Here is a 57,671-nt window from a genome sequence, read left to right as displayed (position 1 = left end):
CTATTTTTATATTGCGTGCTGCTTATGATATATTCAAAGTATCAAGTAGTATTTTAGTGGATAGTGCAGCAGTTGACACAGAAAATGTAGAGAAAATTGTACTGACTCAGGAAGGTGTAAAGGGAGTTCATAAGATAAGAAGTAGAGGAACAATTGATGACATGCACATAGATATGCATATCCTAGCGGATTCAGATCTTAGCCTTGAAGAATCGCATAAACTTAATCATAAAATTCAAGATGCTATAAGAAAAGAATTAAATAATAATGTAGAGGTTATTGTGCATCTAGAACCTTATGAAGAGGATACAGTTAAAACAGAGGATTAATGTTTTTATAAAAGATTTAGAATGAGGAGCTAACATAAGTTGTTGAGCTCCTCATTTTAGTTTATTCAATTCACGACCATTGATAATAACACCTCTATATTTTATCAAAGTGGGGGATAAGCACTGCTACATGCTGAATAAGTTCTTCTAAGGTTCAATTGAAAAAAAGTATTTCGCATCTTTGACTTATTATTTTCTTTAATATGCCTAATATAGATTTACATTATCAATTGATATTAAGTTTTTGTTAAAAAGCTATTCTTTAAATCATTCACACATATGAAGTTATAGAATAATATAAAAGTATAGAAATTATTTCCAATTGATAATTAAATTAGTCTATATTTAATAAAAAAAAGTCTAAAAAGAGGTGTATTAAATTTATATTGACAAATTAATTATACAATAGTTATTTAAATTTAACGCTTTGTCTTAAAATTGTGTTCATATTGTATATAAAGCTTATGGGCGGTGCAATTTAAAGATAGAAAAATATAGATGAGTTACTTAAGGCACATTTAAAAAATAATAGATCAGTATTCATGTGCCTAAATTTTTAGAATTGAAAGTAGGTATTGTTTTGATAAGGAACAACTTTATAAAAGTAAAAAAAATATTATGGATTATCATGTTTGCAAATATAGCAGTGGCTGTTGCAAAAATAATCATGGGTAATATTGTAAATAGTTCAAGTATGACAGCAGATGGATTTCACTCAATAACAGATGGGTGTTCAAATGTTGTGGGACTTATTGGGATAGGAATAGCAGCAAAACCTATAGATGATGACCATCCTTATGGTCACAGAAAGTTTGAAACACTTACAGGACTATTTATTGTAGGTATGTTGGTTCTTTTGGGGTTTAAAATTATAACCGAGGCAGTTACTAAGTTTATGAATCCGGTTATGCCTGAAATTAATATAGAAAGCCTAATAGTCATGATTATTACTCTTTGTATTAATATATTTGTCACAAAGTATGAGTATAGAAAGGGTGTAGAGTTAAACAGTACAATTCTTATTTCTGATTCAATGGATACAAAAAGTGATGTATATGTAACACTTGGTGTAATTACTACCCTTATTGCGATAAAATTAGGAGCACCTCCAATTGTTGATAGCTTGGCGTCGTTTATAGTAGCTATTTTTATATTTCGTGCTGCTTATGATATATTCAAAGTAGCTAGTGGTATTTTAGTGGATAGTGCAGCAGTTGACACAGGAAAGATAGAGAAAATTGTAATGGCTGAGGAAGATGTAAGAGGAGCTCATAAGATAAGAAGTCGAGGAACAATTGATGATATGCACATAGATATGCACGTCCTAGCTGATTCTAAGTTAAGTCTTGAAGAATCGCATAGACTTACTCATAAAATTCAAGATGATATAAGAAAAGAATTAAATAATAATGTAGAGGTTATTGTACATCTAGAACCATATAAAGAGAATATAGTTAAAAACACGATTAATTCTAAAACTTCTTCAGTATGATTATAATTCTATTAATTAGTATCTATATAATAGAAAAAAGTTATAGAATATGTTAATAAAATTATAACAGATAGTTTTTTACAATGTGTTGCAACTATATAATATTAAATGCACATTAATGATATGAATTTTATATCATTAATGTGCGTTTTTATTATGTAAAAAAATAATAGTTTGTATATATTAGACTATGTTTTAAAACCGTGTTTATGATTGTTACATATTGTTCAGAGTGCTCAAACTTTCTCTGTGAGCTTTTATATTTTCATTTTGAACTCACTTAGAGAATGCATATGAGAGGAGTTTTCTAAGTGAATTAAACTGTTCATAGATTAGGCATCTCTAGGATAAATTAAAAAGTATAATCTATTTACAATATAACATATGTTCATTATAATATTGAATAAGAACATATGTTTAGGAGTTGGCTAGTGTGAGTAATAATAAGGAAAGAATAATTTTTCATATAGACGTAAATTCAGCTTTTCTTTCATGGACTGCAATTAAGCTTTTACAAGATAAAAGTGAAATTGATATTAGAAAAGTACCTTCTGCTATAGGTGGGGATGAGGAAAAAAGGCATGGAGTAATTTTAGCATCTTCAATACCTGCAAAGAATTTTGGAATTAAGACAGGGGAGCCTATATATTCAGCAAGACAAAAGTGCAGAAATCTTATTATATATCCTCTAGATTTTGAGTGGTATGTTAAGTGTAGTAATGCAATGGTTGAATTGCTTAATGAATATTCTCCTAACATTCAAAGATATAGTATTGATGAATGTTTTATGGATTGTAGTCATTTTAAAGAAAACTATAAGAAAATGGCACTGGAAATTAAATTAAGGATAAGTGAAGAGCTTGGATTTAATTGTAACATTGGAATTTCTACAAATAAATTACTAGCTAAAATGGCAAGTGATTTTAAGCCTAAGAATACTATACACACTTTATTCAAAGATGAAATACCTAAAAAAATGTGGGATTTACCGGTTGAAGATTTATTTATGGTCGGAAGAGCAACAAAAGAGAAGCTCCATAAAATAAATATTTATAAAATAGGGGAATTAGCTAAATTTGATGTAAAGATTCTTACCAATATATTACATTCACATGGAAAACTAATATATGAATATGCTAATGGAATTGATAATTCACAAATACAAAAGTCTAATTATTTAGAGATTAAGGGTATAGGAAATTCAACTACTATTTCTTATGATATTGAAACAATGGAAGAAGCATTAAAAGTGCTTTTATCTCTTACAGAAAAATCTGCATTAAGGTTAAGGGAAAGTAATAATTTTTGTGGCGTTGTTGTTGTTAGCATTAAGACTAATGACTTTATTTGTTATTCACACCAAAAACAACTAAGGAATGTTACAGACTCAACGAGTGTAATATTTGAAGCAGTTAAGGAAGCATTTAAAGAAGGATGGAAAGGCGAAAAGATAAGACTATTAGGTGTAAGGCTTACAAAACTTTGTAGTAATGAATATTATCAAGAAAACTTGTTTGATTTTAATAATGCAGAAAAGCAAAGGAATTTAGATAAGGTTTTAGATGAATTAAGAAATAAATATGGTAAGGATTCAGTTATTAGATCAACATTTTTAAACTCAGAAGTAAAACAATTAAAAAATCATGATACAGGATTTGATGGGGGCCGTCTCAGAATTAACAAGTAAAGTAATAACAAAGAAATAGAAATAACATTTATTAAAGAAGACTAGAAAAATTTCGCTAATAGTTTCTAACATTTAAAGTTGTACCCATAAAAGATTGCTCCTAATATGCATTAGGACAATCATTTATGGAACAACTTCAAATGAAGAAACTCTAAGCTTATTTTTCAATGCTTCTTCCACAAATGTTATTTCTATTTCTTTTTTTTGAATATACATCATATCAGTAGATGATTTGTATTATGAGACAACTCTTTTATTTTTACTTGATATTTATGTAATATTTATTTAAGTAATACTCAACAATCAATTGAAAAAAACTCTCTGAAGTGGTAAAATTATATCTAAATATAAAGAAATATGGAAAACATGCAACACAAAGTGTTTAGGATGTTCGATTATTTTTAATAGATTAATTGAGTAAAGTATATGGAGATAGGAGAAGAAAGTAAACTGTAATTAGAATTTAAAAAAATAATGTATCTTGTGAATTTTATACAAAATTTAAACTCATGAAAGGATAAAAAAATATGCTTAAAGAAAAAAAAGAAGGAAATTGTGAAGAGTCTTTAGATGAAACAAGTATTAAGAGAGTTAATAATTTTTTGTTGAGAATATTTTATTTAATTTATTTTTTTGTTGATATTTCATATATTATAGGATATTTTACCCAAACTAATGATTTAAATGTATTAATTATTGTTGTTGCCATATCTTTAATGGCAATATTAGTACTCAATTATTTTAAGAAAAAGGGGGACAACAATCAGTTTAAATATAGTATTATAATATGTGTATTTGTAATGTATATATATGCTATATTTATGGATTTAACTCCAATAATGAGCTTATCAATATTACCAGTATTGGTTGCTTTAATTAGTTATTATGACAGAAAGCTTATAAAAGTAACAGGGGTTGCTGTTTTAATTATAAATTTAGTAAGAATATTTTATTCGGTATTTTATATGAATTTAAATAGTGTTAATAATGTTAATGATTATCAGATACAAATATTATGTATAATTTTAACTTTATATACAACATCTAAAGTTACAGAGTTAATAAAGAGATTTAATATGGAACAAATTGAGAACATAAAACAAGGACAAGCGAAAAAAGAGAAAGTGGCTAATGAGATTATAGATGTGGCTAATATATTAAGTAATAATATATTAGAAATTTCTAAAATCATGGATGAAATTGTTGAAGCTTCGAATTCAACAAATCATGCAGTAGATCAAATAGCAACTGGAGCCTCTAATACTACGGACAGTATTCAAGAACAATTGAATTTAACAATGAATATTCAAAAAGATATTTCAAACACATCTGAAATATCTAATAAAATGATTAATTATGCATTAGATACTAAAAGTGGTATAGAGAATAGTATAAAGATAATGAATGAACTTATGAAAAAAAATGAATTAGTAAATAAAGATAATATTAGTGTTTATACTAATATATCTGAACTAAAAGTTATGGTTAATGAAATTAATAAGATTACAACTATAATAATGAGTATATCTGAACAAACAAATCTTTTGGCTTTAAATGCAGCAATTGAAGCAGCAAGAGCAGGGGAAACGGGAAGAGGCTTTTCAGTAGTTGCAGAGGAAATTAGAAAATTAGCTGAACAGTCTAAAAATTCTATTGATGAAATAACAAGTATTACAGCTGAATTAAATAATAAATCTGACATATCGGTTAATTCAGTTAATAAGCTAAAGGAAGCAAGTAATGAGCAAAATAACATTATACAACAAACTAGAGATACTTTTTATGATATGTCTGAAAAAATAAGGTATGTTGATGACAGTATAGTTAATGTTAATAATAAAATTTCAAACATATTAAGTTCTAGTAATAAAATAAATGAAAGAATTAATGATTTATCTGCTATAAGTGAACAGACTACAGCAAGTTCACAAGAAGCAAATTCAATGACAATTCAAAATATTGAAGAATTGAGTTCAGCTATGCAGTTAATAGATAAAATAAATGAAAATGTAGAAAAAATCAAAGATTTAAAGAATGCAATTTAGGAAAACATTTAAAGTGGTGAACAAAAATCGAAATGAATGGATATATGTGTTGCGGTTACTAAGGATTTAGCTGGAGGTTTCTAACATTAGAAGTTGCACCCAAAACAGTTTGCTCCAGAGATAAACTCTGGACAAACAATTTTGGAACAACTTCTAATGAAGAAATAGAGCCAGCTGAATCCTTTAATGTAACACTTCACACATATAGCCATTCATTTCTTTGTTTGGTGATAATTTTTAATTATTTGAAATTTAGTGCATAAAATCGAAATGAATGGATATATGTGTTGCGGTTACTAAGGATTTAGCTGGAGGTTTCTAATATTAAAAGTTGCATCCAAAACAGTTTGCTCCAGAGATAAACTCTGGACAAACAATTTTTGGAACAACTTCTAATGAAGAAACAAAGCCAGCTGAATCCTCTAATGTAACACTTCACACATATGTCCATTCATTTCTTTGTTTGGTGATAAGGTAAATTAGTTAATGGACAATATTCTTTGAAAATTGAATAATAATTATTTAACAAAATATGCTATAATAAGATATATTTATGGGCTATAGGGGGCGCAAAATGAGCGGAATTAGGAAATTATTTAAATTACCTAAATTACAATGCATCATATTAATGTTTAAACATTTTTTAAAACATGTACCAGGTTTTAGAACAGGTGAAAAAGCAAATATGATATTTGCTAGTATATATTATATTGGTTCCTTATTATTCTTGATTATGGCTTTACTATCTGAAGGCGGAGATAAAGTTAAATATGTTAGTACAGTAGGATCTGCATTGCTTTTTCCATCTTGGCTCTTTTCTTTAGTAGATAATAGTAACAAAAAGGATGATAAATAATATATTTTACTGAAATTATCTAAAAACTATTATGTTAAATTTTTATATTAACGATGTATTTATGCATATGACACAGAATATAAAAGCATACTGATTTGTTATTTTTAAAAATGTGCCTTATCAATTTGAATTAGAAGGTGGAAGGAAAGCTACTAAGTAGTTGTTAGATGAATATTTAGAAGGGGGACGCTTACATGAATAATATTAAAAGATGTAAATTATGGCTAACTGTTGGTATAGTTTTTTTTCTAATTAGCGTAGGATCATTTATAGATAAATTATATATAGATTCAGTTATTAAATTACTACTTTCTATATCATTTTTAGGTTTAGCTTTAGCATCATCAAACATTAAGGATGATACTAAGAATGCTATAAATAAATTCGTTGCTTACATTATTCATCCTATAATTATAACATTTATAGGAACATTTTTTTTCGTGGGAATAGAAGATACATTTTACAAAAGTAAGGATGTAAATATTTCTTTATGTTCAATAAATTTTTTTATTATTATATTTATTATTAATATATTCTTTAAGAAAAATAATATATCATTCAAAAAACATTTATAAAATTAATATCATGATTTTAATATGCCTTAGGAATTAATAATAAGAAGATTACAGATGACAACAACATTTAAGATAAACATATATAATGAAGAAACAATTTTTGTAAGGTGGTTAGTATTATGGATCTTAAAAAACTTATAAAAAGACAATTAAAACAGATTAAAGATAGAAAGAGAAATTTTAAGAATATACGAGTATTATTTGATTTAGAAAAAAAGGATAAGTACACTATTGATAATCAAACCTGGGATGATTTAATAATGGATGAGGTATTTACTGAAGTAGATAGAACTTATTCTAGCGCTGGAGAATCTGCACTTTATAAAATGCTTAGAAATCCGATGATGGATGAAGAAAAATTAAATAAGAGAAGTAATTTTATTAATTTATTTAAGAAAGACTTAGATTTAACTATAAAATTAAGATGTATATTTTATAATTTAGGATTTGATAATAAAAATAGATTGATAGAAATGATAAATGGTTTGCTTTCTGTAAACAAAATAAAGTTTTATATATATTCTCTTTTAGGAATGGTACCTATAATTTTAATAATTTGTGCTATTTTATTTCAGCAACCTTATTTTATGGCAATATTAGCTGTGTATGTGTATTTAACAATTTTTATTCACAATAAAGAAAGTGCAAATGTAAAGGCTGTAGGACTTACATATTTAAGAGATTTAATAAATGGGGCTAAGAGTTTATCAAAAATTAAAAATGATGAATTGGAAGTACATATGGAAGAAATTAAACAATTATTGGATCAATTAAAAGCTATAGATAAAGCTACATTGACAATAAAAGCATTAAATGCTTTTGGTGGATTATTAGAAATGTTTGCAATTCCTTTTTTCATTGAGGAATCTACTTACTATAAAATAAGTGGGAAATTAATTGAACAAAAAGATATTATATTAAAATTATATTATTTAGTTGGAGAATTAGATGCTTTAACTTCAATTGCAATTTATGAAGATTGTAATAAAGAAAATTGTTCTAAACCTAAATTTGTTACTGAAACATCATTAAAAATGAAAGATGGTATTCATCCATTATTAAAGAATCCAGTTGAAAATTCTATTGAAATTTATAATAAGGGAATAGTATTAACAGGAACGAATATGTCGGGTAAATCTACCTTCCTAAGAATGGTAAGCACTAATATAATTTTAGCACAAACATTTAATTTTGTTTTGGCTAAGGAATATGAAGCGTCTTTCTTTTATGTTGTATCATCAATAAGTCCTAAAGATGATATTATGAATGGGAAAAGTTATTATCTAGCAGAAGCAGAATCTATTTTAAGGATAATAAAATCACTAGAAAATAATGTAGCAGTATTTTGTCCAATAGATGAAATTTTCAGAGGAACTAATCCTATAGAAAGGATATCTTCTTCAGCAGAAATTTTAAAATATATTAATAAAGAAAAATCTATTTGCATAGTAGCTACACATGATAAGGAACTTTCAGATATACTTAAAGGGAATTATGATTTTTATTATTTTAGTGAAAGTGTAGATGACAAACATGGATTGAGTTTTGATTATAAAATAAAAAAAGGTGTTTCACAAACAAGAAATGCTATTAAGCTTCTTGATTATGTTGGATATCCTAAAGAAATAATAGAAAATGCATATAAAAGAATAGAAAATATTGAAGGATACATTTAAGAGTCATTAATTTAAGTATAGTGCATAAAAATCGAAATGAATGGATATATGTGTTGTGGTTACTGAGGATTTGGCTGGGTGTTTCTAACATTAGAAGTTGCACCCAAAACAGTTTGTTCCAAATATAAAATTTGGACAAACAATTTTGGAACAACTTCTAATGAAGAAACAAGGCCAGCTAAATTCTCTAATGTAACACTTCACACATATAGCCATTCATTTTTTTGTTTGGTGAAAATTTTTTGATATTTTAAAGATCTATATGTAAAATTTCTTTGGGAAATTGATTTATTATAAGATCTGCTTTTTCTAAGTTTTGTTTTCCTGAATTGGGATTTAAAAATCCAATACATTTCATCCCAGCCTCTTTAGCTGCATTTACGCCATTTGATGAATCTTCTATTACAACACATTCATTTGGAGCTACATTTAAAAGTTCTGCTGTTTTTAAAAATATGTCTGGATTAGGTTTACTTTGTTTAACATCTTCGCCACTAACAATAACCTCAAAAAAATCTTTGATATCTAACCTATTTAAAATTATATTTATTAAATTTTTGGATGATGATGAAGCTAATCCTATTTTTATATCTTTTTCTTTTAAATCTTTAAGAAATTCTTTTACATTTTTTGTAGGTGATAATTCAAGTAAATTTTCTATGTATTTTGTAACATAATTTTTATTGTAATCAATTATCTTATCTCTACACTCTTTTAAACTATGATCTTTTATAATCTTATCCCACATATTTTCTAAACTAGTACCAACAAAAGATTCATGTTCCTCTTTGGATATAGTAACTTTAAAGTGTGAAAATAAATCTCTTTCTATTTGAAAATATATAGGCTCAGTATCAGCAAGAACTCCATCCATGTCAAATATAACAGCTTTAGTAAATTGATTATTCATTTTTTACCTCCATGATTCCTAATATTATTTTATCAACTAATATTATACTGTGAATTTTTAATCAAATATAGTTATAATTTTATTTGTAATATTTAGAATGTATTTATAAAAATTGTAAATCTGATTTCTAATGTAATATTTCACATATATATCTTTTCATTTCTTTGATTTGTGTGATGATTTTAAAGTAGTTCATAAAAAACAAAAAGAAAGAGTAAGTTGTTGTTCATGTTACTGAGAATTTTATTAGATGTTTCTAACATTAGAAGTTGCATCCAAAACAGTTTGCTCCAAAGATGAGTCGTATATAATGATATAATTGTAGTATAATAATTATTAAAATAATATGTGGCTTATATGTAATAGTGAAGGTAGAGAAGCGTGTTAAGGTACATTAAGTTTGGAGGATTTGTTGTGAAAAAAACATTAAATATTGCGCATAGAGGGTTAAGTGGATTATATCCCGAAAATACAATGCTAGCTTTTGAAAAGGCTATTGAAGTTGGATGTGATGGAATTGAAATTGATGTTCAATTAACAAAAGATGGATATGCTGTAATCTGCCATGATGAAGAACTCAATAGAACTACAACAGGCAAGGGCTTTATTAAAGATCATATGTTAGAGGAATTAATGCAGTTAGATGCAGGAATAAAATTTGGTGAAAAATTTAAAGGATTGAGAATTCCAACATTTGATGAATTCTTAGAATATGTTAGTGATAAAGATCTTCTTATTAATATAGAAATAAAAAATAGTATTATTGATTATGAAAATATTGAAAAAATAATATATGCTTTAATAAGCAAACATCATATTGAAGATAAGGTGATAATCTCATCTTTTAATCATTATTCAATAAGAAGATGTATAAGATTAGCCAGGAATATTAAAACAGGATTATTATATGGAGATTGCATATTTGAGCCATATAATTATGTGCAAATGGTTGGTGCAAATGCTCTTCATCCTGAATATAACAGTGTTACAAAAGAAATAGTTGAAAGATCTCATGATAACAATTTAGAAGTAAACATTTATACAGTTAATGATGAAAAAGATATGAAAAAGATGATAGATTTAGGTGTAGATGCAATTATAACAAATTATCCCAATTTATTAAAAGAACTATTATAATTTAAGAAATATTCTATAATAAGATATTTTTATATAGGTAAGATGATATAAAAATATCTTATTGTATAGATAAGGTTATATAAATGAATAAGATAAAAATAAGAGAAACAAAGCCATCTAAATCGCTAATGTAACACTTCGCACATATGTGCATTCATTTCCTTTTTGTATCATAATTTTAAAATAGTTAATATTAATTAATACTCTTTGATATATGAAAATTCATATTTAGGATTTGTTAAGTCAGCTAGTCTATAACTTTTTATTGAAATTTTAATACTATATATTGTAATGAAAATTTTAAGGGAGATTTATACATGTATGATTTGAAAAATCAAATAATATTAGACATAAAAGCTGGAAATGTAATTGAGAAATATACAAATGATAAAGTGATTTTAGTAGGGAGTCATTTAGAGAAAGATAGTCCATATGTGGAGAATGTAAGTATAGTAATAAATCCACATAGTGGTGGAGCAACGATAACTACTAAAATTCCATATGGTGGATATTATTTAGAACTTTTTCTAGGAGATTTTAATGGGGATGGCAAAGATGAGATAATGGTAAGAGGCGAATTTGGAGGGACAGGAGGGTATGCTATAGCAGCAATTTATGATTATAAAAATGGAAAACTTGTAGAAATATTTAACCCAGACATGTTTTCAGAAAAATATAAGTTTACATCAAAATATTTAGAAGGCTATAAAGTTTTAGTTGATTCAGTTATCTTAAAAGAAAATTATACGTTTGATATTTCTAAAAGACCTAAGATTTATTTAGATATAGTATATGATAAAAATGGGCAAGTTAAGGAATTTGAGGAACCTACTATTTCAGCAATTAATGGAGCCTATCCTATTAAACTTGTATTTGAGAAAAATTATTACTTATTTATAAGACAGAGGGTAATTGGAGTTTCTAATGCAGATACCATAGGCTATATAGAGAGTTTTGCAAATTTATTAGATAACGATATAAAAGTAATAGAAATAGGAGCTTATGAATTTTTTGAAAAAGAAAATTCAGCAACAGAAAACTTTCTATACAGAGGAGTCTCTAAGGATAAGGAATATTATTAGTGGAGGAGAATCAAATTTAGATGGGGGAGGTAAAGCTTCTCCTATTGTTTTAATAAGAATATTGATGATAAATATTTGTCTTACAGTATTGTGAAACATATAATAAAAGCAAATATATTATAAGAATGGTTATGATGATATATATGAGATAAGGCATATTAAAAAAATAACAAGTAAGTCAGCTAGTCTATAATTTTTTATTGAAAAGTTAATATTATATATTGTATACTGACTAGTATAGATAAATGTTTTTATTTAGTAGCTCAAGAAATTCATAATAATAAGGATATGAAGAAACAAACCAATGCTATTAAGGCATATTAAAATAAATAACAAGTAAGTCAGCTTGTCTATTTTGTGTCATACTTCGTCAGCATGTTCACCTAATAGACCACTATGAGGTAACCATACTTCCTCGTCTGACTCAAAATATACATCGCATCTTTGACTTGTTATTTTCTTTAATATGCCTAAAAGTATTATTGGCTCGTGCTATAATAAAAGCAACAGATTATGACAATAGTTATGATGATATATATAAGATGAGTAGAGGGGTAATAATGTAATGGGAGTAAAAATTTTAACGGATAGTACTAGCTATATGGATAAGAATATTGAAAATGAATTAGATATAAAAGTAGTTTCTTTAAACGTCATATTTGAAAAGGAGAGTTTTAAAGAAATAGATATAGATAATGAAGTTTTTTATAAAATGATGGAGGAAAAAGGTATTCCAACTTCTTCACAACCTTCTGTGCAGGAACTATACAATGAGATGGAGAAGATGGTTCAAAAGGGAGATTCTATTCTTTGTATTTTTATATCGTCACATATGAGTGGTACATATTCAACTGCACACATGGTAAAAGAAATGATTTTAGAGGTATATAAAAATGCTGAAATAGAAATAGTAGATTCTACTTCAAATTGTATGCAACTTGGTTTTTCAGTAGTTGTAGCAGCAAGGGCGGCGTTAGAAGGTAAGAGTTTAGATGAAGTTAAAGAAATGGCACAAGACAATATAAAAAGAAGTAGATTTCTATTTGTTCCAGATACACTTGAATATCTTAAAAAAGGTGGAAGAATTGGTAGTGCAAGTGCTTTAATCGGTAATTTTTTAAAGATTATTCCTATTTTAACTGTAGAAAATGGGGTAACAACAATTTTAACAAAGGTTAGAACAAAGAAAAAAGCAGTAACTACTATGACTGAAAAAATGTTTAAGGATATTGAAGAATATGGGTTAGGGGAAATTATAGTGCATCATATTAATGCTTATGATGAGGCATTGCAACTTGTAAATGAATTGAAAGAAAAACTAAAAATTAAAATTGGAATATGTTCAATAGGACCAGTTATTGGAACACATGTTGGGCCTGGTGCAATTGGTATTACATATTATACAGAAAAAAATATGAGATAAGGCAATTTAAATATAAGGCTGTGTTTTAAATAAATGTTGATATCCCAATGCCAGTTCGCCTTTATATTAGAATATCAACATTATTTAAAAATATAGACAAATATAATTAAGAATGTGATTACATTTATTGAAGATAGTAAAGAATTATAAGATATCAGAAAGGGCTGTCTCAGAATACAAATTATTTAATGATATGATGTATATTCAAAAAAAAATAGAAATAACATTTGTGGAAGAAGCATTGAAAAATAAGCTTAGAGTTTCTTCATTTGAAGTTGTTCCATAAATAATTGTCCTAATTCATATTAGGAGCAATCTTTTATGGGTACAACTTTAAATGTTAGAAACTATTAGCGAAATTTTTCTAGTCTTCTTTAATAAATGTTATTTCTATTTCTTTGTTATTATTTATTGTTTTGAGGGTTATGATGGTATGAAATAAAGTATAGAAATTTTATTGTATATTTTTATATGTTTTATAGAATAAAATTTTGGTATATACCTACTTTGTTAAAATGTTATTTACAAAATATACTATATATGTATATAATAATTATATATTGTAAATTAATACATTTAAAAATAGCCAAGATATATGTATAAACATTTATACATAATTATAAGCTATCAAGAATACTAAAGTATTTGTAAATTAGAAATAAAAAAGGTGATTGAGGAGGAGAATATGTTAAAAAGAAATGCAACAATAGCAGGAATTATGACAATAGCACTTTGTACAAGCTTAGTAAATACTAATGTGGCTTTTGCTACAACTCGGACAGCAGATGAAGGATCAAATTTTAGTTCTGATAATAAAAGTACAAGCCCAATAAACACTGAGAAGGTTGATCCTACAACTTGGACAGCAGATGAAGGAACAAATTTTGATTCTGATAAGAAATGTACTATTAAAAATATTACATTTATAGATACAGCTGAAGGAAATAACAATACAGTCTATGTAAACGGTAACACTTTAGGTGAAAGTAGTGAAGTAAAATTACCTAATTCTATTAAAGTTAATGAAAAAACGTACAATGTAACAAGTATAGGGAAAGAAGCATTTAATAAATGTAAAGTATTAACAAGTATAACAATCCCAGACAGTGTAACAAGTATAGAGGAAAAGGCATTTTATGGTTGTGAAGAATTAACTGGTATAGCAATTCCAGACAGTGTAAAGAGTATAGGGAAATTTGCATTTTTTAATTGTATTAAATTAGCAAGTATAGAAATCCCAGACGGTGTAACAAGCATAGAAGAACAGCAATTTTATGGTAGTGGATTAAAAAATATAACAATCCCCAATAGTGTAAAGAGTATAGGAAAAAATGCGTTTGCTAGTTGTGGTGAATTAAGAAGTATAACAATTCCAGACAGTGTAACAAGTATAGAGGGTAGTGCATTTTCTGGTAGTGGGTTAAGAAGTATAGAAATCCCAAACAATGTGACAAGCCTAGGTGGATATACATTTTATAATTGTAGTAATTTAGCAAGTGTAAAACTCCCAGACAATATAAAGAGTATAGAGGAAGGTACATTTTATTCTTGCAATGGGTTAACAAGTGTAACTATTCCAGACAAGGTAACAAGTATAGGGGAAAAGGCATTTTATGATTGTAATGGATTAAAAAGTCTAATAATTCCCAACAGTGTAACAAGTATAGGGAACGATGCATGTAAGGGTTCAAATATAAATATAATAAAAGCAAGTGAATCAACTATGGAAAAATTAGAAATTCCAGGTTTCAATAAAGTATATTTTTACGATGAAGATAATTCTAAATTAGGAGCTGGTTACGTAAAAATGTGGATGTCAGTTGAGGGGCTTATAGAAAACCCAACTAAAACTGGTAAAGATTTTAAGCAATGGGTTAATAAAGATGATGCTGCATCAAAATCAACATTTGATAATGTTATTAAAGAAACAAATTTTAAAGCTACCTATGAAGATGCGACAGTACCAACAGCAACATGGGATCATGATAAGAAATGTACTATTAATAATATTAAATATACAGATACAAGTGCTGGAAATAACTACACAGTTTGTGTAAGCGGTAACAGTTTAAGCGAAGTTAGTGAAGTAAAATTACCTAATGCTATTAATGTTGATGGGAAAGAGTACAATGTAACAAGTGTAGGGGAAAAAGCATTTTATAATTGTAATCAATTAACAAGTATAACAATCCCAGATGGTGTAACAAGTATAGAGGGAGAGGCATTTGCGGGTTGTGAAAAATTAACAAGTATAAAAATTCCCAATAGTGTAACAAGTATAAAGGGACGTGCATTTGATGGTTGTAATGTATTAACAAGTATAACAATCCCAGAAGGTTTAACAAGTATAGAGGGTAGTGCATTTTATGGTTGTGGAATAACAAGTATGATAATCCCAAAGAATGTAACAAGTATAGGGAGATATGCATTTTATGATTGTTGTAACTTAAAAAGTATAACAATCCCAAGCAGTGTAACAAGTATAGAGGAAGCTGCATTTTATCGTTGTAATGGATTAACAAGCATAGAAATCCCAAATAGCGTAATAAGTATAGGGGAAAAAGTATTTTATGATTGTAATGGATTAAAAAGTCTAACAATTCCAAACAGTGTAACAAGTATAGGGAACGATGCATGTACGGGTTCAAATATAAATATAATAAAAGCAAGTAAATCAACTATGGAAAAATTAGAAATTCCAGGTTTTAATAAAGTATATTTTTACGATGAAGATAATTCTAAATTAGGAGCTGGTTACGTAAAAATGTGGATGTCAGTTGATGGGCTTATAGAAAACCCAACTAAAAATGGTAAAACTTTTGAGGGATGGGTTAACAAAGATGATGCTGCATCAAAGTCAACATTTGATAATGTTATTAAAGAAACAAATTTTAAAGCTACCTATAGCGATGAGGTTAAGACAAATATAAAAGATAAAATTAAGGAAACTTTAGATAGTATGTCCGTAAATAATGATACAACTGAAGATTATATTATAAATAAAATTGCAACAAGTGCAGGAATTACAGTAACTATTTCAAACTTTAATAAGGAAAAAGCAACTGACGATACAAATGGTTATGTAGAAGGAACTGTTAATGCAGAAGAAAAAGACGGAAGTGAGATAAGTGTTTGCTTTAGGAAAGTAATATCTAAATTATCTAGTGAAAGTGGTAATTCAGAATTAGAAGATTCAATCAAACAAACTTTAGATAATATGTCTGTAAATAATAATACTACAAAGGATGAGATTATAGATACTATAACTCAAGTTACAACAGGTTCAGCAGTTAAAGTAACTATTTCAGGCTTTAACAAGGAAAAAGCAACTGAAGATAGAAATGGTTATATAGAAGGAACTGTTAATGCAGAAGAAAAGGACGGAAGTGATATAGTTGTTTACTTTAAGAAAATAATATCTAAATTATCTAATAACAGTTCAAATCATCATAAGCATAAGTCATCTAGTAGTAGTGGTTCACGTTCAACTAGTAAAGAAACAACTGGTAATGGAGCATCAGTACAACCAACTAATAAAGAAAAAGATTTAGGTTCAATGTTAAAAACAACAAATGATAATAAAGTTGTATCAACTAATAGTTGGGGAGATAAAAACTTAAGAGGAACAGTTTCAAATGTAGTAGATAAAAATGGAGACTATGTAGGATCTATGATAACATCTTCTGAATCTGGAACAGCTAAATTACCAATTGGATATAATGAGTCTAAAGATTTAAAATATATTTACCAATATGATGCTACAACTAAATTATTTATAAAAGTCTCAGCAGTAGTAACTGTGGATGGTGAAAATATAGCATTACCAGTAAATAAAGATCAAACGTATTATGTTACAAAAGATCCTGCTGCTGATAATCTTTTGTTGAAGGAAGGCTGGAATACCATAAATGGTTCTACTTATAGAGTTGAAGGTTTAGAATTAAAGACTGGATGGGTACTTGAAAATAATACTTGGCACTATATGGATGAAATTTCAAAAGTAAGAGTAGAGAATAATTGGAACTTAGTAAATAATAAATGGTATGCTTTTAATGAAAAGGGTGAGATGAAAAAAGGATGGGATTATAATGGTGGAAACTGGTATTTCCTAGATACAATAAATGGAGATATGAAAACTGGATGGAAACAAGAAGGAGATACTTGGTACAACCTTGATAGTAATGGAGCTATGTCTACTGGTTGGAAAAAGGTAGATGGCTCATGGTATTACTTGAATTCTAATGGCTCAATGGCATCAAATACAGAAATAGATGGATATGCATTAGGAGCTAATGGAGCTTTGATTAGTTAAATATTTTAATTATATTCACATGCTAGAATACCATATAAGAATCTAAGAAGAAGAAACTATTTGAAGCATATGAGGAAGATAAAATAGCTTATATCATTAGAAATAATGATGTAAGCTATTTTTTTTGTATGGACAGTTTTTGTCCTAAATATATTATATACTACTTATATAGAAAGTATTGGAGGTATAGAAAATTGAAGGGAAACAAAGAGGGAGACTCAAAAACTTATAGAATGTTAAACTTGTATGAAAGATTAAACAAAGGAGATTCTAAAAGTAAGAAAGATTTATCAGAATTGTATAGTGTTGATGAGAAGACAATACAAAGAGATATAAAAGAATTAAAAAATTATTTAGAAGAGGATAAAAAAAAGCCTAGAACTATTATATATAACAAAAACACAAAAAAATATGAAATGATTAATTGTGAAGGATTTAAGTTTGCAGATAAAGATATTTTTACATTATCTAAAATAATTCTTGAATCAAGAGCTTTTTCAAAACAAGAAATGGATAGAATATTAAATATATTGAATTCCCAATGCGAAGATAATGGGTTATTAAAAAAGATAATTAGTAATGAAAGATTTAATTATGTGCCTCCTAAACATAATAAAAATATAATTGATTTTATTTGGGAAATTAGTATCAGTATTCAAAAACAAAAGAAAGTCCAAGTAAAATATGAAAGACAAGACGGGAAAATTAAAGAATATATATTAAAACCACTTGGATTAGTATTTAGTGAATTTTACTTTTATTTAGTTGGTGAAATTGAAGGAAAAAATGAAAATCATTCAATTGTATTTAGAGTGGATAGATTTGAAAAATACAATATAATGCAAGGAGAAAAGAGCACATTTTCTATGCCATATAAAGATAGATTTGAAGAGGGAGAGTTTCATAAAAGAATACAATTTATGTATACAGGAGAATTGATAAAAATACAATTTAAGTTTTGGGGACATTCTTTAGAGGCAATACTTGACAGATTACCAACCTCAAAAGTAATAGGATATGATGAAAAAGATAATAAACCAATAATTGAAGCAGAAGTATATGGAGAAGGGGTAAAGAGATGGTTACTTTCTCAAAAGGAATGTTTGGAAGTAATAAGACCTGAAGAATATAGAGAAGAAATAAAAGAAACCATAAGAAAAATGTATGAAATATATAAATAAGAGCTATCTTATTTCATATGTTTGGCTTTGCTTTAAAACCGTGTTGATATTGTTATATAAAGCTCATGGACGGTTAAATTTACTTTGAGAACTCTAAAATGAATATTAGTCCTATTAATGCATGCTCCCAATCAAAGATTGTGACAAGCAATTAATAGTACAAATCTTCAAGGAAACTCGACTCACATTCGTTCGTTGAGTAAGTTTGAGATACCAAATATAAAATTTGGACTCTCACTTAAGAGTTCTATAAAGTAAATTTCAATGCCAGTTCGCTATTATATAACAATATCAACACTCTGTTAAAACATAGCGATATGTTTAAATATTTTGTATTGATTTTTTATTTTAAGGACATATATTGTCCATGTGGACAAGGTAAAATATAGTCATAGTCAAGAGAAAGTCTTGAGTAGATTAAATATTTTATTAAAAGGAGACGATAAAAATGGGATTTATAAGTATTGTAGGTGGATTAATATTAGGCGTGATATTTTTTTCAATAGTTAATGATATGTTTAATATAACATACTTTGGTTTTAAAGGAATAAGTTCAACTTTTATGAGCTGCTGGTCTGCAGGTGCAATTATAATTTTTTTATTAGGGTTTGTAGCTAAATGGATATTGATTATTGGTGTAGTAATTTGGATATTAACAAAGATATTTAATGGCAAGAAGGCTTAATAAGTATAAGGCATATTCTAATAAATATAAACTTTGATATTTATTAAATTTTAATTGTACTTACATTATAGCTATAATATTACAGAATATGATATTATATAATAAAAAAACAATGATATATGAGAAATAAATGTAGAAAATGGTAGACTTAATAAGTTATAAGTAAGATGATATTATCTATTAATAAGTAGTAATGTTAGAAATTTCAAAATTAGAATAAATAAGAAATATTGATAATTTTCACAATAACTAAAGAAGGAGAAACAAATGTTAAAAAAGTATGGTATAGATGATTCAAAACTGTTTAAAGTTGCAGTAGTGTCAACAATGAGTAGTGGAAAATCAACTTTTATAAACGCATTAATTGGACAAGATGTTTTACCATCACAGAATCAAGCATGTACAGCCAAAATTATACCAATATTAGATAATGATACTGCCAAAGAATTTAGTGCATATGTTGAATATAATAATGGTGATAAAGAAGTAGTAAATTTAACTGATAAGAATGTAGTAGATGACTTTAATTTTAATGAAAACATTAAGGATATAGTAATAGAAGGAAACATCACAGGAATAAGAAATAGATCTAAAGCTACCGTATTAATAGATACTCCTGGAACGAATTTTTCGGGAGATGACTCACATCAAGAGCAAACATATAAGTTTATAGAATCACTTGATGAAGGCCTAATTTTGTATTTAATAAATGCAACACAAATAGGGATAAACGATGATTTAGAGCTTATGACTTATATAAAAGAAAAAATTAAAAAATCTAATAATAAATTAAAAATTTTGTTTGTTATAAATAAAATGGATGAGTTTGATTTACAAAAAGAAGATGTTATGCAATCTATTAAGAATATAAAAAGTTATATAATAAATAATTGCGTTAGTAACCCTAAAATAATCCCAATTTCTGCTTTAGCAGCAAAACTTTTTAAAATATGTTTATCAGGCAAAAGTTTTACACGTAAAGAATTAAGGGATTTCAATGAGTACTATGAATTATTTAAACCTAAAGATTATAATTTGAATTTATTTTCAGTAACCAATGAATTAAGTGATTTAGATGAGTACGTAAAAATAGGAAATGATGAATTTAAAAAGAAAAATATAATAGAAGCATTAAATAATACTGGAATAAATTTAGTAGAGAAAGTAATTGAAGAATTCCTTTTAGATAAAGATATTAATTATACTCCTAAGCTGAGTATAGATTAGATAAATATGAAGGAAAAGTAATAACAAATTTAAATGTGCAACAAAATCTTAAACAGCTACTTAATTTATTGGAGATTTTTTATTGCAACATATATATAAATATAAATATGAAATAAACAGAAGGAGAAAAAATAGATGACAGAGATATACATAAAATATAATCCATATACAGTAGAAACAGAATTTAAAATTAATAATGAACCTATAAGAGAAAATAGTACATTTGCAGCACAAGGGAAAAAAAGACTTCAGTATTGGTTAGAAAGAAGCGACAACAATTGGAATGGTATTGTAGATGAACTTAAAAAAGCTACTAATGATAGTGAACTTAAAATAACTTTTGAAGGAAGAAAAATAGATTTTGAAGATTTGAAAATTACAGTTGAGAAAAATAAAAAAGATGAAAATAACAAAGATTTAACAATTGAATTAATTCACATTGAAACTAAAAATGATAAAGAGATTTTAAAAAAGATAGATGGATTAATAGATGTTATTAATAATGGTTCGATTAAAGAATTAAAATCTGAAGAAGTAAAGAACGCTTATGAAGAAGTTAAATCATCAAAATTTAAAGTAAATGTTATAGCAACTATGAGTAGTGGAAAATCAACATTAATAAATTCATTTATAGGATATGAACTTTTACCATCAGAAAACCAAGCATGTACTGCAACTATTGCAAGGATTACTGATAATGATGACTTTAAAGAATTTATTGCAGAATGCAGAGATGAAAATGAAAATATAATTTATGAAAAGAAAGCAGTGGAGTTAAAAGATATACAAAACTACAATGAAGATGAAAATGTAACTTATATTGATATTGAAGGTCCAATACCTGGTATTTCATCAGAAAATATGAATCTTTTAATTGTTGATACTCCAGGACCTAACAATTCTAGAAATACAGATCATGGAAAGTTAACTAAAAGCATAATAGAGGATAAAAATAAAGGTATAGTTCTTTATGTAATTAATGCAACTCAATTTGGAATAAATGATGACAATAATCTTTTAGAAATGATTGCAGAAGCCATGAAAAAAGGTGGAAAACAATCTAAAGATAGATTTATATTTGCAATAAACAAATGTGATGAATTTGATTGTGAAAAGAAAGAATCTATTGATAAATTATTAACTTCAGTAAAACAATATTTACTAAAATATAAAATTGAAGATCCAAATTTATTTCCAGTATCAGCACAAACTGCAAAGCTTATAAGAATGTATCAAAATGATAAAGAGCTTACTAGAAAAGAAAAAAAAGACTTGTCTGTATACAAAGATTTTATAGAATTAGAAGGATATCATTTTGATAAGATGGCATCTCTTTCAGAAAGTTGCAGAATAAATTTAAAAGAGAAATTAGAAGCAGCTAAAGAAAATGGCGATGAATATGAAGAAGCACTTATACATACTGGAATACCAGCTATAGAAGAAGCAATAAATGAATATCTTGAAAAATATGCTTATCCTATAAAAATAAAAGATGCTGTAAGTGAACTTAAAAGTATTAGTGGCCAAATGCAGATGGAAATGAAGTTAGATGAAGAAATAGCAAAGGATAGCAAAAAATACGAAGAAGTTAGAATACAAATTGAAAATGCTAATGAGAAAAAAAGAAGAGGTCAAGGTGCACAAAGACTAAAAAAGAGGATTGAGAATTTTGGAATAGATGATTCTAAATTCAAATCTATAGAAAAAGATGTTTTGCTTACTTTTGATAAGATTACAAGAAAATATAACAATATAAAAGAAATAGAAGAAAGTATTGCAAAGATAGAAATCAATAAATTCAAAAAGGATATAGAAGGGATGCAAAGAACTTTAGAAATTAATTTAAATTCAGCAATCCAAGATTCAGTTATAAATCAAGGAGAGAAACTTGTAAAGAAATATAAAGAGTATTTAGAAACTTTAAAGGCAGAACTTAAAATAGATGGATTCAATTTTGAAAAAGTTAGAAGTATACAAAAAATTAATATTAATGATGTAGATAATTTGGTAGAGAATTATGAAAGAACAGAAGATATTATGCAATCAAAAAGAGTGCAGAATACTGATAAAAGATGGTACAAGCCTTGGACTTGGGGAGAATCTGAATATTATACTGTAAATGAAAAAGTTGGAGAAAAGAAATTAGTAAATGTAGAAGAATTAATAAAAGTATCTATGAGTAAAATTCAAAATCAAGTTGATAAAAATATAAAAGCATCAAAAGTAGAAGGTAAAGAAAGGGTAATAAAATTAAAGGAATATTTTGAAAATGAATTGAATAAGCTTGATAAATTAATGGCAGATATTATTGATGATTTAAATAAAAAGACTGCTAGTAGAGAACAAATTATAGCACGTGTTAAAGAAAATCAAGCAAAAAAGATTTGGATAGATGATGTTATTAAAAAAATAGATAATATTATGAATATATAGGAGGAAGAAAATGAATAATTTTGAACCAAATCAATTAGTTAAAGAATGTATAGCCAATAAAGATATAATGGGATTAAAAGGTGCATTAGTAGGAATAATTTTCAGTAATAGAAGTTTTTCAAATGGCGAATTTGATAATACTTTAGAACGTATAACTTCTAAGGGAATTAATATATATGAAAAATTTGATGGTGAAGATATTGTCTGCAACACTATTAAAGGTAGAAGTTTTACAGAAGATGATTTTGCAGAAGCAGTATATTATTTAAAGGTTAACTTCTGTCAAGAAAGAATTAAGGATGTTAAGAAGATAAGTAAAAAAATATATATTGATAGTTGTGTAAAGGTAAATACAGGAGAAAGTGCATTTAAAACAGCTAAAAATGGAGAAAACTCTGAAAAAAAACATATAAGCCACCAAACGAAAATGAATCAAAACAAAAAGAACAATTCAATAAAGATAATAGCAGGCATTGCAGTGGTGGCAGCAATAGCAATTGCAATAAAGATAATGAAGTAAATTGCACATTAAATCAACCAGTATTAGAAAATATCAAAGATGTTTTAGCTGACAAAGAAGTTAGTGATTTTGGCAAAAATGGAAGCAAAGATGAAAGTTCAATTGATGCTTATAAGTCTAAAAATACAGAACAAAAATATTTACAAGAGAAGCAAACACAAACAGCCAATGAGCAAAATAATTGTATTGAAGAGCAACACAATAAGTACACAGAGTTTGATAAAAATGCTGAAAAAAGAAGAGAAATTAGGGGGAAAAGGAAACAGGATAAATTAGATGAGAAAGAAGAAGAAGGAAGAAAAAAGGACAGTGGACTAGTTGATAATACTAAAGATTTAGCGGGGTATGTATATGGAATTAAAGGTACAACAAAAGAATAACTTGGATATAAGAAGAAAAGATGATTTAATTCAAGCATTTGCTAATGCAGATAATATTTTGAATAAAAACTATTTAAGATCTTTAGAACAATTAGAAATTGAAGAGTTACCTTATGAATTGGAAAAGATTAATATTGTTTCTAAAGTAAGATTTATGAAGATAAACAAGCTTGTTTATAATAAGAATGAAGATGGATTGGACAAGCTAATTACAATTTTAAATGCAGCTTCTTTAAGTGGTGCTTCTGTTGCAACTATTATTAATAGTGATGGAAAAAAGATTGATTATTATATTGGAGTTATAAACAAAGATGAAGAAAATGATTTAACTGTTCAAGCAGATATATTAGATGGGACGTTTAAATCAAATTTTGCAGGAAGTGAATTAGATAATCTAACAAATAAAAAACTTGAAAATTTATTTGATGATATTTTTGATATTGAAGATGAAAGTAAAATTATTACATCTGTATCTGGAGTAGCAGCACTTAGATTAAATGATAATAAGGATGCGGAAAATTATATTCAAGGGCTTGAAAAATTTGTTGATTCTGTTAAGGATAAAAATTATACTGCAATTCTTTTAGCAGATCCTGTTTCTAATGAACAAGTTCAAATGATGAAATCAGGATATGAAAGTTTATATTCTCAGCTTACACCTTTTCTTAAGAGTGAATTATCTTTTAATGAAAGTGATACTTTAACATTAACTGAAGGAAATACTATTGGAATGACTGAAACAGTTAATACAAGTATAAGCTATACACAAAATCAATCTGAATCTAATGGATGGAGTAAATCTGATAGTTTTGGTAAATCAAAAACTAAAAATTTAGGTGGACTAGTTAGCGCTGCAGGTGCAACTGCTGGTAGTGCTATAGGGACAGTAGTTGCAGGGTCTATTGGAGCAGTGGCAGGACCTGGTGGAGCAATAGTAGCAGGAGCTATTGGTGGGGCAATAGGAAGTGCAGTTGGAGCAATAGGTAGTGCTTTAATTGGGAGTACTACTACATCAAGTAATACAACAACTGGAGAAACATATAACACATCAAAATCATATGGGGAAAGTAATCAAGAAGGAAATAGTAATTCTAAATCTAATCAAAATAGTACGTCAACAAGTGAAGGTAATACAAGAGGAAGAAGTATACAAATAAGCTATGAAAACAGAAGTGTTAAGAGCTTACTTGAAAAGATAGATGAGCAATTAGAACGTATTAAAAGATGTGAGGATTTTGGAACATTTAGTTTTGCAGCATACTTTATTTCAAATAATGCAGCTGTTAATGAGAGAGCGTCAAGTTCATATAATGCTTTAATGAGAGGAGAAAATTCATCTGTTGAATCATCAGTTATAAACACTTGGTATGATGGAAAATCTAATAAGAAGGTATGCAAGTATCTTGAAAAGTTATCACACCCAATATTTAAATTAAGTTTATCAAATGAAGAGCAGATTAAAGTTTCACCAGCATCTATAGTTAGTGGTAAAGAACTTGCAATACAATTAGCATTACCTAAGAAATCTATTGTAGGCTTACCAGTTGTTCAATGTACTGAATTTGGAAGAAATATATTTACGCTTTCTAATAAAAAGAGTGATAATAGATTTAAACTTGGTAACATATATCATATGGGACAATGTGAAGGTACATCAGTGGAATTGGATAAACAAAGTCTTGCTATGCATACTTTTATAACAGGTTCAACAGGTTCAGGTAAATCAAATACAATTTATAATATGTTAGAAAGCTTAAATGATAGAGAGGTTAAATTTTTAGTAATAGAGCCAGCTAAAGGAGAATACAAGAATGTTTTAGGTCATAGGGAAGATGTAACTGTTCTTGGAACAAATCCTTATAAAACAAAGCTACTAAAAATAAATCCGTTCAAGTTTTCTAAAGAAATACATGTATTAGAGCATATTGATAGATTAATAGAAATATTTAATGTTTGTTGGCCAATGTATGCAGCAATGCCAGCTGTATTGAAAGATGCAGTAGAAAGAGCTTACGAAGATTCAGGCTGGGATTTAGATTTATCGGAAAATAGATACAATGAAAATTTATTTCCAACTTTTGCAGATGTTTTAATTAAACTAAACCAAGTAGTAAATGAATCAGCATTTTCTGAAGAAGTAAAAGGAAATTATGTAGGGTCATTAGTTACAAGAGTTAAATCTCTTACTAATGGAATTAATGGAAGAATATTTGCTAGTGATGAAATAGATAATGATATTCTTTTTGATTCTAATGTTATTGTAGATTTAAGTAGAGTAGGTTCAGTTGAAACAAAGTCAATGATTATGGGAATACTTATAATGAGACTTCAAGAACATAGAATGTCACAAGGTGGAATGAATTTACCACTAAAACATATTACAGTTTTAGAGGAAGCACATAATATATTAAAGAAAACTTCTACTGAACAATCATCTGAAGGTTCTAATATGATTGGTAAATCAGTTGAAATGATATCAAATTTGATTGCAGAAATAAGAACTTATGGAGAAGGATTTATAATAGCAGATCAAGCTCCAGGTTTATTGGATATGTCAGCTATAAGAAATACCAATACAAAAATAATATTAAGATTACCAGAACAATCTGATAGGGAACTTGTAGGTAAAGCAGCTGGATTAAATGATGATCAAATAGTGGAATTAGCAAAACTTGAAACAGGAGTAGCAGCAGTATATCAAAACAATTGGTTAGAACCAGTATTATGCAAGGTAGATAGATTTGAAAATGAAGAAAAAGAATTAGTAGAAAGAGAAGAGTCTAATGAATTTAATAAATCCTTTAAGAAAGATTTGAGTAAAATATTACTTTCTAAGCATGTAGGAGAAAAAATTGATTATGATATTGATGAATTAGAAGAAAAGTTAATAAAATCAAACTTCACTTCTGATTTAAAAATTAATATAATAAAAACACTAAAAACAAAGGATTTATCTGAATTAAAACATATATCAGGAATAATTTCAAAACTATATTCTAAAGATGAAGCACTTAAATTAGCTAAAAATACTGAAGATATAGAGGAATGGAATATAATTGTTTTAGATAATATTGACCCAATTGTGTATGAAATAGATGAAGAATATAGAAATGGTATTCTTCAATGTATATTAAGAGAAAAAGCTAAGGAAGAAAAAGATTTGGAGAACTTCTACTTTGGTTGGAGTGATTACATGAGGGGGAAGGTATTATGATAGAAGGATTAGTGAATGCATTAAAAGAAACTGTAAAAGAAGTATCGTCATATAAAGATTTTATGCCAAACTTCAATGAAGACTTAAAATCAAATTCACAATCTTTTGAAGATGCTGATAAGCCTTTAGGGAATAAAAAAGAAACTGGAGAAGCAAATGATGCTAAAGGATGTCCGCTTGAAGGGCATGGAGGCACATGGGACGGAGAACGAGGAAACTCAAATTGGTATCCGGATCGCGATCATATCCCAGAAAGTAGATATGCTAATCCTGATGGATTGACATGGGGAGAAATTTTAGATAAATATGGAATAGACAGTATTCCATTTAAAGATGGTAAACCAGATTTCTCAGAAGTTTCAAAGGGAACTGTTGAAATAGATGATTTTTCATCTAGACGTTATGGAAAGGGTGGAAATTTTGATCAAGCTACTGAAAAGTTAGCAGAGGAACGTGGGTGTACAAAAGAAGAAGTCAAAGACTGGATGAAAGAAAATAAATATACTTGGCATGAACGAAGTGATTGTAAGACCATGGAAAAAGTACCAAATGAGGTACACGGAAATGTTCGTCATTCAGGTGGAGTTTCTGAAGCTAAGGCACATTCAAAAGAACAATCTTCTACAGAAGTTAATTAAAATAGTAACTTTGATAAAATGAGTTAACAGGAGGCAAAAAATGAGTAGTATAAATGATGAAGCTTTAGGTTTACTAACATATAATAGGGGTTGGACAAAAGAGGATGTTTTAAAATGGTGGGGACATGATATGAGATTAAAAATAGTTGTTTCTGCCTATGAAAATGAAAGTGTTAATGTTAATCAAAGGCAAGGTTATCTGAGCTTTAAAGAAAACTTATTAAATATTTCTGATATATCATTAAAGAAGACAAAAGAATATATTCAAGAAATGAAAAATGAAGTATTACCATATATTAATTTTGATGAGATTCCAGATGATATCTTGAAAATTGTTAAGCCAAGTTCTATTCTGATCCTTGAATCAGGAAGTATAGGAGTTCTATGTGACTGTTCTTGGGATATGGAACATGGGATGGCTATTTTAATTAGTGACAAACAGAAAATTGATGTTGGTCCTCAAGATATTCTTTTGGAATAGAATATAATATATAAAAATCATGATAATAAGGCGACTTTTCGTAATGAAAGGTTGCCTTATTTTAATATATAGGAAATTATATAATGTTTTAAGATTGAAATGCTGATAAAATCTAAGGTTAAAGCAAGTGTTAGTTGAGAATTCAGAGTGAAAAGTGGAGAGCTGAGGCACATTCAACTAAAAAGTGTGGCACAGCCACTTTTGTTGTATCTCCAAATAACTACATAACAAGACTTGTGTTTTAAAGTAGCAGATGAAGTTTATGAACCAACAGATTTAATAAATTTGAAAAGAATATTAAATATACGGTGTAATACTAAAAAATAGTGTGTAATGTAAGTTACATACTATTTTTTGATTTTACACGCTAAAAAGAATTTATAATCTAGTGATAAAGCCACTTAGCTTTGATTTATAAATATATGAAACCTTGGCACCATAATTGCTCTATATAAGAGTGTAAGAAAAAAATAAACAGAGTTCTTTATATTTTTACATATTTAGGGTGTTAGTAATGATAGGGATTATTTATAAGGCGCATTCAAAAAAATATGCATAGCATTTTGGACTTGTTATTTTATTTCATGTGCCTAAAGAAATATATATCGCTAAGATGGAGGGTTAATTATGAAAAATAAGAAAATAAAAATAGTTACTATTGGAGGGGGTTCAAGCTATACTCCAGAATTAATTGAAGGATTCATAAAACGTAGTAATGAATTGCCTATTGAAGAAATATGGCTTGTTGATATTGAAGAGGGAAAAGAAAAGCTAGAAATTGTAGGTGCTATGGCTCAAAGAATGGTTAAGGCCGCAGGATTAGATTGGAAAGTCAATTTAACATTAGACAGGAGACAAGCGTTAAAGGATGCAGATTTTGTATCAACTCAATTTAGAGTAGGTCTTTTAGATGCAAGAATAAAAGATGAAAGAATTCCTTTAAGTCATGGATTAATTGGACAAGAAACTAATGGAGCAGGAGGAATGTTTAAAGCATTTAGGACAATTCCAGTAATTTTAGATATAATAGAAGATATGAAAGAGTTATGTCCTAATGCATGGCTTATAAATTTTACAAATCCAGCAGGAATGATAGCAGAAGCTGCAATTAAATATGGTGGATGGAATAGAACAATTGGATTATGTAATGTTCCAATTAATTGTATGAAGCAAGATAGCAAAGCATTAGAAATTCCAGAAGAAGATTTATTCTTTAAATTTGCAGGATTAAATCATTTTCATTGGCACAGAGTTTGGGATAATGAAGGAAATGAAAGAACAGCTGAATTAATAGAATTACTATATAATCCAGAAAATTCAGGTTCAAATAATGAAACAGTAGTGGCTAATATTAAGGACTCAAAGTTTATATATGAACAAATAAAAGATTTGGGATTATTACCTTGTCCATATCATAATTATTATTATGCTACAGATGATATGTTAAAAGAAGAATTAGAAAGTTTTTCAACAGGTAAAACAAGAGCAGAAGTTGTAAAAAGAACTGAAGCAGAATTGTTTGAATTATATAAGGATGTTAAATTAGATTATAAGCCAGAACAATTAACTAAACGTGGAGGGGCTTACTATAGTGATGCTGCATGTGAAGTTATATGTTCAATATATAATGATAAGAAGACAACAATGGTGGTTTGTACTATTAATAATGGTTCAGTTTCAGATCTTCCATATGATTCAATTGCAGAAGTTTCAAGTATAATAACAGCACATGGTCCAGAACCAATAAATTTTGGAAAGCTAGATATACCAGCAAAAGGAATGCTTCAATTAATGAAATCAATGGAACAAACAACAATTTCAGCAGCCATTAAAGGTAGCTATAATGAAGCTATTCATGCTTTTACAATAAATCCACTAATTCCAAGTGGAAAAATTGCTAAAGAAGTACTAAATGAATTATTATTAGCACATAAAAAATATTTACTTCAATTTGCTAAGATAATAAATGAATTAGATAAACAAACATTAACTTATTAAATTAATTGACTATTTTTTAAGTGAATGCTGATATTGTAATATAAAGCTCATGGACAGTTGAATTCACTTTAAGAACTCTAAAATGAATATTAGTCCTATTAATGCATGCTCCTAATCAAAGATTATGACAAGCGTTAATAGTACAAATATTCATTAAGAGTTCTACAAAGCAAATTCCAATGCCAGTTCGCCTTTATATTAAAATATCAACACTATTCTAAAACATAGTCATTAGAAAATAACAGGGCAAAGATGTGCGTATATTTTGTGCAATAACAAGAAGGTAAGTTTTGCTAATAGATGTCTATTAGAATACTTTCTGACTTAGTATAAATCAAAAAGGACAAGCATATTGTCCTTTTATTTATGTATAGGAAATTATAGAATATTTTAAGATTGAAATGCTGATAAAATCTAAGGTTAAAGCAAGTGTTAGTTGAGAATTGAGAGTGAAAAGTGGAGAGTTAAGGAAAAAAATCCTTTATGGAATTTTAAAATATATATTTTTAGAAAACCTGTGGTTTTCCACCAATAACTCTCAATTCTTAATTATCAACTCTCAACTAAAAGAGCGTGGCGCAGCCACTTTTGTTCTTTATATTTTATAAGTGGGTTATCTATTGTAGGGGAAGGAGGATTTTGATGGGGGGATTAACGAGAAAAGAAGAAGTTATGAAATGCCTAAATGAACTTGAAAATGATAAGAAAAGAGGGGTAACAGCAGCTGAATTAAGTTCATATATGGGATTAGATCGTACTAATATAAGTAGATATTTAAATGAATTATATAAAGAAAAGAGAATGGAAAAAAAGGATGGCAGGCCTGTTTTATACAGCAGTATTAAAATGTTAAAAGAAGATTATGTTTCAAATGAACATTGTATTTTAAATGAAGAAAATATTTCAAATGAAGATTATATTTCAAATGAAGATTATATTTCAAATAAAGATTATATTTTAAATAAAGAAAATATTTCAAAGGAAAATAAACAAGAAAAATTAGTTGAAAATAAAGATAGTTTAGAGATGCTTATAGGTGCAAAGCAGTCTCTTAAGTTACCAATACAACAAGCTAAAGCAGCCATATTATATCCACCTAGAGGATTACACACTTTAATATTGGGTGAAACAGGTGTAGGAAAGTCATTATTTGCTGAGGTTATGTATTACTTTGCTAAAGAATCAAATATGATAGCGCATGATGCACCTTTTGTTAGATTTAACTGTGCAGATTATGCAGATAATCCACAATTAGTTGTAGCACAGATATTTGGGGTGAAAAAAGGAGCATTTACTGGTGCTGATTGCGATAAAGAAGGATTATTAAAGAAAGCAGATGGAGGAATATTTTTTTTAGATGAGATACACAGATTATCACCACAAGGGCAAGAAATGTTATTTACTTTCATTGATAAGGGATATTTTAGATTACTGGGAGATACTGAGAAAAAAATAAAAGTTGAAGTACAAATTATAGCTGCGACAACTGAACAACCTCAATCGTTTTTATTGAAAACATTTACTAGAAGAATTCCAATGATAATAGTTTTACCCCCGTTAAGAGAAAGAAAATTAGAAGAAAGATATTATCTTTTAAATGAATTTATAATAGCAGAATCATTGAGGTTAGGAAAGAGTATATATATAAGCAAAAATGCAATCAGATCTTTTTTATTATATGATTGTCCTAATAATATAGGTCAATTAAAAAGTGATGTTCAGCTTTCTTGTGCTAAGGCATTTTTAAATTATAAAATAAACAAAAATAATTATATTATAGTAGATCAAAGTGATTTGCAACCTAGAGTTCAAAAGGGAATAATGAAACTTCAAGAACATAGAAAAGAAATAGATTGTATATCTAAAAATATGACAGATATTTTAAGATTTTCAAATGAAGATAATTTATCAAGAAATTTTGAATTAGAAGTTAATCAAACAGAAAATCCTCAAAATAAGAGTTTTTATTCAATCATAGAAAAGAAGATAGAGGTATTAAAGAAGCAAAAAATGGATGAGACTAGTATTAATGATATTTTAAATATTGATTTTGAAAGGTATTTTAAAAAATATATTAATACAATAACTACAAATTTTAAAAAAGATGAAATTTCTAAAATTGTTGATTTAAGAGTAATAACAGTTGTTGAAAAAATGTTAGATATTGCATCTGAAAAACTACAAAGAGAATTTAATCAGAAGGTTTACTTTGGATTATCGCTTCATTTACAAGGTAGTATTGAAAGAATTTCTTCGGGGAAAAAGATATATCATCCTAAACTTAATGTTGTCAGAGCTGAATGCAGAGAAGAATTTATTGTAGCAATGGAAATAGTTAAGATTGTTGAAAAAGAATTTAATTTAGATGTTCCATTAGATGAAATAGGGTATATAACTATGTTTTTATCTGAATATAATGATGAAAATAGTGAACAATTAGAAGAAAAAGTTAGTGTATTAGTTATTATGCATGGAACAAGCACAGCTAGTAGTATGGTGGAAGTAGCTAACTCCTTGATAGGAGAAGAGTATATACAAGCATTAGATATGCCACTAACAATGAAAGCAGAATATATGCTTGAAAAAGCTAAGGAAAAGGTTAAAGAAATGTATACTGAAAAAGGCTTATTAATATTAGTTGATATGGGGTCATTAATTAACTTTGGAAACATTATCAGCAATGAGCTAGGGATTAAAGTTAAAACAATTGATATGGTAACAACATTAATTGTTATAGAAGCAGGAAGAAAAGCGATAAATGGTAGAAATTTGGATTCAATATATTATTCCTGCCAAGAGATAGGAAGGACATCAATACAAATGTCTAAAGAGGATTATAAGAATGATAAAGAATTTATTATAATTACTACATGTTTTACAGGAGAAGGTGCAGCAGAAAGAATAAAAACAAGGATAAATAGCAATTTTAAAAATATAGAAAATGTAAGTATTATACCTCTTGATATTCTGGATAAAGAAGATTTTTTAAAAAAGGTAAGTGGATTAAAAGAAAAATATACAATATTAGCAGTGGTGGGAACAGTAAACATATTTATTGAGGGTGTACCGTTTGTATCTGCTCAAGATATTTTTATGGAACAAGGAATAAGATACTTGGAGAACTTACTTGATATTGAGCGTGATTTTTTAAAGGTAAGGAAAGCACTAATAAATGAACTAACAGAATTAGATTGTACAAAATTAGTTGCTAATGTTAGAACAATGATAATACAAATAGAGGAAAGTTTAAACGTTAAAATTCAGCATGATGCGCAAATAGGAATACTAATTCATGTGAGTTTCCTTATAGATAAGCTAAAACATGGTAGAAATGAAATAATATTTAAAGATTTGGAAGATTATCGATATAAATATATTAATGAATTTATATTAATTAGACAGAGTGTAAGAATTTTAGAACAAATTTATGAGGTAAACATAGGAGATGATGAATTAGCTTATATGGTTAGAATGGTTAGAGAAAATGTAGTTACTGTGTAACAATGAAAGAGTGTGTAATTTGAATTTGCACACTCTTTTGTTAATTTTACATTCTAAAAAATAACTTATAATCCAGTGATAAAGCCACTTTGACTTATTCTATGAATATATTAAAAATTGGCATGATAATTGCTTTATATAGTGGTGTAAGGAAAGAAAATAATAAGTAAATTACGCTTTGTTTTAAAACCGTGTTGATATTGTTATATATTGTAAAGCGGGCTAAGAAATTGAACTTAAGAACGTCTAAATGAGTATAGTCCCCTTTTAGCTTGCTCCAAAGGCAAGCTTTGGACAAGCAAGAAAGAGGACAATACTCATTAAGAGTTCTAAAAGTCCAATTTCAATGTCCACTTTACAAAAATATAACAATAACAACACTCTACTAAAACATAGCTATAAATTAAAAGTTTAGAGGAGGATTTAAGAATGAAGAAAATATTATTAGTTTGTTCAGCTGGAATGTCTACAAGTTTATTGGTTTCAAAAATGCAAGCAGCAGCAACTGAAAAGGGTATTGAATGTAGTATACAAGCTACAGGTGAAGCGGATGTTAAAGAATATATAGATGATACAGATATTTTATTATTAGGACCACAAGTTAGATTTTTATTATCAAAATTTAAAAAGAGTTTAAGTGATAAAAATATACCAGTAGAAGTAATAAATACAGTTGATTATGGAACAATGAATGGTATGAAAGTTTTAGATAGAGCATTAGAACTTATAGAAAATAAGTAGTTTAAAAGGAGAAAACGTTATGGAAGAAATAATAATGAATCTTATAGTACACAGTGGAGAAGTTAGAAGTTATTCAATGGAAGCAATTGAATGTGCTAAAAAGGGAAATATAGATGAAGCAAGAGAATTAATAGAAAAAGCTCAAGGAGAATTATCAAAGGCACATAATTCTCAAACATCTTTAATACAAAAAGAAGCTAATGGAGAAAAAGTAGAAGTTTCATTACTTATGGTACATGCTCAAGACCATTTAATGACAAGTATGACATTAAAAACTCTTGCAGTAGAAATAATAGATATACATGAAGAATTACATAAGAAATAGATCTTAATATATTTCTTATGTAAAACCAAAAAGGATGGTGATGATATGAAATATGTTATAGGTGTTGATGGTGGAGGAACAAAAACAGAAGCTACAGCTTATTCTTTAGATGGAAAAGCTATGATGACGTCAGTAAAAGGTTTTGCAAATCTGTTAAATAATAAAGAAAAAGCTTTAGAGAATATAGTAAGTTCTATAGAAGAAATAATAGATGCATTTGCTGATGAAGAACTTAGAGGCGTATATCTTGGCATTGCAGGAGCAGAAGTTGGAGATAATGCAAAAATAATAGAAGATGCAATAAAAAATCAGTTAAGAATTGATTGTGTAGTTATGAATGATGCTGAAATAGCTATAAAGGCTATGTTAAAAGGAAAAGATGGAATATTAACTATAGCAGGCACAGGATCGGTAGCGTTTGGAGTTAAAAACAATGTAACCACAAGATGTGGGGGATGGGGAAACCTATTAGGTGATGAAGGAAGTGGATATAGAATATCAATCGATGCTATAAAAAGGATGATATTTGAAGAAGAACATTCTATTCCAACATCAGAATTAACTAAGAGGATTATGACCAAGTTAAAAATTAATTCAGTTGATGAAATAACAAGCTTTGTATATTCATCAACTAAAGATGAGATAGCATCATTAACACTAATAGTTGCTAGATTAGGCGAAGAGGGTGATAAGATAGCAAGTGAAATATTAATTAATGAAGGTGTAGAGCTTGCTAAGACAGTTGAAAATGTATACAGAAAATTAAAATTTGAAAGTTGCTCTATAGCATTAGTCGGTGGTGTTATTAGAAAAGCTAAGGTAGTTAGAAAGGCTTTTGAAGATTACTTAAGAGAAAATATAGTTATTAAAGATATTGTAGATGAAGAAATTTCTCCAACAATAGGAGCTTATTATATAAATAAAATTAAAGAAGAGAACGGAGTGTGAGGAATGAAAAGATTAGGAATATCAGTATATCCAAATCATACTGATATAAATGAAATCGTTAAATATATACATTTGGCTGGAAGGTATGGATTTAAAAGAATATTTACATGCTTGATTTCAGTGGCTGATAAAAATACGGAAGAAGTAATAGGAGAGTTTAAAACTATGTTATCAGCAGCAAAAGAAGAAAACATGGAGGTTATTGCAGATTTAGATCCAACAATATTTAAAAATTTAGGTGCATCTATACATGATTTAAAATTATTTAAGGATATTGGGTTAGGTGGAATAAGATTAGATTTAAGCTTTAGTGGATTAGAAGAGGCTATAATGAGCTTCAATGAGTATGGCTTAAAAATAGAATTGAATATGAGTAATGGAACTAAATATGTTGATAATATTTTATCATATAAAGCTAATCCTAATAATTTATACGGATGCCATAATTTTTATCCTCATAAATACACAGGGCTTTCATTACAGCATTTTATGAAATGCTCAAAACAATTTAAGGAACTTGGATTAAATACTGCAGCATTTGTAAATTCACCAAGTGCAAAATATGGTCCTTGGCCAGTTTCAGAAGGGCTATGTACATTAGAAATGCATAGGGATTTACCTATAGATGTACAAGCTAAGCACTTTTTAGCAACTGGATTAATTGATGACATTATAATAGCAAATTCATTTGCATCAGAAGAAGAACTCAAAGTATTAAGTGAGCTAAACAAAGAAAAATTAATATTTAAGGTTGAATTTAATGAAAGTGCAACTGAACTTGAAAGGAAAATTGTTCTTGAAGAAATTCATTATAATAGGGGAGATGTTTCAGAGTATATGTTAAGGTCTACGCAAAGTAGAGTTAAATATAAAGATGAAAGTTTTCCAGCAGTTAATACTCCTGAAATTAAAAGAGGAGATATATTAATAGATTCAGATTTATACACTAGATATGCAGGTGAGCTTCAAATTGCTTTAAAAGACATGAAAAACGCTGGTAAGACTAATGTAGTAGGCAAAATAGTAGATGAAGAAATATTTTTATTAGACTATATCGAGCCTTGGGGAAGCTTTGGTTTTGAATTAAATAAAGCTTAGAATGCATAGTTAATGTATTTAGTTATTAAATAAACAGCGTTTTTAGTTTTAAGTAGGTCTTCTGACCTCATCTAAAGCTTGGAAATAGTTATCATTTTACTTGTAAAAAGTAGTAGAACAAGTGCTTGTGTAATTACACAAGTAATTAAAATAATAGTTAATAGGGGAGGAAAATAGTATGAAAAAATTCTTTGATTGGATGGAGAAATACTTTGTGCCAGTTGCAGCTAAAATTGGCTCGCAAAGACATCTAGTGGCGATTCGTGATGGTTTTGCTACAATTACACCTATAATTATGGCAGGAGCCTTTGCTTCATTATTTAATAATATAGGATGGAAACCATATCAAAACTTCATGAATTGGTTATTACCTGTAGGTTGGAAAGATTGGGGAACAGCTATTAATAATGGCTCTTTCGGAATTATGTCAATATTAATTGTATTTACAATATCATATCATTTAGCAAGAGGATATGACAAAGATGGCTTAGCAGCTGGTATGGTATCAGTAGCTGCAGTATTAATATTATATAAAATAACTCCAGAGGGATTAATATCAACAGCATTCTTAGGAGCACAAGGACTATTTATTGCATTAATAGTAGCATTATTATCTACAGAATTATTTGTTAAATTAATAGGAAATCCTAAATTAGTAATAAAGATGCCAGAAGGAGTTCCACCAGCAGTTGCAAAATCATTTGCAGCGTTAGTTCCATCAGTTATAATTTTGGCAATAGTAGCTGGAGTTAAGGAATTATTTATACTTATTAGTGTACCTGATATGCATCAAGCATTATTTTTCACATTGCAAAAACCATTACAAGGTTTGGCTGGTAGTTTAGGCGGAGTATTACTAATAATACTAATATCACAATTATTGTGGTTCTTTGGACTACATGGTTCAAATATACTAATGCCATTTATAAGTGCATTATTACTTCCATTACTTTTAGAAAATACAGCAGCACTACAAAATGGAGAAGCACCAAAAAATATCTTAAATAGCCAATTCCTAGATTCGTATGTAAATATGGGTGGATCAGGAGTTACAATAGCTTTAATTGTAGCGATATATATCTTAGGAAAAAAGAGTGGCGCCCAACAAAAAACAATTGCTAATTTGGGTGTTGCACCAGGATTATTCAATATAAATGAGCCAATAATATTTGGTATGCCAATAATATTAAATCCAATTTACTTTATTCCATTTATGTTAGCACCAATATGTTCTGCATTAATTGCATATTTCTTAACTGTAATTCATTTTGTACCAAAAGTAGCAATAATGGCTCACTGGACAACACCACCAATTTTAGGAGCTATATTCTCAACTAACTCAATAATGGGTGGAGTTACAGCACTTATATGCTTAGCAGTAAGTGTAGTAATATACCTACCATTTGTATATATTGCTGGTAAACAAGAAGCAGATGCTCAAAGAGCAAAATAGAAATTTTGATATAACAAGAAATTATAAAAATACGCTTTGTTTTAAAACCGTGTTGATATTGTTATATATTATTTTTTGAATGTACCTAATCTTGATTTTGCAACATCAGGATTTTTACTAACAGCCTTAATTGACATTCTATATTTAAATAGTGAGTTGTTTTTAACAACTCACTATTTTTTATGTAAAGAACCATTTGTTAGTGAATATAGAATAAATTTAGAAAGATGAGTGTTCAAAAGGAAAAAATAATGTTTTAACTATAATTTTTTATTTAAATTAAGTTTTTAGGGTATACATAATAATATAAAGGAGGTTGAATATGAAAAATAAAGTTCACAACAAAATTTTCAATCCATTTTTATACTTTTTTAAAAATGAATATGCTAGCGGTGTAGTACTTTTAATCTGTGCCATTATTGCAATAATAATTGCAAATTCCAGTTTGGCTACAACCTACGAAAACATATTACATACAAATATAACTATTGGATATAAAGAAGTTTCTTTATCTATGTCAGTTCTTCACTGGATTAATGATGGGTTAATGGCTATATTTTTCTTTGTAGTTGGTATGGAAATAAAGCGAGAGCTAGTAATTGGAGAACTTAAATCTTTTAAAAAAACTATACTGCCTGTTTCTGCGGCTATAGGAGGTATGATAGTACCAGCTATTATTTATGCATTATTTAATTATAATGAACCAACTATTACAGGGTGGGGAATTCCAATGGCAACAGATATTGCATTTGCTTTAGGAATACTTTCTTTGGTAGGTAAAAAGGCACCTAAAGGAATCGTAATCTTCCTTACAGCTTTAGCTATAGTTGATGATTTGGGTGCTATTATCGTAATTGCTATGTTTTATACTAGTCAAATTTCATGGGGGGCTTTAATTTTAGGGTTAGTTATTTTTATTGCACTTATATTAGCTAACAGATTTAAAGTTAAATCTACAGCTGTTTTTATTATTGGAGGGATACTACTATGGTTTTGCGTTTTAAAATCAGGTATACATGCAACAATTGCTGGCGTACTACTTGGAATGACGTTGCCTGTTGGAAAAAATATTGATGAATTTAAAACATCAATTTTACATAGGCTAGAGCATACTTTAGTTCCATGGTCATCTTTTGTGATTATGCCAATATTTGCTCTAGCAAATTCAGGTATAGATATTGATATTAACAGTTTTTCAACAATTATATTGACACCCGTTAGTTTAGGGATTATATTTGGTCTCTTTATTGGCAAGCAAGTAGGTATATTTGGAGTTTCATACATTTTAGTAAAGTTAAAGATTGCCAAACTTCCATCTCAAGTAACAAAAATGCACCTATATGGTGCAAGTGTTCTTGGTGGGATTGGATTTACTATGTCACTATTTGTTTCATCTTTGTCATTTGCAGATAAAACTGTACTATCTACAGCAAAAATAAGTATTATGATTGCTTCAATTCTAGCTGCAATATTAGGTATGATAATTTTTAAATTTATAAAACCTCAAATTGAAAAATAAATAATATATATATATTCTAAAAATCATTGTTCATTTGAATTTCTTTAGTATCTCTAGTATTTTTTTAGATTGACTATATAAATAATGATTATATTAATTAGAACATATATATAAGTTCTTCTAAGGCTCAGATGGAGAAAGTATTTCTCATGAGCAAACTCCATTTTGACATAAGAATCACTTTATAAAGAGCCAGTAAATTTCAAGATACAATTCAAACAGTACAAAATTTCAATGTTTTTGCAAATCTAAGTTAAACTTTATATTAGGCACACGAAAGAAAAAAATAGACCAAATATACAAGGATACTGGTCTACTATTTTCTTTCATGTGCCTTACATTAAAAGGAACAAAATTAGTAACAAAAATATGTAATAAAGTTTGTAATTTTTAGCCTAAATAATCAGTTCTATCTGCTTCAGTAATTGCTCTTAATACTCTACATGGATTACCAACTGCAATAACATTATCTGGAATGTCTTTTGTAACAACACTACCAGAACCAATTATAGTATTATTGCCTATTGTTACGCCTTGATTTATATTAACTCCAGCACCAACCCAAACATTATTACCGATTGTTACAGGCTTTGCATAACATCCACCAGCATTACGTTCTTCAGCTATAGTTGCATGATTAGCCAAGTAAATACCCACTCTTGGGCCAAATAACACATTATCACCAATAGTTACTTTAGCACAATCCAAAATAATACAATCAAAGTTTGCAAAAAAGTTATCCCCTATAGTAATATTAAAACCAAATTCACAACGAAAGTCTGGTTCAAAGTGTGTATTTTTACCATGCTTTTCTAAGAGTTCATCTAGAATTTTCATTCTTTCTTCTTCTGGTTCACAAAAACTTTGGTTATACTTATTAGTTAATAAAACTGCACGTTTTCTTTCCTCCACTAGTTCTTTAGAATAATCATTATACATCTTACCTGAACACATTTTTTCTCTTAAATTCATCATTTTATCCTCCTAGTTGTTCTTACTTAGGTATTTTAAAATAAATAGCTAGTCAAAGATTTTTAGAATTTTTTGAACTAGACCAATATATCGTTATTATAGCATATTTTGTAAATGTAGTATTTAGGAAAGTATGTACAATAAGTACAAAAAGGGATGTGTTAATATTGTTACATCTTTGTTCAGTGGGCATTAAAATTTGACTTTTAGAACTCTTAATGATTATTGTCACATTAATTGCTTGTCCGAAGCTTGTCTTTGGAGCAAGCTGGAATGGGACTATACTCATTTAGATGTTCTTAAGTGAGAGTCAAAATTTTATATTTTGTTGCTCGAACTTACTCAGCGAATGAATATGAGTCGAGTTTCCTATATTAATTTTTTAGCCCACTGAACAATATGTAACAATATTAACACAGTTTTAAAACAGAGCCCAATAAATTAAAGTGTTGTACTATTTATAGATTTTGTAATTTTTTACCAGTTAAATGCGTATAATTAGAACTATGTATGTTTAATTTAATAAAATTATTTTGTATAATAAGTAACAAATAGGGTATAATTTAGGTATATTATATAGATATGTAGTTAAAATTTATATAGATTAAAACTTTGGTTGAGATAGCTCCAAAGGAGCTACCTCATGTGATTCTAATATTTTATTTGGTGAAGGTTTTTATATAGTGTTTCTTGGGAGAGTTACTATATAGAGACCTTTTTGCTATATTAAAGGTATTTAACTAATACCAAAATAATTCCAAATAAAAATATAAGAACACCAAAGAACCTTTCATTTTCTGTTGAAACAAGAAGTCTAAACCAATTGTTTCCGTTATGTCCTTCAAGTTTCATATATATGCATCCTCTCTTTCTAGTCCAGTATGATCTATATAAAACTAAAATACTCTACCTTAACATTTTATTGAACCCTGTAAGGACTATTACTTAGAGCTCATAGTTAAGAATACGGATATATTTCAGTAAATAGACATACAAAGAATGAGATTAGAAGGATAATGAAGAAGTTTTTTATTTATGGGAATCTATTTTACACTTATTAGAAACAGACTTTAATCATAATCGTTAGTCACATGAAAGAAAATAATAGACAAGCATACTGGTCTATTATTTTTTTGAATGTGCTTTATCACAGACCTTAATCATCATTGTTAGCCATAGACTAATAATTACTTAATATTAAGTATTTATTTCCCATATTTTTCTGTGCTTATTTTTTGTTTAGGTTCTCTCCCTTTTTTTATTATACCATAATTTAACAATTGAATATATAAAATAAAAGTTAAATTTTTACACAAGATTACATGAAAAATAATGAGAGAGAATCAAGGTGATAGAGGTTATTTAAGCCATTAACTATAGTAAGAAGCCTAAACTATATAAAAAAATAGAGGTCAATTATTTAGCAACATTGTGCAAGTAATTGATCTCTATTTCTTTGTTTTCAACTTAGGCATATTAAAATAAAGGATGAAATTTAGTTATTTTTTTGAATATGCCTCAGTCTTTGGCTTGAAGTAATTTTAGTATGCTTAAATTTGGTTCAAAGTAAATGATATAGCTATCTATTTCACAGCTAATACCATATTTTTTTCTATAGTAATTTAAGGAATTATTTAAAAATTCTTCAGTGACTTCTAAATATTCAGTCATTTCAAAGAGGGTATGTGCTCCATATTCAAAAGCATTTATTATGTTAACTAAACCCACAAGTTTTTCATATCCCCACCTACGAGCTTTGATTTCTTGTTTTCTATTTTTAATATTTGTTTGGTCCGTAATATTGCCAACTGTTCTATGATAATGTCCAAGCTCTTCAGCAAGCACACAAGATTTTTCACTAATGGTTTTGAGTTTATTGTTAATGGCTATTTTATTACCTTTGCATAGGCCTTTGGCTTTAGATTGTAAATTCTTTTCTTTCACAGAGATATTATACCTTTCAGTTTCTTGAAGTAAAATTTCAAATTTATTCAAATAAACCACCTCTACATTCTTACCAATTATTGTCCATATCTTCTAAATCTTTTTGCATTAATTTTTGATCTTCTTCATCATTATTAAAATCATTGTGGGCTGCAACTGGCATTAGATAAGATTTAACACATCTATTGTATTCCATATCTAATACAGTATTAATTGTATGTTTACCTTTATCATCTAAATTATTGTATTTATTTAATAATTTTGCTTCTTCTGTTATTAACTTTATTTCTTTTTTACTTTCTTCCCAACCCATTAAATAAGAAGGTGTTGTTTCTAATATTTCAGCAAGTCTTTCAATTTTATCAGACGGTATGTTAGATATAACTCCACTCTCATATCGTTGCAAGGTTGGCTTGCTTACACCTAATTTTTTAGAAAGTTCTTCTAATGTTAAATGCAATTCTAAGCGTTTTCTTTTAATATTTTCTTTTAAGGCCATTTATACCACCCTTTATTTGTTGCCTCTGTTTTATGCTATGTTTTAAAATCGTGTTGATATTTTAATATAAAGCTCATGGACTGTAAAATTTAATTTAAAACATAGCTCTGTTTTAAAACAAAGTCTTTAATTAATTATAATTATATCATTTGTTTCTGAGTATGCAACAAAAATATCCGAAATAATGGTAAAAGTTACTTGATAAGTATTGACAATATAATCCATAAATAGTATTATGTTGCTTAATAAGTAACAAAGCAGTACAAGAATAACCTAAAGTGAAACATAGCTATGCTTTTAAGTGAATGTTTATATTGAATATAAAGCTCATGGACAGTGGAATTTACTTTAAGAACTCTAAAAATGAATATTAGTCCTATTAATGCATGCTCCCAATCACAGATTGTGACAAGCAATTAATAGTACAAATATTCATTAAGAGTTCTAAAAAGCAAATTCCAATGCCAGTTCGCCATTATATTACAATATAAACATTACTTAAAGACATAGCCAAATAATAAATATAAAAAATATAAGTATAAGGGGTAGATTTAAATGAGTAAATTATCAGAAATTAAAGAATGTCAAAAGGGAATTTTAGGTTCAGATGTTGGAGCTATTATGGGAGTTGATAAAGTGAAGAGTGTAATTGATGTTTATAGGGAAAAGACAGAAGATGTTAAAGAGGCTGATGAAAATGGTGAAGTTACTTATTGGTATAGTACTTTAGAAGAAATAGTTTCTAGGGAATTTGCACTTAGAACAGGTAAAAAAGTAAGGAAAGATAAGAGGACTACAGCGGGTAGAGATTGTAATTTTATGATTGGAAATGTTGATAGAAAGGTAGTTTCTGAGAATTCAATTTTAGAGTGCATGGTAGTAAATCATGTTGAAGGTAATGAGTGGAGAAAATATGAAGTTCCACCTAAGCATTTAGTTGAGGCTCAACATGATATGGAAGTAAGGGGTGCGGATAAGTGTTATATAGCAGCTTTAATTGATAATAGTAAGTTTATAATTCATGAGGTTGAGCGTGATGATGAATTGATTTCTAAAATTGTTGAAAAAGAAAGAGAATTTTGGATTAATCATGTAGCAAAGAAAATTCCACCAAAGTTTAGTTAGAAGATAAAAAATAAGGCTCTGTTTTAAAACCGTGTTGACATTGTTACATATTGTTCAGCGGGCTAAAGAATTAATATAGGAAACTCGACTCATATTCATTCGCTGAGTAAGTTCGAGCAACAAAATATAAAATTTTGACTCTCACTTAAGAATATCTAAATGAGTATAGTCCCATTCCAGCTTGCTCCAAAGACAAGCTTCGGACAAGCAACTAATGTGACAATACTCAAGGAAACTCGACTCACATTCGTTCACTGAGTAAGTTCGATATACCAAATGTAAAATGCCCACAGGGAAAGTTCATGTTTCCAAATATAAAATTTGGACATTTACTTTTGGATTCTCACTTAAGAGTTCTAAAAGTCCAATTCTAATGTCCACTGAACAAAAATGTAACAATGTCAACACTATATTAAAACATAGCCCCAAATAAATATAAGACATATAAAAGAAATGGGCTAAAGGTGAGTTTCAAATTTTTAGGTGTTATATAGAAGTTTGTAATTCTAGGATGATTATTCTTTTATGGAATGTATTAGGAAAAAATAAATTGTTTTATTTAAGACAAGTTGTTTAATTTAAAGAGAGGAAGTGAAAATAGTGTCAGATATTAAGTGGATTAAGATAACAACTAATATGTTTGAGGATGAAAAGATTAGATTAATAGATGCAATGCCAGAGAGAGATACAATTCATTATATTTGGATAAGGCTACTAGTCCAAGCTGGGAAGAATAATGCAAATGGATTTATATTTTTAAGTGAAAATATCCCATATAGTGAGGAAATGTTGTCTACTATTTTTTGTAGACCTATTACCTCTATTAGGCTTGCATTAAAAACCTTAAAAGATTTTGCAATGATAGAGATAGATGAGGATAATCTTATAAGAATTGCTAATTGGGATAAGCATCAAAATATTGAGGGAATGGAACGTGTAAGAGCACAAGGCCGGAAAAGGGTTGAAAATCATAGAGAAAGAAAAAAACAACTTAAGGAGCTTGGTGAAGGGAAGAAAAGTGAAAATCTTATAGAAGAATCTAGTGATAATATAAGTAATGAATCTGAAGATATTAATACTTTAATGCAGCAGGATAATTATGTTCAAAATTCAAATTCTAATGAAGCTAATGAGGATAATTTTGTCCGAAATTCAGAAGAAAATAGTTGTAACGCTATGAATATTAAAAGTAATGTTACAAATAATTCTTGTAACATTACAGAAAATGAAAGTAACGTTACTGTAACGGAACAGAATAAGATAGAGAATAAGAATAAGAATAAGATAGAGAGTAAGAATAATAATACTGGTGATATAAATAAAAAAGATTTAAGTTGTCAAGATGGACTAGCCCTCTTTAACTTTGAAGAATCACAGGAATTAAATAATTCTCAAGAGTTTAATATAAGCTATACTCCTAATAATAATCCAAAGGAAAATATTTCAGGTGAAGCAGGAAATTTATTAAAGCATTATGAGCAGCTAACAGGAAGAATGGGTGGACTTGATTTAGGTTCTCTTAAATTAGCTATTTCTATGCATGGAAAGGAGCATGTTAGGAGTGCTATTGATAGGTCTATAGAAGTAAATAAGCCTGACATGAAATACATTAATGGGATATTGAAAAATTGGAGAAGAGAGGGATATCCAAAGGAAAAGGAGGAGATTATAAATGGAGCTTACACCAATGGAAAGAATAAAGATTCAAATGCAAATGAATTCAAAGGATTCAGACCAAAACAGCCAAAGGGAGTTAGGGGAAAAGAGAGAAGAAACAGTGAAGAAAAGCTCATCTGAAGGAAATTCGACTCATATATATTCTATGGATAAATTTGCTGGAAAAGGTGAAAGATCTGAATCTTTAATTCATAATTCTGGAGGGAGAAATAAAAGGGTTAAATTCTCATATAAATGTGATGTGTGTCATGATACTGGCTGGATTCTAATTCCTCAAGAACATATGCAACCGCTAGCTATTGCTTGTGAATGTACGAAGGCTAAAAAGTTAAAAAGTGAATGGAAAACATCTGGAATTAATACGGAAATGAGCACACAAACCTTTTCTAATTTTCAAGTTTGGAATAGAAGCTCTAAGCTTGCAAAGGATGTTGCAATAACATTTTATAATGATTTTAATAATATAAGAGATAATAAACAAAATAGTATTCTGTTTTGTGGACAAGTTGGAAGTGGCAAAACACACCTTTCAGTGGCACTTGCAATTAATCTCTTAGATAAAAAGATTAAGGTTGTATATATGTCATATAGGGATGTTATAACGAAGATAAAAAGAAATATGCTAGATGATGAATATTACACAAAGATGCTTTCTAAATACCAAACTTGTGATGTTTTGCTTATTGATGACCTATTCAAAGGAAAGATAAATGAAAGTGATATTAATATAATGTTTGAGATTATTAATTACAGATATTTAAATCATTTGCCAGTTATAATAAGCTCTGAATTTACAGTAGATAGGTTGCTATATTTTGACGAGGGGATAGGATCTAGAATATATGAGATGTGCAAAGACTATATAGTTCAAATTGAAAAGGAACAAGGGAATAATTATAGATTGAGATAAGCATATTATAATAAGGTAATAAGTTTATTATTCTATTATAGTGGTATATAATATTTATATAAATAAAGTTCTTTATAGTAAGCAGATAAATTAATTAGATTATGAATGTGAGGGTGCTTAAAATGTTAGAATTAAATGATAAAGAAAGAATAAGTGAGTTTGCATCATTTTGTATAGAGAATTTTAAAATTAAACATTCTATGTCTGGAAAAGATGTTGCTAATTTATTTAAAGTAAGTGGTGTAATTGAATTTATAATAAATGGATATGATATGCTTCATACTCAAGGAAAAGAATATATATTAGAAGAGATAGAGATATTTTTAAGAAATAGGGGGTATGAACTGTGATTTTATATCATGGTAGTAATGTAATTGTTAATGATCCTAAAATAATAAAAGCTAATAGAACTTTAGATTTTGGAAATGGATTTTATACTACAACTAGCAAAGAACAGGCATGTAAATGGGCAAGCATTAAAAAGAATAGAGAAAAATCAGAATATGGTATATTAAATATTTATGAAATTGATGATAAAATATTAGACAGTAAATATTTAAAAATTCAAAGATTTACTGAAGCTTGTGAAGAATGGCTAAATTTTGTTATTGATAATAGATTGAATTTAAACTATAAACATGATTTTCATATAGTAGAAGGACCAGTAGCAGATGATAGAGTTTATGCTTGTTTAAATGCTTTTGAAAATAGATTTATGGATATTGAATCTGCAATAAGAGAGCTTAAAACTTATAAATTAGCAGATCAAATATCCTTTCATACAGAAGAAGCAATTAATTTATTAAAGTTTATTGGAAAAGAGGAGGTATAGTATGACTTTACCTGAGATAACTCAAGAAAATGTACATTTATTTATTCCTTTTAAGGTTGCAAAAGTTACAGGAATGATTATTGAAACAGAACATAATAACTTGGAAGATGCTTTAATTGAAATATATAATTCTAAGGTTTATTCTGATTTAGAAAAGGAAGAAACTAAACTTTGGCATGAAGGTGCTACTTATATATATGAAAGTTTAAAAGATGAAAAACAAAATAAAGTAGATTGTAAGTAGTTTATTAGAAAAAAACAAAAAAAAAAATTATATATAGTAACAAAAATAAGTAGAGCTTATCCAATTTATAAAGGATAGGCTCTTTTTGTTCTTCTTTAGGAAATTATAATAAGGCACATTAAAATAAATAACTTGATATTTATTTAATTTAAAAAAATATACCATAAATATATCACTATTAATTAAAAAAATTATATAAATCACTATCTGTAGATTTGGCGTAACAACTAATAAAAAAACGTTCTTTGAAATTGAATAATGTGATATTTATAAAATATATTATAACAAATAATGGTAAGATTATTATGTAATCAAAATTATTTACTTTAATAGAGGTGATTAGATGAAAGCTATACCGAATTGTATATCATTTAGTAGAATAATTTTTTCTTTGGCTTTGATTTTTGTTAGGCCATTAAGCGTAGCTTTTTATGCAATATATATTATTTGTGGATTCAGTGATATTATAGATGGGTTTATTGCCAGAAAGACAGGGACAACAAGCATATTTGGTGCAAAGCTTGATTCTATGGCTGATATGACAATGATAGGGGTATTATTACTTTTGCTTTATCCCATCGTAAATCCTGCAATTGAAATTGTAATTTTGATTATTTTAATTGGTATTATCAGATTAGCATCGATGGTTGTAGCCTTGAAAAAATATAAAACCTTTGCAAGTATTCACACTTACGGAAATAAAATCACCGGTATTGTTTTCTTATATTCATACAACTGTGTTAATGTATATAATCTGTTTTGTGGCAACTATATCAGCAATTGAGGAATTAATTATTCAGCTTATATCAAGTCAACTGCAATTAAATAAAAAAAGTATATTCAAAAAATGAGCATAATCTATAATTCGAGTAATGAATATTATCTTTATATTTTACATTAGTAAAAGCAATAATAATTTTAAATATTGCATTATTTAGAAATAAATTTGTAATATTTTTTTATTACACAATTCTAATATATGGTGTAATTTTATGTAACGTTCTTCTCATTATTTTTATAAATGTAGAAATAGTAAGAACCTTTTGTTCTGTTTGATGTAGATCCATAATGCTCAACAAGTTTTATATTAGAAAAATAAGGCACATGAAAGAAAATAATAGAACAAAGATTCATAGTATATTTGGTGTCAGACAAGGAGGAATGCATACTGGTCTATTATTTTTTGAATGTGCCTAAGATAAAATTTTATCAATTTCATCTTTACTTTCAATGTATTTTTTGGAATCATAATCTGTAGGATTATTTTGGTATTCGATGGCTTTTTCTATATCATAATTGGTAGATCTAAGTATAATTTTAGTAATATTTTCTTTATTACAATGTTCTAAAAAAAACTATTAAGTGATCCACTTCTAGGATATAAGTAATATAGTAAACTAAATACTAATACAATAATTGATAAAAGCATAAATCGTTTTTTAATATTTTTCATAATTTCTCCTAATATAAATAATTTAATATTTCTTCTATTGTGAAAATTATACTATAAATAGAATTATATTACTAAAAATAATCTTTGAAAATTTAACAATGTAGTATCTGTAAAAAAATGCTATAATTAGAAATATATAATTTAAAATTAAACTACAAGAGTAAAAGTATGTATTATATTAAAGGAGACAAAGTAGATGGAATGTAAGATAAAAAATATTTCTATGAATTATGAAGTGATTGGTGAAGGAAAACCCATTGTTATGATTCATGGAAAACATATTTAACAATAAAAAGGGATATAAAAGAATATATATTGATTTACCAGGCATGGGGAAATCAAGTAGTGAAAAATGGATTACTAATTCTGATATTATACTTAACATTGTAATTGCTTTGATTGAAAAAATTCTTCCAAACAAAAATTTTCTACTTGCAGGTGAGTCATATGGTGGATATTTATCAAGAGGAATATTATATAAAATGACAAAAAGAATAGATGGTATAATGTTAATTTGTCATGTTATAATAGCAGATAATAAAAAACGAAATGTTCAAGAACATGTTATTTTAGTAAAAGATAATATGTTGCTATCTAAACTTACTTCAGATGAAATTGATGATTTTAATTCTTCATCAGTAGTTCAAAATGAAATAATATATGAAAGATATAAGAATGAAATAATATCAAGAATTGAAATAGCAAATCATGAATTCTTGAGAAACATTAAAAGAAACGAATATAAATTTTCATTTGATGTAGATAAATTGGATGGAAAATTTAATAAACCTGCTCTTATAATGGTAGGGAGACAAGACTCTTGTGTAGGATATAAGGATTCATGGAATATTTTAGAAAATTTTCCAAGAGCAAGTTTTGCTGTATTAGATAGAGCTGGTCATAACCTACAAATAGAACAGGAAGAATTATTTAATTCATTAGTTAATGAATGGCTAATAAGAGTTGATGAATCATAAAAAATATTTCTTATGTAAGATTTTAACTTTACGTGTAGAAAAATGAGCATTATCCTTGATTCAGAATTATTATGTTAAGATGCAGTAATTTTTGTATTGTGCATTACCCTACAAATTGCTGCTTTTTTCTCTGTTTCTAGATAATTGCAGAAGTAAATTGTTCTTTTAAGATTTAATAATATGGTATTTACAAAATATTTTATAAGAAGAGTACATAATTATAGTTAGAAATTATGAGATAAAGATTTTTATATTAGATTGAGAGGTAATGATTATGAGAACTATAGCAGCCTGTGGCAATAATTGTAGTGTATGTCCAAGATACACAGCTATAACTGATAAAGAATTGCATAAAGTTGCTGTCTTATGGAAAAGTATAGGATATAGGGATGTAGTTGTTTCAAATGAGGAAATTAAATGTAAAGGTTGTACAATTAACAACTTTTGTAGATATAATATTGTAAAATGTTCAACGGAAAGAGGTATAAGTAATTGTGGAATGTGTGAGGATTTTCCTTGTACTGTGATTAAAGAAACCTTTGACAAAACTTTGAAATTTGAACCAAAGTGTAAAAGAGTATGTAGTGATGAAGAATATAGGATTCTTGAAGAGGCTTTTTTTAATAAAAAAGAGAATTTAAATAAATATAATAAAGAAATAAAATGAGCTAAGTTACAAGGGTTTTAAGTTATGAAGGAGAGTATTTTATTATGAAAGTAGCAGTTTTATCTGATATACATGGTAATGGAATAGCATTATATCATACCATAATGGATTTAGAACATTTAGGCATTAGTAAAGTTATTATTTTAGGGGACGTTGTAATGAAAGGGCCTATGCCTTCATATGTTTTGGAACTATTAAATAATAAAAATTTAGAAATTTTAGCATGGATTAAAGGAAATACAGAGATGTGGTTTAAAGAAATGCCTAACGATTGGACTCCTTCATCTAATATAGATAAGGCACCATATTTATATTATAAATATGCAAAAGCTAATTTAAAAGAAGATCAGATATCATTTTTATCAAAATTGCCTTCTGAATACTCATTAACAGTAAATGGAATTACAGTGCTTTGTGTTCATGGAACCCCAAAATCAATTTTTGAAGCAATTGATGGCAGTGTATCAGAAGATGAAATTAAAGTCGCAATAAGCGGGGTTAAGGAACAAGTAATTTTATCTGGACATTCTCATACGTCTTTTATAGGTGAGGTAAATGGTAAAAAGATATTTAATGTAGGAAGTATCGGTAATTCACTGGATCAAGATAATAGAATATCTTATGGAATATTAGATTTTTCAAAAGATAATCTTAAATTATTAAATAGACGAATTAACTATCCAGTTCACAAAATAATTGACATAGCATTAGAAAATAAATTTCCTTATTTGAATGAATATAAAAACATTATATTAAGTGCTTCTATGTCTTAAAACTGTAATAGATATATAAGGCACATTCAAAAAAATAATAGACCAGTATGCTCGTCTATTTTGCGTCATACCGCGTCAGCAAAATATACAACACATCTTTGGTCTATTATTTTCTTTCATGTGCCTAAAGCCACTACTTTAATGAAAACAATTCAATGTGAATTAAGAAATCTTTTAAAATAAGGTTATGTTTTAGACGTGTGTTGATATTGTAATATAAAGCTCATGGACAGTGGAATTCACTTTAAGAACTCTAAAATAAATATTAGTCCTATTAATGCATGCTCCCAATCAAAGATTGTGACAAGCAATTAATAGGACAAATATTTATTAAGAGTTCTAAAAAGCAAATTCCAATGCCAGTTCGCCTTTATATTAAAATATCAACACTCAATTAAAACATAGCTTAAAATAAAAAAGGAGAATGAATTAATGAAAAAATTAAAAATTCTATTAGTAAGTGTATTAGCAACAATATCAATATTAACAATAAGTTCAAAAGGAGTAAATGCAGAATGGAAGCATAGTTCAACTGGTTGGTGGTATTCAGAAGAAAATTCTTATGCTACTGAATGGAAACAAATAGATGGCGTATGGTATTATTTTGATGAAAATGGATATATGAAAAAAGGTTGGCTTTATGATAATGGAACTTGGTATTATACAGCTTCAAATGGGGCAATGCAAACAGGAATTATTCAAGTTGATGGAAAAACATATTACTTAGCATTAAGTGGAGCAATGCAAACAGGAAATGTTATTATTGATGAAGAAACATATAGTTTTGCAATGTCAGGAGCAGCCATAGGGGATAAAATTCCACAAACAACTAAAGCATTTTTAGGAGAAGGAATAACTACAGAACCTATTCAGACAAAAGATACATCTAAAATTGGTGAAAAAACAGTAGAAATAAATCTTCAAGGTAATCCTACAACAGGTTATAATTGGGACTATCACATTGATACAGATGGTATTATAAATGAAGACTCAAAACAGTACAAGCAAGATGATGCTAACTTGGATGTAGTTGGTGCAGGAGGCACATACACTTGGAAGTTTTCTGCTTTAAAGGAAGGTACAACTGAAATTACTTTTAAATACTACCGTCCATGGGAAAACGAAGCAATTCAAACAAAAACTTATATTTTTACAGTTGATAAGGAACTTAAAATTACAGTAAAAGAAAAATAATTTATAAAAAAGAGAAATAGAAATAACAGATTTGAAATTATATTCAGCTGAATTCTATGGATTATTTGATAGAAAGATTAGAGAAGTTCCAAGTGATGCTATAAGGGAAGTTATTGTAGACAGGATAATACCTTATAATAGAATGAATTTAGATAGATACCTAGAATATTATGATATGGAATATTGGAATGTTTAACGAAGACAAAAAGACACTATTCAAAGTGCCTTTTAAGAAATAAATGCTTCTCCCTCACCAAGTATTACAATTCTGTAATTAGGTTTGAGAGGTACTAAATTGTATTTTTCTGAGTTAGGATTTAATCGTAGATATTGTAATCCAATTTGATTCTCATCAAAAATGAGCATATAAATGCTGCTTTTAGAGGAAACATTTTGAACATTATAAAGATTATTTTGTGAAAGATTAAAATCACTTACTTTATAAACGCCTTCCTTAAAGACATTGGTTCCAACAACAGATGTTGCTTTAGATATATTAAGTGAATTGGTTTGAGCAGCAGGTGTTATTTTAAGTATATTAAGTGATAAACATATAAAAAATAATGATAAGATAGCAAACTTTTTCATTATATAACCACCCTTCAAATTTATTGTGTACAATAAATATAAGAATATACGTAAGCTGTTTGAGTAGCAGAGATACAATATTGAAATTTAAATAGTTATGGAATTATATATGAAAGAGGAAGATGATAATAAAATTATCATCAGAATATTTATAGCAATATATATGTTGCTATATCTACAATAATAGTTATCTATAATAGAATGAATGCAGAAACAAAATAAAAAACTAAGTAAAATAAAAAGTGGCTGTCTCATAATACAAGTCATTTACTGATATGATGTATATTGAAAAAAGAAATAGAAATAACATTTGTGTAAGAAGCATTGAAAAATAAGCTAATAGTTTCTTCATTTGAAGTTGTTCCATAAATGATTGTCCTAATGCATATTAGGAGCAATCTTTTATGGGTACAACTTTAAATGTTAGAAAATTTCAGGCATATTCAACAAAATAACAAGTCAGTATGCTAGTCTATTTTGAGTGATACTGCGTCAGTAACATTAGCTAATAGTCTACTATTGGCTAATGTTACTTCCTTGTCTGACTCAAAATATACGTCACATCTTTGACTTGTTATTTTGTTCATATGCCTTAGCGAAATTTTTCTAGTCTTCTTTAATAAATGTTATTTCTATTTCTTTACTTGATAATTCTGAGACAGTCCCTTGTGAATTATTTAATGTTAAGTTTTTTGATTTCTCTTTGAGTTATTTGAGCACTAGATACTGCAACTAATGAACCCTTAGTACTTACAAAGATGTCTTTTGCAATTATAGTAGCCATTAATTTTTTTACATCCTCATCCTTAAGATCAGGTTTAACTCCATTTACACTAAATGTTACCTTATCACCTTGTGTAGCTAAAAAAACCATTGTTAAAATGTGTTCCATATTTTTTACCTCCTTTAAATTTTAATCATGCTTAATGCTTAGATTGATAGCTAAAATTAACTTATTGATCTAGAGCTAATTAAATAGTGCTTAAAATTAAGCATTAAGAAGCTTTGCAGAATCATTGACATAGTAATTTCTACAAGCACAGCCCATAACTTCTTTGATTGCTTCAGCAACTGCAAAGCAATTATCAGCTGTAGCATCAGGCTTTACACCAGAAAAAGTTTTCTTAGAAAAAATTGCATCCCCAGATTTATCAGTACCAGTTTGTACCTCGATACTAAGTGAACTTGATGTTGTGATTTTTTGAGTAGCCATAATTTTTTACCTCCTTCATTTTGTTTTCATATAAGATATATGGTAAGGAAGAGATTATTACATAGTTATAAAAAAATTAATATATAACAATATCAACACACTTTCAAAGCATAGATTTAATTTAATGTTTACTGCCTTTATTTATGCCAATTTCCCAGAATCATCACTAGATCCAGCTGTATCTATAACAACTCCAAGTTTTGTTGATATTATGGTATTGAGTTTATTAATGGAAGCTGAAAGGCAAGTTATTTGTTTCTCTAAGCGAATTAGCAAATAAGCACTGACAGCTACTGGAAACCCTACATTGCCTACAAGTCCTATTAATTCATTAATCTCCATAATTTATCACCTCCTATATTGGATATATGTTTGAAAACATATTATTTCATATCTATCAATAAAGGTTATATTGGAAATATTTAGTGCATATAAGGCACATTCAAAAAAATAATATATCCGTAATGTGGGGTAATAAAGGGCATTCAATCTTGTGATTGAGTGCTTTTTATTATAGGCAAAAATGGAAAATAAAATACTATATCTTTAAATATTATGAAATGTGGTATCATTAAAATAAGAAAATTAAAATGGTATTGAAAAAATTATAGAGGAGACTTTTAATTGGAATATATTGATATCAAATGGAATGATGCAATTAATGACTTGATTCCTATTTGTCCTAATTGTCATTTAGTAATACATACTAAAGAACCTTCATATACACCACAGGAAATTAAAAAAATGTTGAAGGTTAAGAGTATAGATAATACTATATAATAAGAAGTAATAAATATAAGATAGGTGAGTTAGCTAAAATTAGAGGTGCAATGTCTGAAAATAATATAAGACAGAAGGTAAATGAAGGTTATTATGTATTAGCACCAGGAAGATGTGTTGGAATACCTTTTGAAGAAAAAAGTTAAACAGGGGGTGAATTTATGGCAGATATTAAATTTGAAATAGAAAAGGAACTAGGAAGTATATCAGAATCATCAAAAGGATGGACTAAAGAATTAAATCTAATAAGCTGGAATGAAAAAGAAGCTAAATATGATTTAAGAGATTGGGCACCTGAACATGAGAAGATGGGGAAGGGTGTTACTTTAAGCGTGGATGAGTTAAAGCAACTTAAAGAGCTTCTTAACAATATTGATTTATAGAGAATGACGATTAGAAATGACACTTTGTAAATAGAGTGTCATTTTTATAATAAAAAGGTAAAAATAATGAAAGTTAAAAATGATACGAAAATTTTATGATTTACAGATAACTTAAACACTTTGTGTCTCAGCAACTTGTACCTTGAAATAGAAATTTTCGAGTACAAGGTGCTTGATTTATTCAAATACTAAAAGATTTTTAATTTAGCCTGAAGTAGAAAGTATAGTGAAATAAACTTCTACTTTAGGCTTTTTATATTCCTTTAATTTTTGACTATGTTTTAGAATAGTGTTGATATTTTGTTTTTGAACTTACTCAGCGAATGCATATTAGCGAGTTCTCTATATGAATTCCACTGTCCATGAGCTTTATATTACAATATCAACATTTACCTAAAACATAGTCTTTTATAAAGATTATGATTTTAGATATCAAAGGTAGCTTAAATAATAATTTTTATTAAGCATGTGAAATCATTGGGATTGCCTAAATTAAAGGAAATATGATTGGCAAAATTGAAATTGCCAACATTTTGCCGACCATCAGTAAGATATGATAAAATATTACTAAATATGATATAATATACATGTTGTTTTATATTTTTCCATTATATTAGTATTATGAAAAAACAAAATATAACAATTTATTCAAATAAACCTAGGAGGTCTAATATGGAAAGTGAAGAAAGCTTTCTTATAAGCTTTAATAAAAAATCCCTTAAACTTATACTAATAATTTATTTAGTAAGCTCTTCTCTATCATTTTTATTTTTTGGTGCATTAAAAGCATTAGGATTTAATGATAATATAAGTATAAATTCTTTAATAATACTTGGAATAATTATTTTGAGTTATGCTATATTATTTTATAAATGTTATAAGTGTACAATTACAGAGAATGGATTTAACACAAAAGCATTTAATATAACAAAGATTATAATTTTATTAATAACTTATTTTCATTATTTATTTTTGAACTTTACAATGCATATAGATTCGCTCTGGCTCATGATTTTCTTTTTTGTTATCCTTGGAGCATTATTTTTTGATGTGAAAATGATTATGACATCAATAATTTTAAGTATTTTATGTCAAATCATAGTATTTGTAAATAATCCTTCAATTTTTATAGATAAGCAATTACCTATAGCAGAATCACTTATGAGAATTATTGCTATTATTTTAACTTTAGCAGGAATTTTCGTAATTGTATATTTTGCATCTAAATTATTAAAATCAATTGGTGATAAGGAAATTGAAGTAAAAGAAGAAAATCAAAAATTGGTAGATTTATTTAAAAATATATCTGAAATTTCTACAATTATTTTGTCATCAAGTGAAAATTTAAGTGCTGCTATTGAAGAACAAACAAGTTCACTACTAGAAGCATCAGGAACGAGTCAAGCTGTATCTGAAGATTCTAGTGAAATGCTTGATAAATCAAATAAGAATAAAGAAATCTTAAGTAATTTATTAAATGCTAATGAGGTAGTCACAAATAAAACCAAGGATAGTGAGCATAAAATAAAAGAACTTATCACTATTACAGATAATAATCAGAACTCTTTAAATGA

The 57,671-nt window shown here is 27.7% G+C and carries 51 protein-coding genes and 2 pseudogenes (1 of these 53 running past the window's edge); 44 read left to right on the top strand and 9 right to left on the bottom strand.

The window, feature by feature from the left end:
• The 7 genes from BM027_RS11220 to BM027_RS11190 form a co-directional block, all read left to right on the top strand.
• On the top strand, positions 1 to 329 hold the 3' end of the coding sequence (locus BM027_RS11220; RefSeq protein WP_090091715.1) for a cation diffusion facilitator family transporter. 562 nt of this gene lie to the left of the window's left edge; the window shows 329 of its 891 coding nt (coding positions 563–891); the start codon falls outside the window, past its left edge; the stop codon is at positions 327 to 329.
• A gap of 580 nt (positions 330 to 909) precedes the next feature.
• Entirely contained in the window at positions 910 to 1,821 is a 912-nt protein-coding gene (locus tag BM027_RS11215) for a cation diffusion facilitator family transporter (protein WP_090091714.1), read from the top strand.
• Between the two features lie 433 nt (positions 1,822 to 2,254).
• The gene (locus tag BM027_RS11210) at positions 2,255 to 3,508 is read left to right on the top strand and encodes a Y-family DNA polymerase (RefSeq protein WP_090091713.1); all 1,254 of its coding nucleotides are present in this window, start codon (positions 2,255 to 2,257) and stop codon (positions 3,506 to 3,508) included.
• 527 nt (positions 3,509 to 4,035) lie between these two features.
• Entirely contained in the window at positions 4,036 to 5,553 is a 1,518-nt protein-coding gene (locus tag BM027_RS11205; protein WP_090091712.1) for a methyl-accepting chemotaxis protein, read from the top strand.
• Positions 5,554 to 6,127: 574 nt separating this feature from the next.
• A complete protein-coding gene (locus tag BM027_RS11200; protein WP_090091711.1) occupies positions 6,128 to 6,409 on the top strand; it encodes a hypothetical protein in 282 nt (93 codons plus the stop codon).
• Between the two features lie 194 nt (positions 6,410 to 6,603).
• The gene (locus BM027_RS11195; protein WP_090091710.1) at positions 6,604 to 6,984 is read left to right on the top strand and encodes a hypothetical protein; all 381 of its coding nucleotides are present in this window, start codon (positions 6,604 to 6,606) and stop codon (positions 6,982 to 6,984) included.
• Between the two features lie 119 nt (positions 6,985 to 7,103).
• Positions 7,104 to 8,660 (top strand): MutS-related protein, encoded by a 1,557-nt coding sequence (locus BM027_RS11190; RefSeq protein ID WP_090091709.1) that lies wholly within the window; start codon positions 7,104 to 7,106, stop codon positions 8,658 to 8,660.
• A gap of 250 nt (positions 8,661 to 8,910) precedes the next feature.
• Here BM027_RS11190 and BM027_RS11185 read toward each other — a convergent pair whose 3' ends face one another.
• The gene (locus BM027_RS11185; RefSeq protein ID WP_090091708.1) at positions 8,911 to 9,570 is read right to left on the bottom strand and encodes an HAD family hydrolase; all 660 of its coding nucleotides are present in this window, start codon (positions 9,568 to 9,570) and stop codon (positions 8,911 to 8,913) included.
• A 414-nt stretch (positions 9,571 to 9,984) separates the two neighbouring features.
• On the opposite strand from BM027_RS11185, the gene BM027_RS11180 reads away from it, so the two are divergent.
• The 22 genes from BM027_RS11180 (at position 9,985) to nhaA (ending at position 39,866) form a co-directional block, all read left to right on the top strand.
• Entirely contained in the window at positions 9,985 to 10,707 is a 723-nt protein-coding gene (locus BM027_RS11180) for a glycerophosphodiester phosphodiesterase (RefSeq protein WP_090091707.1), read from the top strand.
• A gap of 317 nt (positions 10,708 to 11,024) precedes the next feature.
• Positions 11,025 to 11,789: a hypothetical protein gene (locus BM027_RS11175; protein ID WP_090091706.1), complete on the top strand. Its 765-nt coding sequence runs from the start codon at positions 11,025 to 11,027 to the stop codon at positions 11,787 to 11,789.
• A gap of 565 nt (positions 11,790 to 12,354) precedes the next feature.
• The gene (locus BM027_RS11170) at positions 12,355 to 13,212 is read left to right on the top strand and encodes a DegV family protein (protein ID WP_090091705.1); all 858 of its coding nucleotides are present in this window, start codon (positions 12,355 to 12,357) and stop codon (positions 13,210 to 13,212) included.
• A 127-nt stretch (positions 13,213 to 13,339) separates the two neighbouring features.
• Positions 13,340 to 13,498, top strand: coding sequence for a hypothetical protein (locus BM027_RS18245; RefSeq protein ID WP_175559975.1), 159 nt, complete (start codon positions 13,340 to 13,342; stop codon positions 13,496 to 13,498).
• 399 nt (positions 13,499 to 13,897) lie between these two features.
• A complete protein-coding gene (locus BM027_RS11165; RefSeq protein ID WP_090091704.1) occupies positions 13,898 to 17,524 on the top strand; it encodes a leucine-rich repeat protein in 3,627 nt (1,208 codons plus the stop codon).
• A gap of 194 nt (positions 17,525 to 17,718) precedes the next feature.
• Positions 17,719 to 18,705 carry a helix-turn-helix transcriptional regulator gene (locus BM027_RS11160; protein ID WP_175559974.1) on the top strand — a complete coding sequence of 329 codons (987 nt, stop codon included), beginning with the start codon at positions 17,719 to 17,721 and terminating at the stop codon, positions 18,703 to 18,705.
• A 448-nt stretch (positions 18,706 to 19,153) separates the two neighbouring features.
• Positions 19,154 to 19,390 (top strand): hypothetical protein, encoded by a 237-nt coding sequence (locus BM027_RS11155; RefSeq protein WP_090091702.1) that lies wholly within the window; start codon positions 19,154 to 19,156, stop codon positions 19,388 to 19,390.
• Between the two features lie 267 nt (positions 19,391 to 19,657).
• Positions 19,658 to 20,617 carry a dynamin family protein gene (locus BM027_RS11150; RefSeq protein WP_090091701.1) on the top strand — a complete coding sequence of 320 codons (960 nt, stop codon included), beginning with the start codon at positions 19,658 to 19,660 and terminating at the stop codon, positions 20,615 to 20,617.
• Positions 20,618 to 20,752: 135 nt separating this feature from the next.
• On the top strand, positions 20,753 to 23,050 hold the full coding sequence (locus tag BM027_RS11145; protein WP_090091700.1) for a dynamin family protein: 2,298 nt from the start codon (positions 20,753 to 20,755) through the stop codon (positions 23,048 to 23,050).
• A 10-nt stretch (positions 23,051 to 23,060) separates the two neighbouring features.
• Positions 23,061 to 23,570 (top strand): hypothetical protein, encoded by a 510-nt coding sequence (locus BM027_RS11140; RefSeq protein ID WP_090091699.1) that lies wholly within the window; start codon positions 23,061 to 23,063, stop codon positions 23,568 to 23,570.
• 69 nt (positions 23,571 to 23,639) lie between these two features.
• Positions 23,640 to 23,846: a hypothetical protein gene (locus BM027_RS11135; protein ID WP_090091698.1), complete on the top strand. Its 207-nt coding sequence runs from the start codon at positions 23,640 to 23,642 to the stop codon at positions 23,844 to 23,846.
• A gap of 75 nt (positions 23,847 to 23,921) precedes the next feature.
• A complete protein-coding gene (locus tag BM027_RS18565) occupies positions 23,922 to 27,164 on the top strand; it encodes a helicase HerA domain-containing protein (RefSeq protein ID WP_139209545.1) in 3,243 nt (1,080 codons plus the stop codon).
• On the top strand, positions 27,161 to 27,802 hold the full coding sequence (locus tag BM027_RS11125) for an HNH endonuclease (RefSeq protein WP_207647599.1): 642 nt from the start codon (positions 27,161 to 27,163) through the stop codon (positions 27,800 to 27,802). The genes BM027_RS18565 and BM027_RS11125 overlap by 4 nt, the downstream gene beginning before the upstream one ends.
• A gap of 40 nt (positions 27,803 to 27,842) precedes the next feature.
• Positions 27,843 to 28,283: a DUF6985 domain-containing protein gene (locus BM027_RS11120; protein ID WP_090091696.1), complete on the top strand. Its 441-nt coding sequence runs from the start codon at positions 27,843 to 27,845 to the stop codon at positions 28,281 to 28,283.
• Between the two features lie 627 nt (positions 28,284 to 28,910).
• Positions 28,911 to 30,281 carry a 6-phospho-beta-glucosidase gene (locus BM027_RS11115; protein WP_090091695.1) on the top strand — a complete coding sequence of 457 codons (1,371 nt, stop codon included), beginning with the start codon at positions 28,911 to 28,913 and terminating at the stop codon, positions 30,279 to 30,281.
• 642 nt (positions 30,282 to 30,923) lie between these two features.
• The gene (locus tag BM027_RS11110; protein WP_090091694.1) at positions 30,924 to 33,782 is read left to right on the top strand and encodes a sigma-54-dependent transcriptional regulator; all 2,859 of its coding nucleotides are present in this window, start codon (positions 30,924 to 30,926) and stop codon (positions 33,780 to 33,782) included.
• 429 nt (positions 33,783 to 34,211) lie between these two features.
• On the top strand, positions 34,212 to 34,523 hold the full coding sequence (locus BM027_RS11105) for a PTS sugar transporter subunit IIB (RefSeq protein WP_090091693.1): 312 nt from the start codon (positions 34,212 to 34,214) through the stop codon (positions 34,521 to 34,523).
• 19 nt (positions 34,524 to 34,542) lie between these two features.
• A complete protein-coding gene (locus BM027_RS11100; protein ID WP_090091692.1) occupies positions 34,543 to 34,848 on the top strand; it encodes a PTS sugar transporter subunit IIA in 306 nt (101 codons plus the stop codon).
• 45 nt (positions 34,849 to 34,893) lie between these two features.
• Entirely contained in the window at positions 34,894 to 35,796 is a 903-nt protein-coding gene (locus BM027_RS11095) for an N-acetylglucosamine kinase (RefSeq protein WP_090091691.1), read from the top strand.
• Between the two features lie 3 nt (positions 35,797 to 35,799).
• Positions 35,800 to 36,894 carry a DUF871 domain-containing protein gene (locus BM027_RS11090; RefSeq protein WP_090091690.1) on the top strand — a complete coding sequence of 365 codons (1,095 nt, stop codon included), beginning with the start codon at positions 35,800 to 35,802 and terminating at the stop codon, positions 36,892 to 36,894.
• A 178-nt stretch (positions 36,895 to 37,072) separates the two neighbouring features.
• Entirely contained in the window at positions 37,073 to 38,347 is a 1,275-nt protein-coding gene (locus tag BM027_RS11085) for a PTS sugar transporter subunit IIC (protein WP_090091689.1), read from the top strand.
• Positions 38,348 to 38,669: 322 nt separating this feature from the next.
• Positions 38,670 to 39,866, top strand: a complete 1,197-nt coding sequence (gene nhaA / locus BM027_RS11080) for a Na+/H+ antiporter NhaA (RefSeq protein ID WP_090091688.1) — start codon at positions 38,670 to 38,672, stop codon at positions 39,864 to 39,866.
• Between the two features lie 390 nt (positions 39,867 to 40,256).
• On the opposite strand, the gene BM027_RS11075 is transcribed toward nhaA, so the two are convergent.
• From BM027_RS11075 to BM027_RS11065, 4 genes are all read right to left on the bottom strand, one after another.
• Positions 40,257 to 40,838 carry a sugar O-acetyltransferase gene (locus BM027_RS11075; protein ID WP_090091687.1) on the bottom strand — a complete coding sequence of 194 codons (582 nt, stop codon included), beginning with the start codon at positions 40,836 to 40,838 and terminating at the stop codon, positions 40,257 to 40,259.
• A 726-nt stretch (positions 40,839 to 41,564) separates the two neighbouring features.
• Positions 41,565 to 41,690 (bottom strand): hypothetical protein, encoded by a 126-nt coding sequence (locus BM027_RS18715; protein ID WP_278320235.1) that lies wholly within the window; start codon positions 41,688 to 41,690, stop codon positions 41,565 to 41,567.
• A gap of 666 nt (positions 41,691 to 42,356) precedes the next feature.
• Complete coding sequence (locus tag BM027_RS11070) at positions 42,357 to 42,833, bottom strand: ImmA/IrrE family metallo-endopeptidase (protein ID WP_090091686.1); 477 nt, start codon at positions 42,831 to 42,833, stop codon at positions 42,357 to 42,359.
• 19 nt (positions 42,834 to 42,852) lie between these two features.
• The gene (locus BM027_RS11065) at positions 42,853 to 43,281 is read right to left on the bottom strand and encodes a helix-turn-helix domain-containing protein (protein WP_090091685.1); all 429 of its coding nucleotides are present in this window, start codon (positions 43,279 to 43,281) and stop codon (positions 42,853 to 42,855) included.
• Between the two features lie 555 nt (positions 43,282 to 43,836).
• On the opposite strand from BM027_RS11065, the gene BM027_RS11060 reads away from it, so the two are divergent.
• From BM027_RS11060 to BM027_RS11005, 12 genes and pseudogenes are all read left to right on the top strand, one after another.
• Positions 43,837 to 44,406 (top strand): YqaJ viral recombinase family nuclease, encoded by a 570-nt coding sequence (locus tag BM027_RS11060; protein WP_090091684.1) that lies wholly within the window; start codon positions 43,837 to 43,839, stop codon positions 44,404 to 44,406.
• A gap of 600 nt (positions 44,407 to 45,006) precedes the next feature.
• Positions 45,007 to 46,203 carry a phage replisome organizer N-terminal domain-containing protein gene (locus BM027_RS11055; RefSeq protein ID WP_090091683.1) on the top strand — a complete coding sequence of 399 codons (1,197 nt, stop codon included), beginning with the start codon at positions 45,007 to 45,009 and terminating at the stop codon, positions 46,201 to 46,203.
• A 163-nt stretch (positions 46,204 to 46,366) separates the two neighbouring features.
• The gene (locus BM027_RS11050) at positions 46,367 to 46,993 is read left to right on the top strand and encodes an ATP-binding protein (RefSeq protein ID WP_090091760.1); all 627 of its coding nucleotides are present in this window, start codon (positions 46,367 to 46,369) and stop codon (positions 46,991 to 46,993) included.
• A 122-nt stretch (positions 46,994 to 47,115) separates the two neighbouring features.
• Positions 47,116 to 47,343 (top strand): DUF3791 domain-containing protein, encoded by a 228-nt coding sequence (locus BM027_RS11045; protein WP_090091682.1) that lies wholly within the window; start codon positions 47,116 to 47,118, stop codon positions 47,341 to 47,343.
• A complete protein-coding gene (locus BM027_RS11040) occupies positions 47,340 to 47,825 on the top strand; it encodes a DUF3990 domain-containing protein (RefSeq protein ID WP_090091681.1) in 486 nt (161 codons plus the stop codon). The genes BM027_RS11045 and BM027_RS11040 overlap by 4 nt, the downstream gene beginning before the upstream one ends.
• 1 nt (position 47,826) lies before the next feature.
• A complete protein-coding gene (locus BM027_RS11035) occupies positions 47,827 to 48,069 on the top strand; it encodes a hypothetical protein (protein WP_090091680.1) in 243 nt (80 codons plus the stop codon).
• Positions 48,070 to 48,412: 343 nt separating this feature from the next.
• A pseudogene (locus tag BM027_RS11030) lies at positions 48,413 to 48,920 on the top strand (CDP-alcohol phosphatidyltransferase family protein).
• Between the two features lie 871 nt (positions 48,921 to 49,791).
• Positions 49,792 to 50,499: an alpha/beta fold hydrolase gene (locus BM027_RS11025; protein ID WP_341465524.1), complete on the top strand. Its 708-nt coding sequence runs from the start codon at positions 49,792 to 49,794 to the stop codon at positions 50,497 to 50,499.
• A 274-nt stretch (positions 50,500 to 50,773) separates the two neighbouring features.
• The gene (locus BM027_RS11020) at positions 50,774 to 51,166 is read left to right on the top strand and encodes a DUF3795 domain-containing protein (RefSeq protein ID WP_175559973.1); all 393 of its coding nucleotides are present in this window, start codon (positions 50,774 to 50,776) and stop codon (positions 51,164 to 51,166) included.
• Positions 51,167 to 51,210: 44 nt separating this feature from the next.
• A complete protein-coding gene (locus tag BM027_RS11015; RefSeq protein ID WP_090091678.1) occupies positions 51,211 to 51,939 on the top strand; it encodes a metallophosphoesterase family protein in 729 nt (242 codons plus the stop codon).
• A 432-nt stretch (positions 51,940 to 52,371) separates the two neighbouring features.
• Positions 52,372 to 53,133, top strand: a complete 762-nt coding sequence (locus BM027_RS11010) for a protease inhibitor I42 family protein (protein WP_090091677.1) — start codon at positions 52,372 to 52,374, stop codon at positions 53,131 to 53,133.
• Positions 53,134 to 53,164: 31 nt separating this feature from the next.
• Positions 53,165 to 53,329: a hypothetical protein gene (locus BM027_RS11005; protein WP_242943318.1), complete on the top strand. Its 165-nt coding sequence runs from the start codon at positions 53,165 to 53,167 to the stop codon at positions 53,327 to 53,329.
• Between the two features lie 32 nt (positions 53,330 to 53,361).
• On the opposite strand, the gene BM027_RS11000 is transcribed toward BM027_RS11005, so the two are convergent.
• From BM027_RS11000 to BM027_RS10985, 4 genes are all read right to left on the bottom strand, one after another.
• A complete protein-coding gene (locus BM027_RS11000; protein ID WP_090091676.1) occupies positions 53,362 to 53,721 on the bottom strand; it encodes a hypothetical protein in 360 nt (119 codons plus the stop codon).
• Between the two features lie 673 nt (positions 53,722 to 54,394).
• A complete protein-coding gene (locus BM027_RS10995; RefSeq protein WP_090091675.1) occupies positions 54,395 to 54,613 on the bottom strand; it encodes a DUF2922 domain-containing protein in 219 nt (72 codons plus the stop codon).
• 96 nt (positions 54,614 to 54,709) lie between these two features.
• Entirely contained in the window at positions 54,710 to 54,934 is a 225-nt protein-coding gene (locus BM027_RS10990) for a DUF1659 domain-containing protein (protein ID WP_090091674.1), read from the bottom strand.
• Between the two features lie 141 nt (positions 54,935 to 55,075).
• Positions 55,076 to 55,276, bottom strand: a complete 201-nt coding sequence (locus BM027_RS10985; RefSeq protein WP_090091673.1) for a YvrJ family protein — start codon at positions 55,274 to 55,276, stop codon at positions 55,076 to 55,078.
• A gap of 282 nt (positions 55,277 to 55,558) precedes the next feature.
• On the opposite strand from BM027_RS10985, the gene BM027_RS18240 reads away from it, so the two are divergent.
• The 3 genes and pseudogenes from BM027_RS18240 to BM027_RS10975 form a co-directional block, all read left to right on the top strand.
• Entirely contained in the window at positions 55,559 to 55,714 is a 156-nt protein-coding gene (locus BM027_RS18240; RefSeq protein ID WP_175559972.1) for a hypothetical protein, read from the top strand.
• 161 nt (positions 55,715 to 55,875) lie between these two features.
• Positions 55,876 to 56,097, top strand: coding sequence for a YdbC family protein (locus tag BM027_RS10980; protein WP_090091672.1), 222 nt, complete (start codon positions 55,876 to 55,878; stop codon positions 56,095 to 56,097).
• Between the two features lie 672 nt (positions 56,098 to 56,769).
• A pseudogene (locus BM027_RS10975) lies at positions 56,770 to 57,671 on the top strand (methyl-accepting chemotaxis protein); the annotation flags it as partial.

The sequence above is a fragment of the Clostridium uliginosum genome, from assembly GCF_900112485.1.
GTDB classification, from domain to species: domain Bacteria; phylum Bacillota; class Clostridia; order Clostridiales; family Clostridiaceae; genus Clostridium; species Clostridium uliginosum.
Note: the sequence above shows the minus strand (reverse complement) of the source record. Positions and strands in the feature narration are given on the sequence as shown.

Bases quoted from the DNA above. Each gene is read 5' to 3' on its own strand.
- BM027_RS11095 (WP_090091691.1), top strand. From the start codon at position 34,894: ATGAAATATGTTATAGGTGTTGATGGTGGAGGAACAAAAACAGAAGCT.
- BM027_RS11155 (WP_090091702.1), top strand. From the start codon at position 19,154: ATGGGATTTATAAGTATTGTAGGTGGATTAATATTAGGCGTGATATTT.
- BM027_RS11105 (WP_090091693.1), top strand. From the start codon at position 34,212: ATGAAGAAAATATTATTAGTTTGTTCAGCTGGAATGTCTACAAGTTTA.
- BM027_RS11050 (WP_090091760.1), top strand. From the start codon at position 46,367: ATGCAACCGCTAGCTATTGCTTGTGAATGTACGAAGGCTAAAAAGTTA.
- BM027_RS11200 (WP_090091711.1), top strand. From the start codon at position 6,128: ATGAGCGGAATTAGGAAATTATTTAAATTACCTAAATTACAATGCATC.
- BM027_RS11145 (WP_090091700.1), top strand. From the start codon at position 20,753: ATGACAGAGATATACATAAAATATAATCCATATACAGTAGAAACAGAA.
- BM027_RS18565 (WP_139209545.1), top strand. From the start codon at position 23,922: ATGGAATTAAAGGTACAACAAAAGAATAACTTGGATATAAGAAGAAAA.
- BM027_RS11020 (WP_175559973.1), top strand. From the start codon at position 50,774: ATGAGAACTATAGCAGCCTGTGGCAATAATTGTAGTGTATGTCCAAGA.
- BM027_RS10980 (WP_090091672.1), top strand. From the start codon at position 55,876: ATGGCAGATATTAAATTTGAAATAGAAAAGGAACTAGGAAGTATATCA.
- BM027_RS10990 (WP_090091674.1), bottom strand. From the start codon at position 54,934: ATGGCTACTCAAAAAATCACAACATCAAGTTCACTTAGTATCGAGGTA.
- BM027_RS11190 (WP_090091709.1), top strand. From the start codon at position 7,104: ATGGATCTTAAAAAACTTATAAAAAGACAATTAAAACAGATTAAAGAT.
- BM027_RS11075 (WP_090091687.1), bottom strand. From the start codon at position 40,838: ATGAATTTAAGAGAAAAAATGTGTTCAGGTAAGATGTATAATGATTAT.
- BM027_RS11140 (WP_090091699.1), top strand. From the start codon at position 23,061: ATGAATAATTTTGAACCAAATCAATTAGTTAAAGAATGTATAGCCAAT.
- BM027_RS11115 (WP_090091695.1), top strand. From the start codon at position 28,911: ATGAAAAATAAGAAAATAAAAATAGTTACTATTGGAGGGGGTTCAAGC.
- BM027_RS11205 (WP_090091712.1), top strand. From the start codon at position 4,036: ATGCTTAAAGAAAAAAAAGAAGGAAATTGTGAAGAGTCTTTAGATGAA.
- BM027_RS11110 (WP_090091694.1), top strand. From the start codon at position 30,924: ATGGGGGGATTAACGAGAAAAGAAGAAGTTATGAAATGCCTAAATGAA.
- BM027_RS11195 (WP_090091710.1), top strand. From the start codon at position 6,604: ATGAATAATATTAAAAGATGTAAATTATGGCTAACTGTTGGTATAGTT.
- BM027_RS11175 (WP_090091706.1), top strand. From the start codon at position 11,025: ATGTATGATTTGAAAAATCAAATAATATTAGACATAAAAGCTGGAAAT.
- BM027_RS11060 (WP_090091684.1), top strand. From the start codon at position 43,837: ATGAGTAAATTATCAGAAATTAAAGAATGTCAAAAGGGAATTTTAGGT.
- BM027_RS11015 (WP_090091678.1), top strand. From the start codon at position 51,211: ATGAAAGTAGCAGTTTTATCTGATATACATGGTAATGGAATAGCATTA.
- BM027_RS11065 (WP_090091685.1), bottom strand. From the start codon at position 43,281: ATGGCCTTAAAAGAAAATATTAAAAGAAAACGCTTAGAATTGCATTTA.
- BM027_RS11120 (WP_090091696.1), top strand. From the start codon at position 27,843: ATGAGTAGTATAAATGATGAAGCTTTAGGTTTACTAACATATAATAGG.
- BM027_RS11035 (WP_090091680.1), top strand. From the start codon at position 47,827: ATGACTTTACCTGAGATAACTCAAGAAAATGTACATTTATTTATTCCT.
- BM027_RS11025 (WP_341465524.1), top strand. From the start codon at position 49,792: ATGGAAAACATATTTAACAATAAAAAGGGATATAAAAGAATATATATT.
- BM027_RS18715 (WP_278320235.1), bottom strand. From the start codon at position 41,690: ATGAAACTTGAAGGACATAACGGAAACAATTGGTTTAGACTTCTTGTT.
- BM027_RS11185 (WP_090091708.1), bottom strand. From the start codon at position 9,570: ATGAATAATCAATTTACTAAAGCTGTTATATTTGACATGGATGGAGTT.
- BM027_RS11010 (WP_090091677.1), top strand. From the start codon at position 52,372: ATGAAAAAATTAAAAATTCTATTAGTAAGTGTATTAGCAACAATATCA.
- nhaA (WP_090091688.1), top strand. From the start codon at position 38,670: ATGAAAAATAAAGTTCACAACAAAATTTTCAATCCATTTTTATACTTT.
- BM027_RS10995 (WP_090091675.1), bottom strand. From the start codon at position 54,613: ATGGAACACATTTTAACAATGGTTTTTTTAGCTACACAAGGTGATAAG.
- BM027_RS11045 (WP_090091682.1), top strand. From the start codon at position 47,116: ATGTTAGAATTAAATGATAAAGAAAGAATAAGTGAGTTTGCATCATTT.
- BM027_RS11125 (WP_207647599.1), top strand. From the start codon at position 27,161: ATGATAGAAGGATTAGTGAATGCATTAAAAGAAACTGTAAAAGAAGTA.
- BM027_RS11165 (WP_090091704.1), top strand. From the start codon at position 13,898: ATGTTAAAAAGAAATGCAACAATAGCAGGAATTATGACAATAGCACTT.
- BM027_RS11170 (WP_090091705.1), top strand. From the start codon at position 12,355: ATGGGAGTAAAAATTTTAACGGATAGTACTAGCTATATGGATAAGAAT.
- BM027_RS11085 (WP_090091689.1), top strand. From the start codon at position 37,073: ATGAAAAAATTCTTTGATTGGATGGAGAAATACTTTGTGCCAGTTGCA.
- BM027_RS11100 (WP_090091692.1), top strand. From the start codon at position 34,543: ATGGAAGAAATAATAATGAATCTTATAGTACACAGTGGAGAAGTTAGA.
- BM027_RS10985 (WP_090091673.1), bottom strand. From the start codon at position 55,276: ATGGAGATTAATGAATTAATAGGACTTGTAGGCAATGTAGGGTTTCCA.
- BM027_RS11000 (WP_090091676.1), bottom strand. From the start codon at position 53,721: ATGAAAAAGTTTGCTATCTTATCATTATTTTTTATATGTTTATCACTT.
- BM027_RS11090 (WP_090091690.1), top strand. From the start codon at position 35,800: ATGAAAAGATTAGGAATATCAGTATATCCAAATCATACTGATATAAAT.
- BM027_RS11150 (WP_090091701.1), top strand. From the start codon at position 19,658: ATGTTAAAAAAGTATGGTATAGATGATTCAAAACTGTTTAAAGTTGCA.